The 47,831-nt window shown below is 37.6% G+C and carries 44 protein-coding genes, 1 tRNA gene and 1 pseudogene; 15 read left to right on the forward strand and 31 right to left on the reverse strand.

Going from position 1 to position 47,831, the window contains the following annotated elements:
- Positions 1-23 precede the first annotated feature (23 nt).
- The 3 genes and pseudogenes from FC81_RS05100 to FC81_RS10880 form a co-directional block, all read right to left on the reverse strand.
- A complete protein-coding gene (locus FC81_RS05100; RefSeq protein WP_057743783.1) occupies positions 24-290 on the reverse strand; it encodes a head-tail connector protein in 267 nt (88 codons plus the stop codon).
- A 594-nt stretch (positions 291-884) separates the two neighbouring features.
- Positions 885-1,613, reverse strand: a pseudogene (locus tag FC81_RS05105) (phage major capsid protein); the annotation flags it as partial.
- A 224-nt stretch (positions 1,614-1,837) separates the two neighbouring features.
- On the reverse strand, positions 1,838-1,978 hold the full coding sequence (locus FC81_RS10880; RefSeq protein WP_156406572.1) for a hypothetical protein: 141 nt from the start codon (positions 1,976-1,978) through the stop codon (positions 1,838-1,840).
- A 220-nt stretch (positions 1,979-2,198) separates the two neighbouring features.
- Between FC81_RS10880 and FC81_RS05110 the strand changes: the two genes are divergently transcribed.
- Positions 2,199-3,038, forward strand: a complete 840-nt coding sequence (locus FC81_RS05110; RefSeq protein WP_057743786.1) for an aldo/keto reductase — start codon at positions 2,199-2,201, stop codon at positions 3,036-3,038.
- A gap of 118 nt (positions 3,039-3,156) precedes the next feature.
- Positions 3,157-3,228, forward strand: a tRNA-Asn gene (locus tag FC81_RS05115).
- A 170-nt stretch (positions 3,229-3,398) separates the two neighbouring features.
- Here FC81_RS05115 and FC81_RS05120 read toward each other — a convergent pair.
- From FC81_RS05120 to nhaC (FC81_RS05145), 6 genes are all read right to left on the reverse strand, one after another.
- A complete protein-coding gene (locus FC81_RS05120; RefSeq protein ID WP_057743789.1) occupies positions 3,399-3,662 on the reverse strand; it encodes a hypothetical protein in 264 nt (87 codons plus the stop codon).
- Positions 3,663-3,737: 75 nt separating this feature from the next.
- The gene (locus tag FC81_RS05125; protein ID WP_057743792.1) at positions 3,738-4,331 is read right to left on the reverse strand and encodes an HMA2 domain-containing protein; all 594 of its coding nucleotides are present in this window, start codon (positions 4,329-4,331) and stop codon (positions 3,738-3,740) included.
- An 18-nt stretch (positions 4,332-4,349) separates the two neighbouring features.
- Positions 4,350-6,416: a heavy metal translocating P-type ATPase gene (locus FC81_RS05130; RefSeq protein WP_057743794.1), complete on the reverse strand. Its 2,067-nt coding sequence runs from the start codon at positions 6,414-6,416 to the stop codon at positions 4,350-4,352.
- Positions 6,413-6,952 carry an HMA2 domain-containing protein gene (locus FC81_RS05135; RefSeq protein WP_057743797.1) on the reverse strand — a complete coding sequence of 180 codons (540 nt, stop codon included), beginning with the start codon at positions 6,950-6,952 and terminating at the stop codon, positions 6,413-6,415. Before FC81_RS05135 ends, FC81_RS05130 begins: the two co-directional genes overlap by 4 nt.
- Complete coding sequence (locus tag FC81_RS05140; RefSeq protein WP_057743800.1) at positions 6,945-7,262, reverse strand: HMA2 domain-containing protein; 318 nt, start codon at positions 7,260-7,262, stop codon at positions 6,945-6,947. Before FC81_RS05140 ends, FC81_RS05135 begins: the two co-directional genes overlap by 8 nt.
- Positions 7,263-7,505: 243 nt before the next feature.
- Positions 7,506-8,915, reverse strand: a complete 1,410-nt coding sequence (nhaC, locus tag FC81_RS05145) for a Na+/H+ antiporter NhaC (RefSeq protein ID WP_057743803.1) — start codon at positions 8,913-8,915, stop codon at positions 7,506-7,508.
- Between the two features lie 835 nt (positions 8,916-9,750).
- Between nhaC (FC81_RS05145) and nhaC (FC81_RS05150) the strand changes: the two genes are divergently transcribed.
- Both nhaC (FC81_RS05150) and FC81_RS05155 read left to right on the forward strand, forming a co-directional pair.
- A complete protein-coding gene (gene nhaC / locus FC81_RS05150) occupies positions 9,751-11,124 on the forward strand; it encodes a Na+/H+ antiporter NhaC (protein ID WP_057743806.1) in 1,374 nt (457 codons plus the stop codon).
- Between the two features lie 139 nt (positions 11,125-11,263).
- The gene (locus tag FC81_RS05155) at positions 11,264-11,758 is read left to right on the forward strand and encodes an acyl-CoA thioesterase (RefSeq protein ID WP_057743808.1); all 495 of its coding nucleotides are present in this window, start codon (positions 11,264-11,266) and stop codon (positions 11,756-11,758) included.
- Positions 11,759-11,773: 15 nt separating this feature from the next.
- Here the strand turns inward: FC81_RS05155 and FC81_RS11225 are convergent, their stop codons facing one another.
- From FC81_RS11225 to dnaA, 15 genes are all read right to left on the reverse strand, one after another.
- A complete protein-coding gene (locus FC81_RS11225; RefSeq protein WP_268871907.1) occupies positions 11,774-11,896 on the reverse strand; it encodes a hypothetical protein in 123 nt (40 codons plus the stop codon).
- A 417-nt stretch (positions 11,897-12,313) separates the two neighbouring features.
- Positions 12,314-13,606, reverse strand: coding sequence for an adenylosuccinate synthase (locus FC81_RS05160; RefSeq protein WP_057743811.1), 1,293 nt, complete (start codon positions 13,604-13,606; stop codon positions 12,314-12,316).
- Positions 13,607-13,866: 260 nt separating this feature from the next.
- A complete protein-coding gene (dnaB, locus tag FC81_RS05165; protein ID WP_057743814.1) occupies positions 13,867-15,255 on the reverse strand; it encodes a replicative DNA helicase in 1,389 nt (462 codons plus the stop codon).
- Between the two features lie 63 nt (positions 15,256-15,318).
- On the reverse strand, positions 15,319-15,768 hold the full coding sequence (rplI, locus tag FC81_RS05170) for a 50S ribosomal protein L9 (RefSeq protein WP_057743817.1): 450 nt from the start codon (positions 15,766-15,768) through the stop codon (positions 15,319-15,321).
- A 20-nt stretch (positions 15,769-15,788) separates the two neighbouring features.
- The gene (locus tag FC81_RS05175; protein WP_057743820.1) at positions 15,789-17,792 is read right to left on the reverse strand and encodes a DHH family phosphoesterase; all 2,004 of its coding nucleotides are present in this window, start codon (positions 17,790-17,792) and stop codon (positions 15,789-15,791) included.
- Between the two features lie 217 nt (positions 17,793-18,009).
- Complete coding sequence (gene pnuC, locus FC81_RS05180; RefSeq protein WP_057743822.1) at positions 18,010-18,774, reverse strand: nicotinamide riboside transporter PnuC; 765 nt, start codon at positions 18,772-18,774, stop codon at positions 18,010-18,012.
- Positions 18,775-19,099: 325 nt separating this feature from the next.
- On the reverse strand, positions 19,100-19,336 hold the full coding sequence (gene rpsR / locus FC81_RS05185; protein ID WP_057736287.1) for a 30S ribosomal protein S18: 237 nt from the start codon (positions 19,334-19,336) through the stop codon (positions 19,100-19,102).
- A gap of 19 nt (positions 19,337-19,355) precedes the next feature.
- Positions 19,356-19,883: a single-stranded DNA-binding protein gene (gene ssb / locus FC81_RS05190; RefSeq protein ID WP_057743825.1), complete on the reverse strand. Its 528-nt coding sequence runs from the start codon at positions 19,881-19,883 to the stop codon at positions 19,356-19,358.
- A gap of 32 nt (positions 19,884-19,915) precedes the next feature.
- Positions 19,916-20,203, reverse strand: coding sequence for a 30S ribosomal protein S6 (gene rpsF, locus FC81_RS05195; RefSeq protein ID WP_057743827.1), 288 nt, complete (start codon positions 20,201-20,203; stop codon positions 19,916-19,918).
- 199 nt (positions 20,204-20,402) lie between these two features.
- Positions 20,403-22,886 carry a DNA gyrase subunit A gene (gene gyrA, locus FC81_RS05200; protein WP_057743830.1) on the reverse strand — a complete coding sequence of 828 codons (2,484 nt, stop codon included), beginning with the start codon at positions 22,884-22,886 and terminating at the stop codon, positions 20,403-20,405.
- A 75-nt stretch (positions 22,887-22,961) separates the two neighbouring features.
- The gene (gene gyrB, locus FC81_RS05205) at positions 22,962-24,914 is read right to left on the reverse strand and encodes a DNA topoisomerase (ATP-hydrolyzing) subunit B (protein ID WP_057743833.1); all 1,953 of its coding nucleotides are present in this window, start codon (positions 24,912-24,914) and stop codon (positions 22,962-22,964) included.
- Between the two features lie 44 nt (positions 24,915-24,958).
- Positions 24,959-26,083 (reverse strand): DNA replication/repair protein RecF, encoded by a 1,125-nt coding sequence (gene recF / locus FC81_RS05210; RefSeq protein WP_057743836.1) that lies wholly within the window; start codon positions 26,081-26,083, stop codon positions 24,959-24,961.
- A complete protein-coding gene (gene yaaA / locus FC81_RS05215; protein ID WP_057743839.1) occupies positions 26,083-26,313 on the reverse strand; it encodes a S4 domain-containing protein YaaA in 231 nt (76 codons plus the stop codon). Before yaaA ends, recF begins: the two co-directional genes overlap by 1 nt.
- Before the next feature lie 394 nt (positions 26,314-26,707).
- On the reverse strand, positions 26,708-27,847 hold the full coding sequence (gene dnaN, locus FC81_RS05220; RefSeq protein WP_057743842.1) for a DNA polymerase III subunit beta: 1,140 nt from the start codon (positions 27,845-27,847) through the stop codon (positions 26,708-26,710).
- Positions 27,848-28,011: 164 nt separating this feature from the next.
- Positions 28,012-29,361: a chromosomal replication initiator protein DnaA gene (gene dnaA / locus FC81_RS05225; protein WP_057743844.1), complete on the reverse strand. Its 1,350-nt coding sequence runs from the start codon at positions 29,359-29,361 to the stop codon at positions 28,012-28,014.
- Between the two features lie 514 nt (positions 29,362-29,875).
- On the opposite strand from dnaA, the gene rpmH reads away from it, so the two are divergent.
- The 3 genes from rpmH to yidC all read left to right on the forward strand — a co-directional run bounded on the left by rpmH (position 29,876) and on the right by yidC (position 31,272).
- Complete coding sequence (rpmH, locus tag FC81_RS05230) at positions 29,876-30,010, forward strand: 50S ribosomal protein L34 (protein ID WP_057743847.1); 135 nt, start codon at positions 29,876-29,878, stop codon at positions 30,008-30,010.
- A 65-nt stretch (positions 30,011-30,075) separates the two neighbouring features.
- The gene (rnpA, locus tag FC81_RS05235; protein WP_057743849.1) at positions 30,076-30,423 is read left to right on the forward strand and encodes a ribonuclease P protein component; all 348 of its coding nucleotides are present in this window, start codon (positions 30,076-30,078) and stop codon (positions 30,421-30,423) included.
- A 15-nt stretch (positions 30,424-30,438) separates the two neighbouring features.
- A complete protein-coding gene (yidC, locus tag FC81_RS05240) occupies positions 30,439-31,272 on the forward strand; it encodes a membrane protein insertase YidC (RefSeq protein WP_057743852.1) in 834 nt (277 codons plus the stop codon).
- A 182-nt stretch (positions 31,273-31,454) separates the two neighbouring features.
- On the opposite strand, the gene FC81_RS05245 is transcribed toward yidC, so the two are convergent.
- Both FC81_RS05245 and FC81_RS05250 read right to left on the reverse strand, forming a co-directional pair.
- Positions 31,455-33,371, reverse strand: a complete 1,917-nt coding sequence (locus FC81_RS05245; protein WP_057743855.1) for a M13 family metallopeptidase — start codon at positions 33,369-33,371, stop codon at positions 31,455-31,457.
- A gap of 282 nt (positions 33,372-33,653) precedes the next feature.
- Positions 33,654-34,508 carry an aldo/keto reductase gene (locus tag FC81_RS05250; protein WP_057743858.1) on the reverse strand — a complete coding sequence of 285 codons (855 nt, stop codon included), beginning with the start codon at positions 34,506-34,508 and terminating at the stop codon, positions 33,654-33,656.
- A gap of 217 nt (positions 34,509-34,725) precedes the next feature.
- Here FC81_RS05250 and jag point away from each other — a divergent pair, with 217 nt between their 5' ends.
- Together jag and FC81_RS05260 are read left to right on the forward strand one after the other, a co-directional pair.
- Entirely contained in the window at positions 34,726-35,457 is a 732-nt protein-coding gene (jag, locus tag FC81_RS05255) for an RNA-binding cell elongation regulator Jag/EloR (RefSeq protein WP_057743861.1), read from the forward strand.
- A gap of 63 nt (positions 35,458-35,520) precedes the next feature.
- Positions 35,521-35,973, forward strand: coding sequence for a MarR family winged helix-turn-helix transcriptional regulator (locus FC81_RS05260; RefSeq protein ID WP_057743864.1), 453 nt, complete (start codon positions 35,521-35,523; stop codon positions 35,971-35,973).
- A gap of 180 nt (positions 35,974-36,153) precedes the next feature.
- Here the strand turns inward: FC81_RS05260 and lrgB are convergent, their stop codons facing one another.
- The 5 genes from lrgB to FC81_RS05285 all read right to left on the reverse strand — a co-directional run bounded on the left by lrgB (position 36,154) and on the right by FC81_RS05285 (position 40,486).
- On the reverse strand, positions 36,154-36,876 hold the full coding sequence (lrgB, locus tag FC81_RS05265; RefSeq protein ID WP_057743867.1) for an antiholin-like protein LrgB: 723 nt from the start codon (positions 36,874-36,876) through the stop codon (positions 36,154-36,156).
- Positions 36,877-36,878: 2 nt separating this feature from the next.
- Positions 36,879-37,364, reverse strand: a complete 486-nt coding sequence (locus FC81_RS05270; protein WP_083478762.1) for a CidA/LrgA family protein — start codon at positions 37,362-37,364, stop codon at positions 36,879-36,881.
- A gap of 124 nt (positions 37,365-37,488) precedes the next feature.
- Positions 37,489-38,226 carry a LytR/AlgR family response regulator transcription factor gene (locus tag FC81_RS05275; protein WP_057743868.1) on the reverse strand — a complete coding sequence of 246 codons (738 nt, stop codon included), beginning with the start codon at positions 38,224-38,226 and terminating at the stop codon, positions 37,489-37,491.
- 2 nt (positions 38,227-38,228) lie between these two features.
- Positions 38,229-39,953, reverse strand: a complete 1,725-nt coding sequence (locus FC81_RS05280; RefSeq protein ID WP_057743871.1) for a sensor histidine kinase — start codon at positions 39,951-39,953, stop codon at positions 38,229-38,231.
- A 284-nt stretch (positions 39,954-40,237) separates the two neighbouring features.
- A complete protein-coding gene (locus FC81_RS05285; RefSeq protein WP_057743874.1) occupies positions 40,238-40,486 on the reverse strand; it encodes a hypothetical protein in 249 nt (82 codons plus the stop codon).
- Between the two features lie 172 nt (positions 40,487-40,658).
- On the opposite strand from FC81_RS05285, the gene FC81_RS05290 reads away from it, so the two are divergent.
- From FC81_RS05290 to FC81_RS11125, 6 genes are all read left to right on the forward strand, one after another.
- Positions 40,659-41,093: a MerR family transcriptional regulator gene (locus FC81_RS05290; RefSeq protein ID WP_057743877.1), complete on the forward strand. Its 435-nt coding sequence runs from the start codon at positions 40,659-40,661 to the stop codon at positions 41,091-41,093.
- 34 nt (positions 41,094-41,127) lie between these two features.
- A complete protein-coding gene (gene gloA2, locus FC81_RS05295; protein ID WP_057743880.1) occupies positions 41,128-41,514 on the forward strand; it encodes an SMU1112c/YaeR family gloxylase I-like metalloprotein in 387 nt (128 codons plus the stop codon).
- A 279-nt stretch (positions 41,515-41,793) separates the two neighbouring features.
- Positions 41,794-44,406: an aconitate hydratase AcnA gene (acnA, locus tag FC81_RS05300; protein ID WP_057743884.1), complete on the forward strand. Its 2,613-nt coding sequence runs from the start codon at positions 41,794-41,796 to the stop codon at positions 44,404-44,406.
- Positions 44,407-44,433: 27 nt separating this feature from the next.
- On the forward strand, positions 44,434-45,525 hold the full coding sequence (locus FC81_RS05305) for a citrate/2-methylcitrate synthase (protein WP_057743888.1): 1,092 nt from the start codon (positions 44,434-44,436) through the stop codon (positions 45,523-45,525).
- 15 nt (positions 45,526-45,540) lie between these two features.
- Positions 45,541-46,803 carry an NADP-dependent isocitrate dehydrogenase gene (gene icd, locus FC81_RS05310; protein WP_057743891.1) on the forward strand — a complete coding sequence of 421 codons (1,263 nt, stop codon included), beginning with the start codon at positions 45,541-45,543 and terminating at the stop codon, positions 46,801-46,803.
- A gap of 447 nt (positions 46,804-47,250) precedes the next feature.
- Positions 47,251-47,799, forward strand: coding sequence for a helix-turn-helix domain-containing protein (locus FC81_RS11125; RefSeq protein WP_235804634.1), 549 nt, complete (start codon positions 47,251-47,253; stop codon positions 47,797-47,799).
- Positions 47,800-47,831: the final 32 nt, after the last annotated feature.

Consider the following 47,831-nt stretch of genomic DNA (forward strand, 5'->3'; position numbering starts at 1 on the left):
TAAAGGCAAAAAACGCCTTTATATCAACTTATAAGTCCTCTTAACTGTTGAATCATAGATACTACCTGATAAGGTGTTTGCTGCATATCAACAACTCTATTTTGATACCAGAATTGCGTCAATAGCGACACAGCAAAATCATATTGCTTGTATTGTGTTAGATCTGCTGTTGAATCCACAGCGCCCTCTACATAAGCCTTAGCGGTATCAATGTATTGATTAATCATTGCATCATCATCTGTCACATCAATTCTAAGACTCTTTTTTATATCGTCTGCTGTTACTGCCATATAATCACTTCCTTTGTACCCACAAGTGGGTATGATAAATTTTTGCTCTGATTTAAAAGCAGAGTTAAAGTCCATGTTTTCAATTTTTTTGTGATAAACCTAACCTGAAATACGGGTTTGGTTATAAATTAAAGTATCAATTTGCTAAAAGCTTTCAAGAACCAGTTCGAAATTTTCGAAGTGGTTTTGGACACCTCCCTAGAACAGAGTAGAAATAATCGCCCCTGTATCTTTTTCAAACTGCTATATATAGGGTGGCTGAAATTTTCGACTTGCCTTTTAAATTTTTACCAACAAGGGAGCTTTTTGATACCTTGTTTTGTTGTCCTTTTGTGGACAATACTTAGGTGGTAACGATTCGTTCCTCCCTAGGTTTGCGCAAAATATCGCAGGCTTGTGTGGGGGGTGGTGATTCGCCACCCCCTTGTTTAGCTTTTACGAGTTTATCGGAAAAATCCGAAAAACCTTTGTAGCAATTCGCCCTAACCTCTTGTTTAGATCTTCAATTAAAATTGAATTCAAATAATATGTATGGGGTGGCCCAAAATTCGGCCACCCCCCTTAGTGATTAATTAAGGGTGCTGCGATCACGACTTATTTTCCTGCTGTACCAAGTGAGATAATAACCGCTGCGTCCTTAGAAATAGTTTCATAATCATTTCTAACAATGACTGATAAGCCTTGGCTAAACTGATCGAATTTGTCCCACTGCGCAGTTACTTGATTGCGGCGGAATACTGCAATAGCTTGTGATAAGTCGCCAACAATAACTGGGAATGTGCCATCTATGTTATCTGGCAAAACTTTATTGCTGATCAAGACAACTGGCGCACCTAATAAAGTAAATCCGCTTGGCGCTGTTGGGTTTGGTTGTAACAAGTAACGTCCCTCGCTGTCTTTCAAGGTATCGAGATAGTTAAATGCTGATTGGTTTACAAACCATTGCTTATCTAGTGCTGGATCAAGCGTGACATTAAAGACTTTCTTTAAATCATCAATATTAGCAGCAGTTGTATGTGTAAAGTTATCGTTGCTACCAATTTTATCAGTCAACAGACTCATAATTTGCCCGTTATCAGTCTTATCCACAAGTTGTTGTAATTGTGCTTTTACTTCGCTGACAATATCGACTTCTGAATACTCTACAACTTCATTAGAAAGTGTAATCTTGCCAGCAGTTATCTTGGTGTCAAATAGTAGGTCTGCAATATCTGCTAACTCCTCTTTAGTAGCTAAAACAGCTGTCTGTTGAGTGGTTACAACTGGATAAGTACCTATGCCAGACGAAACTTACTTAACAGTCGCATATTGGGCTAAATTATATTTTTGACAAATTAAACTTCCATTGTATATAAAATTAATATACGTAAATAATCACTAAAACACACACCTGCTAAGCCTAACCTATCTTAGCGGGTGTGTGTTTTGTTTGTAACGTGTGTTTAAGTAAATAAATTAATGCCCATTTGCAATTATTACATACGAATATTAATTTATTTGCTTGACTCAGCCTTATTTATCAACTATAAAATCTAGCTCATAACTTTCTAGATTGTGTTGATATCATTTTTGAGGGAACGTAATACATTGATTACTTCTGACGTACTTAAAACATTTTGCCCTTCACGCAATACTGCTTCAATGTCATCGATTCTGGTAAAGATAAGACCTTTTTCTCGTTTATCCACAAGCTCACCCCCCTCCAAGCTTCATCTTAATAATACCACACGTTAATACTGCATTTCATCTGCTATTTTTGTTTTACGAATAATATTTATTTGTTATGTCATTCTAAGCTCCAACTTATTTAGAGCAGTATATTTCACAAAATATTTTTAAAGTATTATTGTGAGAGTGTACATCGGTACTATTTCTTACACACAATAAATTACCTAGGAGGCACTTAATATGCATATCCCTCAAAAAACTCTTAATGATGGACATCGTATCCCTTATATTGGACTTGGAACCTATCAGATCCGCGGCGGCCAAGGAATTGACCATGTACTTGCAGCAATCCAAGATGGGTACCGTCTGCTTGATACATCAACTAATTATGATAGTGAAGGTATCGTCGGTGAAGCTATTCGCCGTTCAGGAATCCCACGGGCAGACTTTACCGTTACTTCAAAGCTTCCTGGCAAATACCATCATTACGACGATGCCTTGATGAGTATCCAAGAGTCCTTATGCCGGATGGGGCTAGATTACTTTGATCTGTATTTAATTCACTGGCCGTTGCCTAAAAGGGACCTCTATGTCGAAGCTTGGAAAGCACTTATAACCGCACAAAAGCTTGGCTTAATTCGTTCAATTGGTGTTTCAAATTTTGAACCGGAACATCTCGATCGTCTTAATAAAGAAACAGGAGTTATGCCTGCTGTTAATCAGATTGAAGTCCACCCAGCTTGGATCCAAGAATCGATGTTACAAGCGAATAAAGACCGTAATATAGTGACTGAAGCCTGGAGTCCACTTGGTCGCGGCAGTAAAGTTTTACAGGATTCAGCAATTCAAAAAATAGCTGCTAAGTATCACAAAAATACTGGCCAAGTAATTTTACGTTGGCATGTTGAACGGGGTATCGTCCCTATCCCTAAATCAAGTAATTTACTCCATCAACGTACTAATTTAGCTATTTTTGATTTTAAATTAACCTCTAACGAAATTGAAGCTATCAACGCTTTATCTCAATCCAATGGTCGTATTAATAACCAAGATCCCAATGAGTACGAGGAATTTGATTAGAAAGTCTTAACTCAAACTTAATTTTGCTTATTTACCACTGGCTACTATTAAATTAAAAAAAGATATTTACAAAGTATGATTTATATGATATAAATATAAATGTACTATTAAATGTCATTGCTCAGTAGTTCAGTGGTAGAATAATTGACTGTTAATCAAGAGGTCGTAGGTTCGAATCCTACCTGAGCAGTCAGCAGTTTAACGGGTATTTTAAAGGAGACATGATGAGGCTAACTGCCTATTATGTCTCCTTTTTTGATCTATAAACTTATTCAAATTAAAATATTATTCATATTCTCCTAATTTTAATATCTTAAAAAGAACACCTAATTAGAAATAAATTAGGTGTTCTTAAAGTAATTAATTATTCTTATCTGTTTCGTCTTTAAGCTTTAACTCTTTTTCTGCAATTAAGTCTTCTAAATTTTCCTTTTGCATTGTTAATTCTTCAAGCGTTGGTTCTGCGTTGATATTTCCTGACGTCGATGCTTTTAAAGAATTACCTGTGCTTTTTACTAAACGTTTTAAGTCACCAGCATTATCTTCGAACAACTTATACCCCGTTGCACCAACAACTGCCCCACTAATAAAACCTGCAAGAAAGTCTTTATCAAAATTAATCATTCTATCATCTCCTTACATTATAAAAAGATACGACAATACGTCTGAATTATAATATTTTTTTCTTGAAATTTCAAACTATATGCTTTTCTGCAGTAAGGCTTGATGATTATGCAGCTTCTGGTAATCATTTATTAACTCAAGTACATTAATAACCCACGATGTTAGCGCTACTTCTGTCATTTTTTTAGGTCCCAGTGTAAATGATGTAATAAATGCTGTTAAAATATCCGGATGATGAATTCGTCCCTTTCGCCGATCACCATGAGATAAAATAGTGTAACCAGTAAAGACAGTAGCAAAAGTATCAATTAATACATTAGGGTAACCTAGCAGCTTTAAACCAAAACTGGTTGCCAGTAAAATACCTGACGTCGCTGATCTTTGGACCTCACGTTCAAATGATTTCTGTCCTTGAACATATGTTTTTGAAATATGCTCACCATCATTATAAAGTTGGAAAACAAGTAAAGTTCTAACTACTTCATTTAACTCCAAGATCTCTGGATCATACCGAACTGTTAAAGTCGTTATTCGCGGTTCTATTCGGAAATCAATAATTCCTTCTTTCTGCGAAAGACTCGTCTGAATACGGCGACAGTTTTTCTCAGAAAAAACAAGTGTCTCATAATAAACACGAATCCGACCAGGTATTTCATGTAAAATCAGCATACTTTAACCAACCTTTCTTTAATGCAGCTTCAGTAGTGAACGTAAAATAACACCAATCGTTGTTCCATTATGGATAAATGCACCTATTACAGGATTAATCTTACCATTAAAGTTAAGGAGGATTGCCGAAGCATTAAAACCTAAAACTCCCGCATAATTCTGTTTAATGACCCGCATCGTTTTTTGTGATGCGTACACGGCATCTGCTATTACTTCTGGTCGTCCATCATTGATAAAAATATCACTGGCATTCTTAGCAGCATCACTGGCATGTGAACCAAGGGCGACACCAACCGTGCTCCATTTTAAGGCTGCTGAATCATTCAAACCATCCCCAACCATCATTACTGGATGGTCTCTTTCAGCATTTTTAATATAAGCTACTTTATCTTTAGGCAACAGCTCACTTTTAACATTATCAATCTTCAGTTGTTCTGCAACCTCAACTGCAGCTGAATCTTTATCTCCAGTTAACATTGTAATTTTAGTAATATTCAAATCCTTCAACTGCTGAATCGTCCGCGCCATCGCAGGTCGAACGCGGTCACTGATCAGAACTATTCCTAGCGCCTGTTGGTTAATTGCAAAATAAATTGCATTACTTAATTCAGCGTACTGTTCGGAAATCTGTTCAAACCCTTGAATATTATATTTTCGCATCAGTTTTAATGCGCCGACGATAACAGTATCTGTCTCGTGGTATTTTTTAGCGATAATACCATAACCAGTTATAACTTCTTCATCTGTTATTTGCAGACTCGGGTATTCAAGACCTCGCTTTTCACTTTCAGCTACGATTGCTCGTCCCAACGGGTGGCTTGCGTGCTGCTCGGCATAGGCACCTGCACGCAATAACTCATCTTGTGAAGTATCAGCTGCTGTTAATACTTTTTGAATCACTGGTTTCCCAACAGTCAACGTTCCCGTTTTATCAAAGACAACTTCCTTTATTCCGGCTGTACTCTCAATCGCCTGTCCACCCTTAATAACAATTCCTTTTTGAGTGAAATGGTTCATTGTCGCCAGAATTGCGATCTCACTTGAAAGTTTTACTCCGCAAACAAAATCGATAACCAGAATACCTACAGCTTTGAGCCAATTTCGCGTCACCAAGTAGGTAACTGCTGCTGCTCCAAAAGAAATTGGGACCATTTTCTGTGCAAGTGCATCAGCCGATTTTTGTAACTTACTCTTATTGGTCTCTGCTTCTGCCAAGAGACGATAAATAGCTGCCTCTTCTGTTTGTGATCCCAGCTTCTCAGCTTTTACTTTGATCTGCCCGCTCTCAATAACAGTGCCAGCATAAACACTGGCTCCCTTCTTTTTGATAGTTGCCTGGTATTCACCCGTGATGCTTGCTTCATTTATCACAGCATTCCCCGCAATAATTTCACCGTCAACTAGAATTTTCTCACCTGTATAGAAAGCAATAATCTCACCGCTCTTGACCTTTGCGAGCGGCACATCGACAACTGTCTCATTTTCAACACGATGAATTATTTTAGAATTTTTTCTGGCTGAACTATATAAAAAGTTTTGGCTTTGCCGACTAGTCATCTGTTCAAGGTAATCAGAAAGTCCACTCATTATCATTACGATTGTTGCTGTGAGCGGTTGGAATGTCAAATGTGCTGCTATAACACTGACAGCGGTCAAACTTTCAGCAGTTGGTTTTAGCTTGAATAACTGTGACAATCCTTTTTTGAAAATATCCGGATTTAAGTTGATATTAGCTAACAGATTCATCGCCATCAAGGATCTAGCACTAAGCTTTGTCCCACGGTTAGCTAGATACTTTTCTGCTAATAAAGATATACTCAGCATTCCAACCACATTAATCCCTGTACGCACAAGCGACTGCGACTGCTGTATTATCTTCTCACTCAGTGCTGTGAGTACTTCATCAGGACTTACCTGATGTTCATAGTAGATAAGCAGGCTGTGACTCACTTCATTATAATTAGCGCTATAAATAAAGGCGGTCCGTCTGGCTGATGCTTCAACTTGCTTTTTTGACCAGGTCTGAACTTCTTTTTTTGCTAATTGAACTCTCAGCCTGCCGGGTAACTGATGGATTATTCTCAATTTATGACCCGCTTCCTATTAGACCGTTCTAAAATCGTATAACTCCACCATAAGAATCCTAAGGCTGTTTGTGGTGCCGACTTCATCATTCTCACACCTAAAACGACTGTATAAAGGAAAAATGCTGTATCAACATCTACTAGCCCGAGCGTGGCATGCTTTAACAATCCATCTGCCCGCAACTTCTGCTCATAAATTCGATTCAATAAAGTAACGGGTGCATATTCATACGCTAAATCAGTTTGACGGACAACGTAATTTAAAAATGCCGTAAACTCTTCTTGTGTAAAGCTTTCCTTTTCAAAGACAAACAACAAGGTCCCCAATACCTCTGAACCGCTAACCTCTTTAATAGCCTGTTCCTTACTTATTTCTTTTTCTAAATACGCTAAAATATACTTATTCTTCCAACGATTACACTGTAGTCTCAAACGATAACGATTAGCATACTTAACCGTTATTTTTTGTGTTCGTAAGATTTTTTGGTACCCTTTCATTCCTAAAGACATTACACCTAGGCCAATTAAATTATTCATGTAGATCCCCCCTTTTACGATGTATTTCATCAATTTCTTTTTCTATTTTTAAAATACGCTCCAGTGGAAATTCTTTTGGAATTGAATACTGGACAGTAATTGTTCCAATCAAAGATGTCGTATGTACACTCTTTATTTCGTCTATCGTCTCAAGGTAACCCTTTAAATCATTCAAGAGTGGGTCATTGTCTTTCCAATAAGGCGAACTTAACCGTGCACGTCCCTTGATAGCACTTAGCAGTTGGATCTTATATCTTTTTTGAATTTTTAGTGCTAGGTTTTTTAATTCTAAGAGTGTGAAAAAACGCATCTGATCCCTCCTCTCAGTTTTTTTTCAGTCTATCATAAGTAAAAAAATAGCTTCTTGATATAATTAACATATATACAATTCAGTATATCAGCTATATTAATTTTAGTAAAACGATTGCACATCCTGTATATACCGTTACTAAAGGGAGACTATACTGCAAAATCTGCATTGTATAATCTCCCTTTAGTATATAAACTATTTACTGCCTTTATCCTTCAACTTTTAAAAGAAACATTTTATTAGCTACTGTCCCTTGACGACCTTTAGATCAGCTGAACTTGGATCAAGTCGTTTGAGTCCAATCCCTGTAAAGCCGCTTAAAAGTGAGAAGACCGGACATAATAGGCTAAAGAAAACAAACGGTAAGTACTGTAAAGTTGGTACACTCAGAGTATTAGCTAGGAAAACTCCACCAACGCCCCAAGGAACCAAGTAATTAATAACTGTCCCGCCATCTTCAAGGACCCGTCCCAATGCGTTATTAGCCAAACCGCCTGTGTTAAAAGTTTGTTTGAAAGCACGTCCAGGTAAAATAATTGAAAGGAATTGTTCACCAACAAAAATATTAACGCCTATGCAAGTTAGGATCCCTGCTGTTATCAATTTACCCGAACTGTTAAGGTGTTTCGCTAATGGTGCCATCACTGTTTTTATCAAACCAAAACGTACAAGCAAACCACCAAGCGATAAAGTTAAAACAATCAGGGCAACCGTTGGCATCATGCTAACGATCCCACCTCGTGATAACAACGTGTTTACAGTTGCATTACCTGTTTTAGCTACAAAACCATTGGTAATGATTTCGGCAAGTTGTTTTAATGGAACCTGTGGCTTCTGAATAAAAATCATTATACTTGTTACAAAGATATTTAACAGCATCGTTGGAACAGCTGGCATCTTAAACCCAGCACAAACGAAAACCAATATAATTGGAATTATTGCCCAAAATGAAATACTGAAGTTAGTATTTAAAATAGCTACTGTATGATTAATTCTGCTTAAACTCATATTAGAATCGTCATGACCGATCAGCATAAAGAAAATAGTCGTTAAGATACCTGCAGGCAATGTCGACCATAAGAGATTTTTAATATGTTCGAACAACTCCGTATCAACTACCGCTGATGCTAAGTTATTTGTTTCAGAAAGCGGCGATAGTTTATCACCAAAAATCGCGCCTGAGATAATAGCTCCTGCAATCATCGCTGGGTTTAAGCCCATCGTTATTCCCATTCCCATAAAAGCAATTCCGACAGTTGATGCGACCGTAAAGGCACTCCCCACAGCGGCTCCAACTAATGTACACACTATAAAGACGGAGGGTAAGAACCAGCGGACACTTATTATTTTGAAACCTAAGACCATTAAAGATGGAATCGTTCCAGCTGCAATCCACGTACTTATCATAGCACCGATTAAAATAAAAATAAAAATGGGAATAATTCCTTTTTCAATACCATCCTTAATGCCCAGATTAACACTTGCCCAACTAAAACGCCGCAACTTTGCCCATAAAATAATTGCTCCCATCGCCAACATTACAGGGACCTGCGGTGAAAGTCCAAAACCAATCACACCGGTTCCCATTATTACTAATACTAAGATTAAAATACAACTTGCTTCAATTACGCTTATTTTTTTAGTTTCGTTCATCTATGCCACTCCTTTATCAACTAAGTTTCGCCTACTATTATTCACTAGCTTTAACACTGATACCGGGCTATACCGCCAAAACTACCATCCATTTTTCTACCACCTTTTTAAACTAAAAAAAGTCCCTATCGCAATAATTGCAATAGGGACGAAATTCCGTGGTACCACCCAACTTGAAGATATAAAGAGCCTATCTTCCACTCACTAGACGATAACGGAATCTAGTTATTACCCGTTCAGCGAAACTCTGCCAATGTATTTGATCGAACTACCCTGATCGGTTCGCAACAACCACCGACTTCCTGACCCCCAGATAGAACGACTACTTGTTATGGCATTCAACGTTCATTTATTAGATTACGCAAAGAATAACATGCTGTCATTCTAATGTCAATGACAACTTAAATGCTAAGCTAACAAATTAATAAGCTATTACTGGATTAGATCCTTATTCCTATTACAAGTAAATCAGCGTTAAGTTTTTAGAAACATATTTTTTAATCAATATCTATAAAAATTTTATTATTTATATTTGACAACTTGTTAACAATAGTATAATATCTAGCTCATATTACATGAGTTAATGAAGTAGACGTTAAATTTTCTGTTCAGAAAGTCGGTGGTTGCTGCGAACCGACCAAATCTAACGTTCGAATTACGTTAACTCGTCTCACTTACAGTTGAATAGTTTTTTAAAGAAAAACATGATTTGTTTTTAAATTAAGGTGGTACCACGACCAAAATCGTCCTTAGCTATAGCTAAGGGCGCTTTTTTATTAATAGCAATTATTTAATAAACTATTGTTCTACAATTTAACCACTAGGAGGAATTACAATGCATACCAAAAAGGTCTCTTTACTCGAAGCCATTATCGTCCTTGCAATAATTATCTTAAGTATTTCTATCGGTGTTATTGCTCTAAAAGTTACCCCCAGCATCGCAATCTTATTTTCAATCAGTCTTATCATGCTATATAGCCTTATTCGTCGCTTTCCACTTACTTTGTTAAATCAAGGAATTACCTCAGGAATCAAACCCGGAATCGTCCCTATCTTTATTTTTATTTTAGTTGGCGCGCTAATTGCCGTGTGGATTAAAGCTGGAATTATCCCAACATTAATGGTTATTGGTTTTAAAATAATTAGTATTAAATTTTTTGTTCCTTCAGTTTTTATCGTTTGTGCTGTTGTTGGAAGTGCCGTCGGGAGTGCTTTTACAGTCATGTCAACAATCGGCATCGCCTTCTTTGGTATCGGAACAACGCTTGGTCTTGATCCAGCTCTAGTTGTTGGAGCAATCGTCTCTGGAGCGATCTTTGGTGATAAAATGTCTCCCCTCTCAGAGTCCACTAACTTAACGGCTGCTGTTGTTGACGCAGACCTCTTCAAACACATTAAGCACTTAATGTGGTCAACTATTCCCGCTTTCATCTGTTCATTGATTTTATTCGGAATAATTGGCTGGAATAACCATGATGCTAGTTTAGGTCAAATTCAAAGTGTTGTTACTATTTTAGAAAAGAATTTCTCAATCTCCATTTGGGCAGGTATCCCTATCTTATTCATGTTCATCTGTGCCTGGAAAAAGCTCCCTGCTGTTTTCACGATCTTATTGAATATTTGTATTTCAGTTGGGATGATTTTTATTCAAGAACCGCATACTAGTTTTAAATCACTTGGAACTCTAATCGAGAGTGGTTACGTTTCACATACCGGTAACAAACAAATTGATCTTCTGCTTTCACGTGGTGGTATTGAAAGTATGATGCCTACCGTTGCCCTGATCATCTTGACTTTGTCACTCGGCGGTCTTCTTATGCAAACAGGCTTGATTAAAACGGCTATGAACGCTTTAGCCCAACAGTTAAGTTCTACTGCAAGTCTAATCTCAGCAACACTGTTAGCAAGTATCAGCACCAATATTTTCGTTGGTGAACAGTTCCTATCCGTTATTCTCCCTGGTAATGCCTTTAAGACTGTTTACCAAAAAAAGCGGCTTGACCCAGTTGTTTTAGGCCGTGCATTAGAAGATGGGGGCACAGTTATTAATTACCTTATTCCCTGGGGCGTTGCAGGCAGCTTCGTTGCAGGAACATTTGGTATTTCAACATTAGCCTACCTCCCATTTGTATTCTTCAGTCTCTTCTCCCCGCTCTTCTCTTTCTTGAGCGGCTTAACCGGGATTGGCATCAAGTACTTAAAGGACTAATTTTCCTACTCAAAAAAGAGGACAACAAATGTTTCACATGAAACATTTGTTGTCCTCTTTAATTTTTATCAGTGTTTCTCCTAATATGCTATTATAAGACTGAAACTTATTTAAAACTGCAGGAGGTCTTATATCTATAATGAATTGTCAACAAACGTTAGCCATCACAAGCCACCGTGTTCTCGCGAGTGATCTAAATGAACACGAAACAGTTTACGGCGGTCGTCTGCTCGAACTACTAGACAGCACAGCTTCAATCTCTGCCTCACGGATTGCACGTACACAAACAGCAACTGCTTCACTCGATCATTTCAACTTCATCATGCCTTTTACTTTAAAAGATTCTTTTGACATTGAAACTTACGTTAGCGGTGTTGGTAGGCGCTCGATCGAAATCTTTGCCAAAATCATTGGAGAACACCTTAACACAGGGCAACGCTTTTTAGGAGCGACCGCCTTTTTAACTTTTGTTGTTCTTGACAAGGATTTTGCACTGACAACTATTAGTCCCTCTTCAACTGAAGAGCAAGCTGTTTGTTCACAGTATGCTGAACGTAGACATGCGCAACATAAACTATTAAAGCAACAAGAAAAGTTACACCAAAAAATCACCCTTAACCTTCCTTGGCAATAAGGATGAAATTTTTCATTAGTTTACTGATTTTTGTTTCTGGACAACATCAATTAAAAAAGCTATAGCCTCTTCATATGTACATGCTTTTTGTTTCATAACTGTCCTAATTGCCTTCTCTGTATCATTAGCAAATACCATTATCATCACTCCTATAATAACTAACTCTTAGCACCATACTCTCCACAGACGATCAGACAGCTTTGCTAAATATTCATCTTCAACCGAACGTTCATTCCCATTTTATAACGGTTAGCCTTAAAAAACGAGGATAATATACTACTAATTTTTTATCTATCTACTACGTTCAGCGCCAAATAAGGAATTCTTCCCTCAAAATAATTTTTTTGCGCTACTACTTTATAATAATTATTTAATTTATCATCCGCAGTCAAACAAGGCTAGGCCAAAAAAATATTTTTTGACCTAGCCTTGTTATTTTAAGCGTGGATACAGTTGAAAAATTGTTACAAAATTCTTCTAACTATATTTACAATTATCAGCCGCTATACCCAAGCTGCTTAATTATTATTGTGTCTATTTATTGTAAAATAAAGCTTAAATCTGTTCCCAGACATTATCTAAGACATTAGTTTGTTCCCGGTCAGGCCCCACTGAGAAAGTTGAAATCCTAACACCGACTAATTCTTCAATTTTTTTAATATAATTACGTGCGTTAAGCGGCAGATCTTCAAGACGCTCAATATGTGTAATATCTTCTTTCCAACCTGGTAAGGTCTCATAAACTGGCTTACATTTACTCAATTGTTTTAAACTAGCTGGATAGTGATAAATAGTTTCCCCATCTAACTCGTATGATGTACATATCTTTATTTCATCTAAGCCTGTTAAAACATCCACACAGTTTAAGCAGAGATTTGTTAACCCAGAGACGCGCTTGGCATGACGTAAAACAACACTATCAAACCAGCCTATCCGTCGTGGTCGATGTGTAACAGTTCCATATTCGTGACCTGCTTCACGAATAAAATCACCGATCTCATTATTTAGTTCAGTTGGAAATGGTCCATCTCCAACTCTTGATGTATAAGCTTTGCAAGCTCCCACTACCTTGTCAATCTTAGAAGGACCCACTCCACTCCCAATGGTTACCCCACCAGCAACTGGGTTTGATGAAGTTACAAAAGGATAGGTTCCTTGATCAATATCAAGCATAACTCCTTGTGCCCCTTCAAAAAGAACCTTTTTACCATTATCAAGAGCATCATTAAGAATAACTGAAGTATCTGTCACATTGTCTTTAAATTGTTGTCCGTATTCATAATAAGATTCAAAAATATCTTCAAATTTTAGCGGTTCATGGTCATAAAAACGGGTAAACTCTTGATTTTTTTCTTCAAGATTATGACGCAGTTTTTCTTCAAAAATTTCTTTATCTAATAAGTCTGCTACTCGAATACCAATACGAGCTGCTTTATCCATGTATGCTGGTCCAATACCCTTATTAGTAGTCCCTATTTTTTGATCCTTTTTAGCCTTCTCTTGAAGGCCATCCAAAAGGATATGATAAGGCAAGATAACATGTGCACGGTCTGAAATTCGTAAATTATCAGTTGAGACACCACGATCATTAAGATATTTCAATTCCTCAACTAAGGATTTAGGATTCAAAACAACCCCGTTTCCAATAACGCTTGTTTTCGAAGAATAAAAAATACCAGATGGAATCAGTCGCAGCTTAAACGTTTCTCCGCCAAATACAATTGTATGCCCTGCGTTATCACCACCTTGATAACGTGCAATTACATCTGCGTCATGACTCAGAAAATCTGTAATTTTACCCTTTCCTTCATCGCCCCATTGGCTTCCTACAACTACTATTGATGACATAGAATTTCACCTCATTAAATGATTTGTATACTTTAAACAACATAATCTTAATCATTAACCTCGATAATTGTATCAATCAAAAGTCTATTTTTCAAGTAAATAACGAATAATTATAAAAATTATTTTTTTAAAATTCAAAAATAACGAACTTTATTTTTACTTTAAGTAACTTGATAACTGTCTTACAAAAAAAAAGACAGCATCCCGCAATCAAAGATTGCTAAAACACTGCCACAAAAATAACTTATCTATTTACTTTTTTAATTACCATCAGGAACATATGCTACGGACGAAAACTTATTATATGACTTTACAAATAGCAGCTTAACTGTTCCACGTGGTCCAGAACGGTTTTTCTCAATAATAACTTCAACTTCCCCAACATCTTGGGTATCGTCATCTTTATTATTATTACCACCATTCTCATCATCTTCTTGCCGCTCATAATAATCATCTCGGTATAAGAAAGCGACAATATCAGCATCCTGTTCAATAGAACCTGATTCACGAATATCAGATAGTACTGGGCGTTTGTCTTGCCGTTGTTCAACTCCACGCGAAAGCTGGGATAACGCAATTACAGGCACAGATAATTCCTTTGCCAGCTTCTTTAGCTGTCGTGAGATTTCAGAAACCTCCTGTTGTCTGCTTTCCTTGTTAGTTCCCTCAATCAATTGAAGGTAATCTACAACTACCAACCCTAAGTTGCCTTTTTCTTTAGCTAGCCGCCGGCATTTAGCTCTAATTTCACTCATTTTGATCCCCGGTGTATCGTCGATGTAGATTGCTGCCTGGGACAAAGATCCCATCGCGACAACCAAGTTCTGCCATTCCTCATCGCTCAATTGACCAGTTCTTAAATGGTTGGCATTTATACTACCTTCCGCGCAAAGCATTCGATTAACTAAGGATTCAGCGCTCATTTCTAATGAAAAAAGTGCCACAGTCTGATCTGTTTTGGTTCCTATATTTTGTGCAATATTCAACGCAAACGCTGTTTTCCCAACGGCTGGTCGGGCCGCAATAATAATTAAATTATCTGGCTGCAAACCAGCAGTCATCTTATCCAGGTCATTATAACCTGTCGCTAGTCCCGTAATTTCTTCATCATTCTGGTATAACTTATCAATTTGTTCAATGGTATTATTTAAAACATCTGTAATTGATTTAAAACCGCTGCGATTTCTCCGCTCAGATACGTCCATAATTTGACGTTCAGCATCATCTAAGAGACTAGGGACATCTTCTTCTTGATTATAAGTCTGAGTGACAATGTTTGAAGCAGTTGCTATTAACCGCCGCATGATCGCCTTTTCTTCAACAATACGCGCATAATACGTCACATTAGCCGCTGTTGGGACAGCTGTCGCCAGTTCGGCAATATAACTGACTCCACCAACATCTTCACTCTGATTTTTAGCACTTAGATAATCGTTCATCGTAACAACATCAATAACTTCATCTTGATTATTTAGGTCTACCATCGCTTGGAAGATTATCTGATGTGCCCGGCGGTAGAAATCATCTGGCTGCAAATATTCCATTGCCTCAACTAATGAATCTGAGCGCAAAAAGATCGACCCCAAAACAGCCTGCTCAGCTTCAATATTCTGTGGCGGTAAATGATCTGTCAAAACATCGTTGCTCATCTTTTTTCCTCTCACTTCAAATAAAACTGATCCTTTAGACACACTCAAAGATTTTTAGGAAGCTTACTTTTGGGCTACATGTACCCTGATTTTAGCCGTAACTTTATTATGCAATTTAACGGGAATATTTGTATACCCTAATGCTTTAATTGGTTCAGGTAGCTCCATTTTACGTTTATCGATTTTTAAACCATACTGTTTATCGAGTGCTTGGGCTACTTGTTTACTTGTAATCGAACCAAAAAGACGGCTATCCTCACCCGCTTTAGCTTTCAATTCAACAACCATCTCGCCAGATTCTAATTTTTCTTTAAGCACTTTAGCTGCCGCCAAGGTTTCTGCATCTTTCTTTTCTTCGGCACGCTGTTGTGCCTTCAATTGACTCATTGCTTGTGCAGTTGCTGCTTTAGCCTTATTTGCTTTAATTAGAAAATTTGCATAGCCATCTGGAATACTTTTGATTTCTCCTCGTTTACCCTTACCTCTAACATCTTGTACAAAAATAACTTTCATGCTAATTCCTCCTAAAATCACTAATTTTCTTTTTTTAGAATATCCAAAAGTTGTTCTCGTGCCTCATTAACCAAGACATTTTCCAACTGTGTTGCTGCATTAGAGAGATGTCCACCACCGCCAAGCCGTTCCATCACGACTTGAACATTGACCTTGCCATTGCTTCGAGCCGATATTCCAATTTTACCATCCCTGCGTTGTGTAATAACAAACGAAGCTTCAACACCACTGACAGTTAGCAAGGCATCTGCAGCTTGTGCAGCTGTCACTGGATCATAAACTTTATTTGCTTCCCCAGCACATAATGCAATGTGATCTCCAATAAATTCGACCCGGTCGATCAAATGATTGCGTTGCAAAAAACTATCGGCATTTTCTTTCATGAAGTGTTGCGCAATCACCGAATCAGCTCCAACCGACCGTAAATAGCTGGCGGCATCAAATGTCCTTGTCCCTGTCCGTAAAGAAAATGATCTTGTATCTACAATAATCCCGGTCAACATGGCTGTTGCCTCAATCTTATTGATTGGCTCACTTTCCTTCGATTGGTACTCAAACATCTCGGTGATTAACTCACAAGTTGAAGATGCATATGGTTCAATATAAACCAGTACCGGATTTTCAGGAAATTCTTCTCCGCGACGATGGTGATCAATTACCATCACACGGTTAATCAGCTTCGTATAGAGCTCTTTGCTGGCTGAAATCGATGGCTTAGAGTGATCGACCATAATCAGTAAACTTTGTTCAGTAGTCTTTTCTAGAGCTTCTTCAGTTGAAATAATTTTTCCTTTAATGTCAGGATACTGTTCAAGTTCTTCCATTAGGCGTTGAACATCAGAATGCAAGTTGTCCTTATCCAGCACAATCCAGCATTTTTTCTTATTCATGGCTGCAATTCTTCTGATACCCAGACATGCCCCAACAGAATCCATATCCGGTTGTTTATGCCCCATTACAAAAACCTGGTCTGCTTGACTCATTAATTCTTGCAGTGCCTGTGAAATCATGCGCGCACGAACACGAGTCCTTTTCTCCATTGGATTTGTCTTACCACCATAAAAACGAGCTTGTCCATTAGGTGTTTTTACAACAACCTGATCTCCCCCGCGCCCAAGCGCCAAATCTAAGTTACTTTGGGCTAAACGTGCTAAGGCAGCTAAATTATCATCTTCGTATGCAATTCCAATACTCAAAGTCAACGGAAAGTTCTGTTTTGAGGTTCGCTCACGAATCCTATCAAGAATTTTGAATTTCTCGTCCTCTAACTGTTTCAGAACACCTGTATATGCAACTACAAAGAAATGATCGTCGTCAACCCGTTTAAGATACATTTTAAAACGTCTTGCCCAGTTAGATAATTCATTAGTTACATAGTTACTGAGGTTAGAGACCTTCTTATCTGTCATTGTCTGAGTAACTTCATCGTAATTATCCAAAAAGATTTGTCCAACGACCATTCCAGTATTCTGATCATGTTGTTCAATTTCAGCATAACGTGTAATATCCATCAAATAAACTGCATGAATATCCGTTTGGATCAACATTTGGAACCGATGTTCTCCCCATGCAACTTCTAGCGGACCTTTTTTCTTATAATTTTCCTTAATTAAAGAAGCTAATTCTTCATCCACATCTGCAATTTTTTTCCCGAGCACTTCATTTTTACCAAAATACTTCTGCAAATACGGATTGATCCATTCTATTTCATCTTTTTCACTCAGGAACAAAATACCGATCGGCATCTTGATTAAAGATTCCTGTTCACCGCGCTTAATACGATAAGATAAATCTGAAATATATTCATTTGTATCTTCCGTAATCTCTTTTAACGTGAAGAAAGCCACTCCTATTGTTAAGAGAACCAAAACTAAGAGTATCAGTCCTAACACAGGGTTAACAATAAACGCCATTATCTCACAAACTATTGAGAGTAATAAAAGAAAGATGGCAATTAACATTATCTTTCTATTTTTCATAAAAGCCGGCAGATGCCAGAAATCCTTTGAAAAAATTTGTTTCACTATTTTCTCCCCACATTCTGTAAATATTAACAAAAGCAGTTATTCGAAACGAAAGTCCTTTATTTTTCATCAGTACACAGCTTTATATAATAACATAAAACACCCATCGTGCTTTCTATTCTATCACAAACAGTCTTTTCTTACATCAGATACCAAAAAAGCTATACGCCAAACAATAGTTGGCTGTATAGCTTTTCTTATTTTTATTAATTTATTATTATGCCTGTGAATCTGTTCGAAACCAGCCATGGACACTAAAGAATGCATACAAATTATTTAAGAAAAAGACACTGTAACTAAAGATTAAAGCAAAGTTACCATCACCCTGTGTCATTGTCTGTATCCAAAGAGCTATGGTAAGTACAGAGCTGATTGTCCAAACATAAAACTGCTCGCGTTTCCGATTCAGCTCAAGTAATGAACCTGTAATTGCCATTGCAAGGTTTAAGCTATCCAAGAAAACACGCGGATCACTTGTTAAACTAAAGATGGCATGTAAGACTGCCCAAGCCGCTCCAAAGAAAACAATATATGCAATCCAGTCTAACCAGCTTTCAAACTTTTCAGCTTGAATATTATCATTCCACTTGGGATCTAAAATACAGAAAAAATCAAGAAAAATCAAATAACCAATTTGTTCCCAAGCACTTGCAAAATTTCCTGCCATAAAACCAACCGAAGCGATGCAGACCGCACTGACTGCACCAGCCCACCCCTGAATACCAGAGCGATTTGAAATTCCAATTACACAAGCTACAGAAAGGTTTGCACCCATAAAGGATATTATCGATTGCACCGGTGCAGTATTAAATGATTGCAATAAAGAAAAAACTTGCAAAATAAAATTAAAAATTAACAAGCCATAACTGAATCTTCCAAAACCGCGACATTGGTTTATCAGCCAACTGAAATAATCCTTTCGAAAAACATTTTTTGAATAGCTTGGTAAATTTGTTAAAACATCGATATAACGATTAAACATCTTGGTAACGTCCCCCTCCGAAATTTAGCCGTTTGGTTTAATCTTAGTTGTTATCTAGTTTCAGAAACTGAGGATAAACTACTAAAAAATCACTTACGAGCGGCTCACAATTTCCTATTATATGACCAAATTTCCAAAAGAAAAGACTTGACATTTCAACATGTTGTATAATTAGCGTCAAACCGTACTATATATAGTATTAGAATTTAATTAGTTACGATTCAGTAGTATGTGAAAAAAAGCGTCTTGCTTAATGTAGTTACTTTCTAAAGATGACACAAAAAAAAGGTACGGAAAAAATCCGTACCCTTTTTTCTTAGTTTTATTAATCTTCTGTAACAAATGGTAAAAAGCCCATGATCCGTGAGCGTTTAACTGCAATTGTTAAACGACGTTGGTTTTTAGCACTTGTCCCTGTTACTCGACGAGGTAAAATCTTACCTCTTTCAGAGATAAAGCGTTTCAAAAGATCAGTATCTTTATAATCAATATATTCGATATGATTAGCTGCAATAAAATCAACTTTACGACGGCGACGTCCGCCTCTGCGTTGTTGTGCCATTTAGTTTCCCTCCCCTATATTAGAATGGTAGATCATCATCTGAAATATCTATTTGTTTCCCACTATCAGCAAACGGATCAACATCTGTGTTGTTCTCCCGTGCCTTGGGTGGATTATTTTTCGTTGAATTTCCAAATAAATTATCATTATTTGGATTAGAACTATTTTGAGAAGGAGCGGAACCCTGCGTATCAGCACCATGTTGTTGTTGGTAACGTTCAGATTGTGAACGAGACTCAAGTAATGAGAAACTATCAACAACAATCTCGGTTACATAAACTCTATTTCCTTGCTGATTTTCGTATGAACGTGTTTGAATCCGCCCATCTACTCCGACCAATGAACCTTTATGGGTAAAGTTAGCGAAATTCTCTGCTGATTTACGCCAAATAACACAATTAATAAAGTCAGCTTCACGCTCTCCCTGCTGGTTCGTAAACTGGCGATTAACAGCAACTGTAAAAGTCGCAACAGCTACCCCATTGGCGGTATAACGCAAATCGGGATCACGTGTTAATCGACCTACAAGTATAGCTCTATTGATCAAGATTCCGTTCCTCCTTTTTTAATTCAAAATAATTAAGCTTCGCGTTTAACTATCATGTGACGTAAGATTGCTTCGTTGATCTTAGCAAGACGATCAAATTCGTCAATTGCCTTGGCATCGTCAGCTTTTACATTAGTGATGTGGTAAATACCTTCTGTAAAACCACCAATTTCGTAAGCAAAACGACGCTTAGACCAGTCTTTTGAATCTACGACTTCAGCACCGTTTTCTTTTAAAACTCCATCGAAACGTTCTACTAAAGCAGCTTTAGCAGCTTCATCGATAGCTGGGCTGATAATATAAGTAATTTCGTAAGTCATGACTGTTTACACCTCCTTATGGACTATTGGCTCTTATTTTTTAAGAACAAGGAAAGTAATCTAATGCTATTTCTAGTTAGATACTAACGAATAAAAATTATAACATTCAGTAATGAATAATGCAAGAGGACCCTCAGCTAATCTTACCACTGTTAAGTACGCAAGCTCGCTCAGAATCCTCTCAAAAAAATATTTATTTTTAATCCGTTGTCTCTGTGTCTGTCTCTTTCGATTGTTCTTCTGTTTGTTCTGGATCTATTTCTACCTTAGCCATGGTTGAAACGACTGCATCCTCGTCAACTTTGATTAGATGGACACCTAAAGTTGCTCGTCCAGTTTGTGAGACACTATCGATGCTAAAACGGATCATTACACCTTTATCTGTAATCAGCATAATGTCCTCTCCACCGCGAACAGTCGTCAATCCAGCCAAAGGCCCATTCTTCTTAGTAATATTGGCTGTTTTGATCCCCTTACCGCCACGACCCTTGATTGGATATTCCTTCGCGGCAGTTTGTTTTCCAAAACCTTTTTCACTGATAACGAAGACATGGCTGTTAGGATGCAAAATATCAGCCCCTACGACATAGTCAGCTGTACGTAGCTTAATTCCACGCACGCCGGCAGCAGCACGCCCCATTGACCTCACAGCACCTTCAGCAAAGCTAACAGCATAGCCTAAATGGGTCCCAATAATAATATTCCGGCTACCGTTAGTAATCTGAACACTAATTAATTCGTCTTCGTCTTTAAGTGTAATTGCCTTAAGACCATTACTCCTTATGTTCGAAAATTCATCAACGGCTGTTCGTTTAACTATTCCTTGTCGTGTTGTAAAGAAGAGGTAGTTCTTTTGCCCTTCATTTTCCTTAGGCACATTGATTACCGCTTGAATCTTTTCACCAGAACCAATTCCTAACAAGTTAATGACTGGGATCCCTTTAGCGGTTCGACCGTATTCTGGAATCTCATAACCTTTCATTCGGTAAACTTTCCCCATATTAGTAAAAAAGAGAATTCCTTCATGAGTTGAAGTCGTAATTAAATGTTCGATGAAATCATCATCATGAACACCCATCCCTTGGACTCCGCGGCCGCCACGACGTTGTGACTTAAACTCGCTGATCGGTAGTCGCTTAATATAGCCATTATGAGTTAACGCGACAACAACTTCTTCTTCTTCGATTAAATCTTCATCTTCAAGGCTTAAGACTTCACCAACCATCAGTTCAGTCCGCCGCTCATCACCATACTTCTCTTGAATCTCAAGTAATTCCTTGTAGATAATCTGATCGATTCGTTCTTGATGAGCTAAGATATCTCTATAATCAGCAATAGCCTCCATCAGACGCTGATACTCATCTTCGATCTTATCACGTTCTAAGCCAGTCAGTTTGACTAACCGCATATCCAAAATCGCCTGGGCTTGTTTATCTGATAATTGATATTCATCAATCAAGCGTGCTTTTGCAATTTCACCGCTCTTTGAACCACGAATAATATTAATAATTGCATCAATATGGTCAAGTGCAATGCGTAAACCTTCTAAAATATGTGCTCTTGCTTGGGCTTTCTTTAATTCAAATTCTGTTCGCCGTCTGATAACACTCTCTTGGTGTTTTAAATAGTATTGCAAAATTTGTTTTAGATTTAAAATTCTTGGCGTTCCATTCACGATAGCCAACATGTTAAAACTAAAAGTAGTTTGCATCAGCGTCATTTTATACAGATTATTCAAAACGACCGAAGCACTCATATCTTTACGGATATCAATCGTAATTCGCATTCCTTCACGATCAGATTCATCTCTGATATCGGTGATGCCCTCGATTTTTTTATCGCGTGCTAATTCGGCTATACGTTCAATCAATTTTGCCTTGTTGACCATATAAGGTATTTCATGAACAACAATAACTTCCTTACCACTCTTTGTTTCTTCAATATCAACTTTTGCTCGTAATGTTACAGTTCCCTTCCCTGTTTCATAGGCTTTTCTTATTCCTGATTTCCCCATAACGATTGCTCCGGTTGGGAAGTCCGGTCCCTTAATAGCTTCCATCAAATCAGCAGTCGTTGCCTCTGGGTTATCCATCAAAATATGCAAACCAGAAATAACCTCATTCAAATTATGCGGCGGAATATTAGTGGTCATCCCAACTGCTATTCCAGTTGCACCGTTAACTAATAGATTAGGGAACCGTGCTGGCAAAACCCGTGGTTCTCTTTCAGTACCATCATAGTTTTCTTTAAAATCAATTGTATTTTTATTAATGTCGCGCAGCATTTCAGTTGCAATCTTACTCATACGAGCTTCAGTATAACGCATCGCAGCAGCACCATCACCATCAACTGAGCCAAAGTTTCCGTGTCCGTCGACTAGCATATAGCGATAACTGAAGTCTTGCGCCATTCTTACCATTGATTCATAAATAGCTGAGTCCCCATGAGGATGATACTTCCCCATAACATCGCCGACAATTCTGGCTGATTTTTTATATGGTTTGTCCGGTGAAACACCCAATTCATTCATCCCATATAAGATACGTCGGTGAACAGGTTTTAATCCGTCACGCACATCTGGCAGCGCACGCGCAACGATGACACTCATCGCATAGTCTAAAAATGACTTGCGCATAATTCCAGATAAATCAGTTTTCTCAACTCGATTCGGTAATTCTACCACTATTCCTACCTCCTACTTCTAGACCATTAAGGGTACACCTAGGCAACTTTCTTCATCATTTCCCAGGAAATATTTCTAGACATCCAAGTTCTCAACAAATGTTGCATTAGTTTCAATGAATTCACGCCGTGGCTCTACCTTATCACCCATCAGCATGTCAAAAACATTGTTGGCCTCTTCTGCATCAGATAAGCTAACCTGTAAAAGGCGTCTTCTTTCTGGATCCATCGTTGTTTCCCATAATTGTTCTGCGTCCATCTCACCTAACCCTTTGTAACGCTGAATAGCCGGTTTAGGACTTGGCTGTAATTTGCTCAAAGTTTCTTCCAATTCTTCGTCCGAATCAATATACCTGATCATCTTTCCTTGCCGTACCTGGTATAACGGGGGTTGGGCAATATAAACAAAGCCCTTATCAACCATCGGCCGCATAAAGCGGTAAAAGAGGGTCAATAATAAAGTTCGGATATGTGCTCCATCAACATCGGCATCAGTCATAATAATCAGTTTATGATAATTGGCTTTAGTTACATCAAATTCATTACCGAATCCAGTTCCTAACGCTGTAAATAATGAACGAATTTCTTCATTCGCTAAGATCCGATCCAAACTTGCTTTTTGAACATTAAGAATTTTTCCACGGATAGGTAAAATCGCTTGAGTCAGCCTTGAACGACCTTGTTTCGCTGAACCGCCAGCTGAATCTCCCTCGACAATAAATAATTCTGAAATTGCTGGATCCTTACTTGTGTTATCCGCTAATTTTCCAGGTAAGTTACTAATCTCTAACCCATTCTTTTTACGGGTTACTTCACGCGCTCTTTTAGCGGCAACTCTTGCTTTGGATGCCAGAATGCCCTTATCGATTATTTTCCGTGCCACTGAGGGATTTTCCATCATAAATTTATTAAAATGTTCAGCAAACATCCGATCTGTAACTGTTCGTGCATCAGAATTACCCAGTTTTGTTTTAGTTTGTCCTTCAAACTGCGGGTTAGGATGTTTGATGCTGACAACTGCCGTTAATCCTTCACGGACATCTTCACCTGATAAATTATCTTCATTTTCTTTCATCAAGTTGTTTTTGTGTGCATAATCATTGATTACACGTGTTAAAGCTGTCTTAAAGCCAGCTTCATGCGTTCCACCTTCATAAGTATGAATATTATTTGTAAAAGTCAATAAATTTGAGTGGTAATCATTAGTGTATTGTAATGCAACTTCAACTGTGATCCCTTTCTGCTCACCTTCAACATAAATTGGTTCATCAAAAAGGACTTCTTTGCCCTTATTTAAGAATTCAATATAATGCCTGATTCCACCCTCATAATGAAAAGTCTTGTGTGTAGGCTTTTCAGGACGTAAATCATCAATCGTTATCTTAAGACCCTTATTCAGAAAGGCTAATTCTCTTATTCTCGTCGTTAATATTTTAATATCATAAGTAGTTGTTTCTGTAAAAATATCTGGGTCTGGTGCAAAATGAACAATCGTACCATGTTCATGCTGCCCACAGTTTCCGAGACTGCGCATTTCTTGGGCAACTTTGCCACGTTTAAAGTCCATCGCATATATTTTTCCATCACGCATGACCTTAACACCCAAGTTAGTTGACAAGGCATTAACAACAGACGCCCCCACACCGTGCAGTCCACCAGAAACTTTGTAGCCGCCACCACCAAATTTACCTCCAGCATGTAGAATCGTAAAGACTGTTTCTAATGCCGGACGGCCCGTTTTAGCTTGAATCCCGACAGGAATTCCGCGGCCATTATCTTTAACGGTAATACTATTATCTTTTTCAACAATAACATTAATTTCGTCCGCAAAACCAGCTAAGGCTTCATCGATTCCATTATCGATAATTTCCCAAACCAAATGGTGCAGTCCCTGTGAACTAGTTGATCCAATATACATTCCCGGCCTTTTTCTAACCGCTTCTAGACCTTCCAGGACTTGGATCTGACTTGCATCATAATCTTTGGCACGTTCTTCCTTAACTTCTTCTTGTCTTTCCTTGTCTGTCAACTTGTTTCCTCCTCAAAGTAGTTATTAAACAAAATATTCTGCGACTACTCTTCTTCCTGCAACACTACTTTCCCCTGCGTGATTTTAAATATTTTAGGATCATTGATTAACTGTCTTGTTACCTCACTCAAACTAGGCGTTGTCAGGAATGTCTGCACCTTATTTTGAATCGTTTTTAAAAGGTGTGTCTGGCGGTCACCATCAAGCTCGGATAATACATCATCCAATAATAAAATGGGATATTCACCCGTCTCATCTCTCATCAATTCAATCTCTGCTAATTTAACAGCCAGAGCTGTTGTCCGTTGTTGACCTTGCGATCCATAAGTTTGAACATTCCTTGTATTAATTAAAAAACGGACATCATCACGATGAGGCCCATAGAGCGTCGTTCCCTGAAAAATCTCTTTTTTGCTATTTTCTGTTAAATATCGCCGCATTTTTTGATATAACTCTTCAACCGTCTTGTCCATAACTCCTGTCACGCTAGATTCATACTCAAATGTCAGTTTTTCCTTAGATTGCGTGATATCTTTTTGAATATCTTGGGCATAGCGCTCGAGCTTAGCTAAGAATTTTAACCGACGGACAACGATTTCAGCTCCAAATGCTGCTAACTGATCCGACAATACTTCCAGTAAAACTAGATCGGTTGTTTTCTTAGCTTGTATTTGTTTTAAATATTTATTTCGCTGTTTTAAAACCGCCTTGTACTGGCTTAAGTTATGTAAGTAATGGGGGTCGATTTGCCCAAACTCCATATCAATAAACTTTCTTCGTACAGACGGTGCTCCCTTCACAAGAGATAGATCTTCAGGCGCAAACAAAATAACGTTCAATTGCCCAATATATTGTGAAAGACGAGCTTGTTCTAGATGATTTGCTTTTGCTTTTTTACCTTTTTTACTTAGAATCAATTCCAGTTTTAGTTTGCCTAACTTACGTTCAACTTCACCGGAAATAATAGCTGTTTCCTGTTTAAACATCAGCAACTCTCGCTCATTGCTTGTCCGGTGACTTCTTGTCATGGCAAGAACATAAATCGCTTCAAGTAGATTCGTTTTGCCTTGTGCATTTTCACCAATCAACACATTGACTTGTGGAGAAAAAGAAAGTTCGACATTCTGATAATTTCGAAAGTTTTTCAACGTTAATTTATCTAGATACATTATTTTCTCTGGTTTTGCGAAGACATATAAAAAATTCCCATATCTGGAACTTCAACCTTATCTCCAGCGTACAGCTTACGGCCGCGACGTGTTTCAAGTTCACCGTTAACAAATATTTCATTTTCTTGCAAAAACCACTTTGCTTGTCCCCCTGAGTCAATAATTCCTGCTATCTTTAAAAATTGTCCCAGCGTTATGTACTCTGTTCTTAGAAAAATTTCTTTTTCCAACGGACGTCACCTACCTTTAACTTGTACCATAATTATAACCTTTTTTTTAATAAAAAACAATTTTACAAAGCTCATATAAGCCTTCAGAGGCATTTTAAGTATTCTGAATGGTATTACACTAAGGTGATAAAAAAACGTCCATAAACTAATTTAATTACAAATTAGCTTATGCTAAAGAGGGCGCGTACAGTCTTTAGTTTTTTTATCTGTCACGATTCATAGCTATTCAAAAGCAATTTAGTCATTGTAATTTAAAATTGCCTTCAAAAAAATATTTTTAATCAACCTAAAATAATCATAAAAAAGGACCCGGTCAAAAATTATATTTTGATCCAAGCCCTCTCTTTCAAATAAATTAGTTTTTAATAAACATTCGACTACTTAAATTAGCCTACTAAAAAGTTCTAACTGGAGTGATTAACTGGATAAAGTGTTCATGGTCTTCACTCGGTACTAGCGTAAATGGACGCAAAGGTTTGGTGAATGCAACTGTTACCGTGGTTTGGCCAAATGAACGCAGTGCATCTTTCATATAGTCCGGGTTAAATGATATCTCCAATGTGTTGCCCGTTAAATTTTGAAATTTTAATGATTCTTCAACATTCCCAATTTCTGGTGAGTTGCTGTAAATCGTTGCTTTTTGTTCTGGTACCTGCAAGGAAAGTTTCACAATATTATTATGACTTTCATGTGAAAGCAGAGATGCACGTTCAATTGATGATAAGAACTCAACTGCATTAAATTCAATCGTTGTTTCTGAGTTTTGTGGGATCAACCGTTCGGTATCCGGGTAATTTCCTTCTAACAAGCGTGAATAAAATGATGTTTTACCAAAAACAAAAAGTATTTGATTTTCTGAAATACGTAATTCAACATCACTTGAATCATCTGGTAACATTTTGGCTAACTCATTCAATGATTTCCCAGGAATAATAATATCGTAGGCATTGGCTTGTGCACTTTCAATCGTTAGCTTCCGTTGACTCAAACGATGGCTATCTGTTGCGACTGCCATGAGCTTGTTATCCTTAATTACAAGATGGATTCCTGTCAATATAGGTCGGCTTTCCTGATTGGAAACGGCAATAACTGTTTGACTAATAATCTGTTTTAAAATATCACTTGCCAATGATAGATGTTGTTCGGCATCTATTTCTGGAAGATGTGGATAATTGTCAGCATCTAAGCCTTTAATTGTAAATGATGCTTGTCCGGAAGTTATTTCTGTTTGATAATTATCAGTTACTTTAATTGTTAAAATAGCTTCAGGTAATTTTTTGATGATTTCACTGAAAAATCGTGCCGGTAAAACTATTTTGCCAGGTTCTTCAATTTGGAGTTCTGCACTTTCATCATCAACAGCGATAAAAGTTTCAATTGAGATATCAGCATTGCTTCCAGTTAAGGTCAACCCTTGTGCAGATAAAGATAATTTGAGTCCGGTTAGAATTGGAATAGTGGTTTTCGATGAAATTGCTCGTTGAACATCGGTTAAACTTTTTATGAAATTAGTACGGTTAACTGTAAATTGCATAAGAGCCTCCTGTAATTATATTTATTAATAATAAAAGATAGTAATAGTAGTAGGGGCTGTGGAAGCTGTGGATAACTTAAAAGGCGCTTGAATTATTGAGATTTCCACATGTTGATATCCTGTGTATAAATACGCCTTTTTATCCACACTTGTCCACAGAACGACTATTTTTTTAATTCACCCTTTAGGTCATTGATTGCTCTTTGGAGATCGGAATCGGTTGTTAGGGCACCGGATATTTTCTCATGGGCATGGATCACCGTCGTATGATCTTTACCGCCGAACTCATGACCAATCTTGGGGAGTGAAGCATCGGTTAATTCTCGAGCCAAGTACATTGCGATTTGGCGTGGGATAACAATATTCTTAACACGTTTTTTTCCTTTCAGATCACTAATTGAGATACGGTAATATTTAGCGACTTTATCTTGGATAACGGCGATTGATATTTCACTAGTTTTACCATTCAACTTAAGATTTTTTAAGGCATCAGCTGCCAAGCTTGTAGTCACAGGCATATGTGTCATCGAGGAATATGCCTGGACACGGACCAATGCACCTTCTAATTCTCTAATATTAGAATCAATCTGACCAGCTATGTAGCTTAAGGTGTCATCGGGAATGTCAAGGCGATCAGCATCAGCTTTATTTCTAAGGATAGCGATCCGAGTTTCAAGGTCAGGTGGTGTGATATCGACTGATAAGCCCCATTTAAAACGAGATACCAGTCTTTTCTGCAGTTTAGGTATTTCGTTTGGAAGTCGATCGGATGATAGGACGATCTGTTTCTTATCATCATAGAGTGCATTGAAAGTATGGAAAAATTCTTCTTGGGTACCCTCTTTGTCTGCAAAAAATTGAATATCATCGACTAATAAAAGATCCACACTACGATATTCTTTACGGAATTCTTCCTGTCGTTTTGTTTGAATAGAATTAATAAAATCATTGGCGAAAGCTTCACTTGTAACATATTTAACTTTTGCTTGTGGGTTATTTGCTAGCATTTGATGCCCGATAGCGTGCATTAAATGCGTTTTACCTAAACCAACACCACCAAAGAAGAATAGCGGATTGTACAATGCACCAGGTTCCTCTGCAACAACAAGTGCTGCAGCGTGGGCCATTTGGTTACCCTTGCCAATAACGAATGTTTCAAAAGTATACTTATCGTTTAGCTTTGTTTCACGCATAAATGTTGGACGAGAAGCATCTCTTGCAACAGCCGTATTCGTTGAAGTATATGAATTAACTAGTGGATTAGGTTCTTCTGGAAGTTTTGCAACGACGGTAATTTTTTGACCTATTGAGTCAGCAATCATAGTAGTTACTTGTTTGCTTAAGTTAGCTTTCCAGTAGTCTTTATGAAGCGCGGTTGGAACTTCGATCACTAGCATGTTGGACTTGAATTGGATCGGCTTAACGGCTTTAAGCCAAGTATTGTAACTAATTGTTGAGAGCTTTTTATTGAACTCATCACAAATATATTGCCATAAAGTTTCAAGATCAGGCACAATTAAACCTCCTTTTCTGAGATATCACTATGCTATTCTAGCATTTTATTACAAAGTTTTCCACAGGTTTGTGTAAAACTCAGAATTACAAATAACAGGTTGTTAAAAGAGTTATCCACAGGAACTTTTTTGGATAGTTTTTATAGCTAGAAGAACACTTTATCCACAGACTGCTGTTAGCTAACAATACTTATTTTACAATGTTTAAAAGAGTTTTACACAAGACACGATTTACTTGTGGAAAAGATATTAACACCCTGTTAATTTGTTTTTAAACAGTGGGATAAGCCTGTGCATAAAAAAAGGTGATAACAAGGAATCCACAGCTTTTTTCGTTAACGGAGAATTTTGTGGATAACTATTGAAGAGCTTTTTTTTAAAATGCTCTTTTATTGAAAACTAAACTATGATAGGATAGTTCAGTAAGGCAACTTGACAGAAGGTCATTTTTTTAGTAGAATTCTGATTACGATTGCTGAGTATTGCTTATTGGATTAAGGAGGTGTTAAATCCTATGAAAAGAACTTACCAACCAAAGAAACGTCATCGTTCAAGAGTACATGGTTTCCGCAAACGTATGAGTACAAGTAACGGTCGTAATGTTTTAGCACGTAGACGCCGTAAAGGTAGAAAAGTATTGTCTGCATAGACCACTGACCGTCAGTGGTCTTTTCTTTGTTATGAAGACTTTTAGAAGACACTTGGAGATGTATTATGCGAAAATCATACCGTGTCAAGAAAGAAGCGGAGTTTCAAAAAGTATTTGAGCAGGGGAAATCATGTGCTAATCATCAGTTTGTTGTTTATATGATTGAAAAACCGCAACAGTCCCATTTTAGGGTGGGGATTTCAGTTGGAAAAAAGATTGGAAATGCTGTTGCCAGAAATTGGGTTAAACGTCGTATAAGACAGAGTCTGACTGAGCTGAAACCGCAATTGAAACAAGATTGCGATTTTATTGTAATTGCACGCCCTGCCGTTTCTGGACTGTCAATGGCTGAAACCAAGCAACATCTAGTACATGTTCTACGCTTAGCTCATATATTACAAAAAGATGCGTAAAGCGAGGGAAGTGCAGTGAAGAAAGCAAGACGAGTTGGTTTGCTTCTTAGTCTCGGTGTGATGGTATTTATTCTAGCCGGCTGTGGTAGATCAACTGTAACACAGAGTAGTTCTGGTCTTTGGGACCATTATGTTATCTGGAATTTTATTCAGGCTATTCAGTTTTTAAGTAAGATATTCGGCAATAGTTATGGCTTGGGGATAATTATCTTTACAGTTATTGTACGTATTATTCTTTTACCATTGATGTTTTATCAAACTAAAAGTATGCGTAAGACAACTGAACTGCAACCGAAGCTTAAAGTATTGCAGCAAAAGTATTCAGCTAAGGATAGTGAAACGCAGGGAAAGCTGCGTGAAGAACAGCAGAAGCTATATGCAGAAGCTGGTGTTAATCCGGTAGCTGGGTGTTTACCTATTTTAGTGCAAATGCCAATTTTGTTAGCTTTGTATCAAGCTATTTTGAGGTCGCAAGTTTTAAAAACAGGTTCATTCTTGTGGATGCAACTTGGAGATCGTGATCCATACTTTATCTTGCCAATACTTGCTGCTATCTTTACCTTTGCAACATCAAAACTAAGTGTTATGTCGCAACCAGAACAAAATGTGATGACAGCTGCCATGACTTATGGTATGCCAGCGATCATTCTGTTTTCTGCGATCACCTTACCTTCAGCGCTCTCACTTTACTGGGTTATTACAAATGCATTCTCAGTAGGGCAGACGATGCTTCTTAACAATCCGTTCAAGATCAATAAAGAACGTGAAGAGAAGCAGCAAGCAGAGAAGGCTAAAAAACGGGCACTTGAAAAGGCTAAGCGCAAAGCGTATAAGAGTAAGAAAAAGTAATATTATTAATGGTAAGCTCTAGTTGAATTGATTGATTTCAATTACTGACTGGAGTTTTTTTGTACGGTTAAAGGATAAGGTCATTAAGTAGCAATACTATTTTGTATAATTAGATAATAAAAAAAATAAGGCAGTTATTTCCTAGGAAATAACTGCCTTATTTAGCTTGTTTTTGAAGCTTCTTACCAAATATTAATGCGTTTGGATGGTTCTAAGTACATTCCATCCTGTGGTTTAATATCAAATGTAGTATAAAATGCGGTTAAGTTTTGTGGTTGAATATTTGCCCGTAATTCATGTGGGGCATGAACATCGATTGCAAGTAGTAGTTTTTGGCGCTCAAGGGATGATTTCATGCACCAGACGCGTGCCCAATTATAGAAGAATGCTTTAAGGTCAGTCTTGGCTTCATTGGTTGCAGCTTCGAGAGCACAACTTAAACCGCCAGCATCGGCAATGTTTTCTGAAACAACTAGTTTTCCGTTGACCTTACCAGCTGGAGTCTTGAGACCATCAAATTCAGTAATCATTTTTTGTGATAGCTTGTTAAAATATTCTAAATCAGCAGTTGTCCACCAATTGTGTAGATTGCCTAATTCATCAAAGTGAGCACCGTTGTTATCAAAAGCATGTGAAATTTCATGAGCAATAACTGCGCCAATTCCGCCGTAGTTTTCACTAGCTGTTTGTCGCAGACTATAAAATGGAGCTTGCAAGATGGCTGCAGGGAAAACGATAATGTTATAAGAAGGATTATAATAAGCGTTAACTGTGTGAGCACTCATTTCCCAACGAGTCCGGTCCACTTGTTTATTCCACTTGGCATAGTGATCTTGCAGTAAAATATGAGTAAAGTTCAAACTATTTGTTAGTAAGGAATCTGACTTAACTTTGAATTTTTTATATAATGGGTCTAGTTTATCAGGATAACCGACTTGGATACCGAGTTTGTCAAGCTTAATAATAGCTTTTTGTCGAGTTGCCGTACTTAACCAAGTATTATTCGCAAGGCGCTTTTTGTAAATAGCGGTCATCTTTTTGACCATTGTTGTAACATCATTTTTAGCCGTTTCTCCAAAATATTTATGAGCGTAGTAGAGCCCAACAACCTGGTCGAATTGAGAAGTAGCCAAGTAGTAAGCACTCTTGGAAGTATTCATTGGTTCCTTACTCCCGGAAATAGTACGTGAATAAGTACCAGCGATGATTCTTATTTGATCAGAAAGGTAAGGACTAACGGATAAAATAGTTTTAACCAACAACCAGCTTTTCATGTTGGCGAAGGTTTCTTCATTGACTAGCTCATTTAATGCGGCGTAGTATTTCGGTTCACTCACAATAACCTGATCAGGTTCTTGACCGATTAAAGTCGTGATATAGTGACGTAGATTAAAATGCTGACTAGTATTGACAAAATCAGTTAAACTATACTTATTATAAGATTTTACGTAGTCAGCTAATTCAGTGCTATCTTTAACATGTGGAACAAGGCTTTTATCAAATGCCAGTGCACCTGTCAGTGTTTGCTGAATAAAGTCGGCTTCATAACCAGCAAGGGCCATTAATTTACTTAACATATCTGAATAAACTTGTAGCAGTTGGGCAGAAGCTTTATTCTCAGGAGCATAGTATGTTTTATCGGGTAAGATCAAGTTAGGGACACTTGCATATAGAGCATACAGCTGCGTATTTTTCATATCAGGTTCAACGTAGAGGGGAACAGGGGAGGCATAACCTGCTAAAGTTAATTCGGTTAATTGCTTTTCCCAATCAGCGAGGTTTTTGAGATCCTCAACTTTTTTGAGGTAGGCACGTGCAGGCTTAAAACCAGCAGCATCACGTTTTGAAAAATTAGTTGCTAATCGATAATATTTCAGAAACTCATAAAGATAAGGATCTTTAACTGAGGGATCGTCTTTATCTTTTTCACTTAAATCTTTGAAATCATGCATTAATAGTTTTTCGATATTGTCGGCTAAATCAGCAAAACCACCTGTTAATGGTTTATCAGCTGGAATTTTAGCTGTTTTCAGCCATTCACCGTTGACAGCCATATAGAGATTATCTTTAACTAAAGTTTCGTTTACTTTTAAACTCATTTTAAGACTCCTTTAAGTACAAGATATTTTTATTATAATTTAAGTTTTGTAAGAGATATACTTGAAATTGCTAGAGAAAAAGGGTTGGGTCAAAAAGTTACACGCTGATCCCAATCCTTTACTTAGAGTAGCTAAATATGTTCCATAGATTAAGAAATTTCTTTTAGCTTCAAAAAATGCTTTAGTTTTATATTTTTGAGTCAAGAACTAATTCCATTGTTCTATGGTGAATATCTTCTTAGTCGTAGAGCTAGGTAAGAGCCTTGACCCTTATCCAATTAGTCAAAATTCAACTTTGTCAGGGTCAGGGGCATAGCCGACGATTCCATTAAGCTGATCAATTGTTTGCATATCTTCAGATGATAAAGAAAAATCAAAAAGATGTGAGTTTTCTTCGATTCGATCTTCATGAATCGATTTTGGTAATGGCAAGAACCTGTGTTGGAGAGACCAACGTAAACAGACTTGCGCAATTGTCCGCTTGTTTTTGGCAGCTAGAGTCTGCATAGTAGGGTCGGTAAAAATTTTACCTGTTCCTAAGGGGCTATAAGCCTCCAATAAAATATTTTGCTTACGGCAATAATCAATGGTCTCTTGGTCAACATCGCCAGGACAAATACGGATCTGATTAACCATTGGAGTAACTGTCTGTGTCTCTGCTAGAACTTCAAAGTGTCTTCTTCTAAAATTTGAAACACCAATAGCTTTTAATTTACCTTCGTTATAAGCATCCTCAAGTGCCCGCCAAGTGTCTTGCAGATGTTCTTTCCATTGAGCAGTACGTGTGGACTTAGGATTAGGCCAGTGAATCAGAAATAGATCGAGGTAATCAACTTGGAGATCTTTAAGGGATTTTTCAATAGCGCTCTTTGCAGCGGTGTAACTATGAGCTTGATTGTTTAACTTGCTTGTTACGAAAAGTGTCCGACGGGCGATCCCGCTCTCTCTGATAGCTTTTCCGACACTTTTCTCATTACCATACATCTCAGCAGTATCAATATGACGGTAACCAGATGCTAAAGCTGATTTAACAGCGACTACAGCTAATGGACCATCTTGTGTTTGCCAGGTTCCAAAACCAACAATCGGTATTTTAGAACCATTATTTAAGGTGTAAGTGTCAATTAAACTCTTCATCGAAAAACCTCGCTTTTAATTGATTTAAAATACAAAGTATATTTTACTACAATCTTGATAAAAATGTGTGGTTTCAAATATTTGCAAACTAAATCACAAGAACATATCTTTAAGAGATAATCTCTGGAATAAAATGCTATAATGACTAATATATGGCAGCTGGGGATGGTAAAAGAGTTTCTTTTGCGACAGTAATACTAATTAAGGGGGGATAATAGTGTCTAAATATGAAGGCTGGACAATTTCAGAGGCCATAGAAAATGGATTGGCTGCGATGCACAAGGGAAAAGCTGATGTCAAGATAACAGTCCTAACAACCGGTAAAAAGGGTTTTTTAGGTATTGGTAAAAAACAAGCTGCAGTAAATATAGAGTTAAATCCTGAAATAACGAAAAATCAGGCTCAACCGACAGATTCTGTGCAAGAAAAAGTTCCAAGTGAACAGGAAAATAAGCCAAAAGAAGATTCATTGGATAAAAAGAAAAAAATGGAAGAAAAGGATATTATTATTCACCAGTTAGGTTATTATCTCGCAGATATTACTGAAAAAATGGGAATAGAAACTTCTATTACAGTTGATCAGGGAGCTCGTTATGTTGTTTATAGTTTCAATACAGAGCAGGAGGGAGCGTTAATTGGTAAACATGGTCGTATCTTGAATGCTCTGCAAGTTTTGGCACAAAACTATCTAACACAGCGCAATTTTAATAAGTTAAAATTAACGTTGGATGTAGGCGAATATCGAAGAAACCGCCAAAGAACATTGGAGCGATTAGCGCAAAACATTGCACAAGATGTCATAATGCGAAAAGAAACCGTTCATTTAGATGTCATGCCTTCATTTGAAAGGAAAATAATCCATGCGTCATTAGCACATAATAAACATGTGAAAACATACTCACGTGGTAGAGAACCACATCGTTATGTCATAATAGAGCCAGTAGATTAAATTTTGTGATTTATGACAGTAGTGAATAAGATCTTTAGAAAATAGAAATGGGAGAGATTCACCATGGGATTAGAACACGTACCGAATAAATTAGATGATGAATTATGTTTTGCTATTTATACAGCACAAAAGATTTATAACAAATTTTATACGGGTGCCCTTAAAGAATACAAGTTAACATACCCACAATATATTACTTTACTGGCTTTGTGGGAAGCAAACGAGCCAATGATGATCAAAGAGTTGGGTGCAAAATTAAACCTAGACAATGGAACTCTGACACCGCTGCTAAAACGAATGGAAAAAGACGGTTGGGTTGAACGCAAACACAGCGTTGAAGATGCGCGGAAAGTTTTTATCTGTTTGACTAAAAAGGCTAAGCAGAAAAAATATGAAATAAAGAGTAAGATGACATCTTGTTTTTCAGCTGTTGAGATGTCCGCTGAGGAGTACCAAAAAGATGTTGAATTAATTAAGAATATTGGAAAACGTATTGAAGAGGGTAATGAGAAGTAGTCTTATTAAAAAAACATTATTTTGAAAGCAAAATTAATAGACCATAGTTGTTAGACAGATAATACTGACAATTGGGTCTTTTTTGATATACAAAAAAGCACCCAGATTTTTTTGATCTAGGCGCTCTTTAAGCTAATGTTCTAAGTATGTGAAAGAATAATGAAATACCATCTGCGTAATTTAAAGTACTAAGTGAGCAAAGATTGGAACAACTAGGTCAACAACTGCACCAATGATTACAACGGCAATAGCTGCCATGGAACCTTGAACAGAGCCTAATTTCAGTGCAAAAGCTGAGCCGACTGTATGTCCTGCGGTACCTAAGCCTAAACCTTCGCCAATTGGATCGTTATTTAAGCGGAACTTACGAACGAGCCATCCCCCAAGGGCATAGATAATAACCGCGTTAAGAATACATGCCATAGCTGTGATAGCTGCATTGCCACCGATTGCTTTAGAGATTGGTAAAGCAATCGCTGTTGTTGAAGCTTGCGGTAGCATAGAGGCGATCCCAATTCGGTTTAAGCCAATCATTTTCGAAACGCCGACAATGGCGAAAAGTGAGATGACAGTCCCGAAAAGCAAACCAGAAAGGATTTCTGCCCAATATTTTTTAACAATATCGTTACGTTTGTATAGTGGAACAGCAAAGGCGATGGTTGCTGGATTCAAGAACCAAAAGATGATGTCACCACCGGGACGATAAGCTGTATTATAAAGGTTAGCAACATCCTGCTCAAGAAACTTAGCGAGTACAACTAAAAGAGTAATTCCTAAAACCATTGCAACAAATAAGGGCTGGAAAAAGAAGAGACCATGCGTTTTTTTAAAGAGCCATTGACCAATAAGGTAAACAATTAGTGAAAGAAAAATTCCGAAGAATGGAGTTGTTAGCATTTGCATGATTAATTCTCTCCTTTCGCATGTGTAAGTGCCCGAACTGGAACGCTTTTAGGCTGAACTGCTTTTTTAGAATGTGCATGAACAGGACTCTTTTTCTTTAACCAGATGAAGAATCGCGTTGTATACGCTGTCACTAATAGCAAAATAATTGTCGAGATAATGATAACTGTCACAATTTGAATTCCTTCAGCTTTCATAATGTCAAGGTTAGCTGCTAAAGAGATTCCTGAAGGAACAAAGAGGAAGCCGATCAGGTTAATTAGAATTGCACCAAATGAGTCAACCCATTCTACTTTTAGAATATGCAATGAGAGTAGGGAGTAGAGAAGGACCATTCCGATTACAGGCGCCGGCACTGGGAATGAAGCGGGAGCTAAACTGGAGATGACGTTTGCAACGAATAGAATACTTGCGTAAATTCCCATTTGAACAAGGAAGGGCGCGGGTTGGACTTTCTTTTTGGTAGCGTTTTTATTTTGCTGTGACATAATTCATCATCCTTTCGTGTTTTTATACTCTTATCATAAATAAAAGAAGAGCAAAAAGGTCGTTTTTGCGTTTAAATGCAAAAAACGACCGGTGAATGACGAAAAATGGGATGTTAATGACTAACTACATATTGAGACGTTGTTTTAATTCTTTGATAAAGGAACGACCAACAGGAACACGTGCATCGTTTGCTAGAATTAAAACAAAGGTATGGTTAAACCAGGGCTGAATCTCACGGATACAGTCGACGCAAACAATTGCGCTACGGTGAACCTGCATAAATTTTTGTGGGTCAAGTTGGTTTTTGACCCAACTTAATGTTTCATGTGAAACAAAAGTTCGCTGATCAGTCGTTGTCACAGTTAGCAGACCATTATCGACAGTGGCAGAGAGGATATCTTTTGTTTTAATGACCGCTGTTTTTTCATCAGTTGTTAAGGTGATAAAATCGGCTGCTTTTTTAACGGTTTTCTTTTCAGGTTTAGATAAGTGTTGCTGATTAAGTAATGCTGCATTAGCCTTTTTAAGTGCTTGGTTGATTCTAGTTTGCTCAAAAGGTTTGAGAACGTAGTCAATTGCATTGATATCAAAGGCTTGTAATGCGTACTTATCATAGGCAGTTGCAAAAATAACTAACGGTGGATTGGCTAACTGTTTAAGTTCGTTAGCAAGTGTAAAGCCGTTTTCCTCATTTAAAGAAATATCTAGAAAGATCAAGTCGATGTTTTGTGAAAATAAAACAGCTAGGGCATCTTTAGTACCTTCGGCTTCAGCAATATTAGTGACAGTAATGTTCTGCTTTAATAAATAAGCTAGTTCACTTCTGGATAAGGGTTCATCATCGACGATTAAAATATTCATTTCTAAGCCTCCTTAAAGGGGATCATTATTCTAATAGTAGTTCCTTCTGGTGAACTGGTAATTTGCAGATGACTCTCGTTACCGTAAAGGCCGATCAAACGGCGATTCAAGTTAGCAAGAGCAGTCCCTGTGCCTGTTGATGAAGTAATGGTTTCCTGACCTAAACGTTTAAGCAAATCAGGGTTTATCCCAATCCCATTGTCAGCAACAGCAATCTGAAGATTATTTTGCTCTTGTTTAACTGAAATATGTATCTTATTACCATTTTTACGGTTAGAAAAGGCATGTTTAACTGAGTTCTCAACAAGGACTTGCAGACAAAAAGGAGGAACTTTAACATCTGAGCTTGCTTGAATATCATAACTAACAGTGTATTTATCTGGAAAACGAGTTTGTTCGAGTGACATATATGAATTAACGTGCTCTTGTTCTTGCTGTAGCGGGATTTCTGTTTCTTGAACCCCTTGCAGACTTGAGCGGAAAAAAGTACTAAGCTGTAATAAAGCAGCACGGGCTTTGTCAACGTCAGTTCGCATTAAAGCACTAATAGTATTAATCGCATTAAAAAAGAAATGTGGATTGATTTGTGCTTGCAACGACTTAATTTCAGCATCACTGATCAGTTTCGATTGTTCTTCAGCTAGTCCCAAGGCTAGTTGACTTGAAAAAATTGAGGCTAGCCCTTTAGCTAAATTTTCTTCGACTTGAGTTAGACGTTCAGCTTTTGTAAAGTACATTTTTAAAGCACCAATAGTTTTTCCATTAACTTTAAGTGGGAGAACAATTGCTGATTCTAAAGGACACTCATGGTGAGGGCAGCCAATTTCTTCTTTATGATATGCATACTTAGTTTCACCACTGGCAATGACATGTTTAGAAAGATCTGTTAAAACAGCCTGGCCAGCAACGTGGTGATCTTCTGCTGCACCTACATGGGCAAGCACATTAATACGGTCAGTTATGCCAATTGCGTCAAAATTAGTGTAACGCTTAATGATAGTACAGGCTTTTTGAGCTGAATTGATGTTTAGTCCTTGTCTAAAGTAGGGGAGTGTTTTGTTAGTTAGATTTAAGACATCATGTGTTTGGACAGCTTTTAACTGCTGTTCATTGGAGAGGTATGCGTTCAAGATAGAAATAAAAACTGAGGCACCAATACTGTTCAACAATAACATTGGGATAAAAATTAATTTAACAAGAGCAAGTCCACTGAAGATCCAAATAAAGGTCATTTGGATTGATTCAGCTAAGATACCCAAAAGAGCAGTTGTCCATGGTTTAGGATAGGTATTGGGAGTCTTAATATATTTACCAATTAGACCAATAATCCAACCAACTAGGGTAGAACTTACGATATAGAAATAATCTGAAAAGTTACCCTGAAGAACACGGTGAATACCGCCTAGAAAACCAACGACACCACCAACAATCGGACCACCAACAATCCCCGCGACTGTAATAACCAGTGTGCGGGTATTGGCAATTGAATCAGATTGAGGTAAACCAGTTAAAAAGGGTGTTTGAACAAGGGTATTACTCCGAGTTATTTCAACCCCAGTTAAATTTGAGATAACTGCAAAAACAGTAAAAATAAGGATTAGTGCAACTTGAGCTTTAATAGTTTTTTTAGTTATCAATTTTCTGAAAAAAGAAACATTAACTAGTAAAAAGGCAAGGACAAGAATGATACCTAAACGTTGGAGTAAGAGGATGAATAAGGTAAACAAGCCAGCCAGCTCCTTTCCGAAATTAATTTATAAGATTAAGTACAAATTTATCGTATCACTTTGCTTGTGAAGATGCTATGAGCCAGCAGTTATAAAGACTAATATTAGCTAACACAAAAAAGACAAACTCAAAGGGGGGGTGAGCTTGTCTGATCTTAACGTGCTCCAACCAACAACAGTCTCCGTTTAACCATGAATTACTGATAGTCAAACCCGGACTATATCGTAATTCAAGCTTAATACTCGAAAGACTAGCGTTGTCGCACTTCTCTTTTAATAGTTAGTTAGAATGCATAATTTTTAAATGATGTATCAAACCAATCATAACGCATCAGTTGGTGAAGAGTACGATTGACTGGAATCCAGAGCCCGCTGCGTAGCAAGTCAGCCATCGTCAGCATAAAGAATTTATCATGTTTCCTACCTTGTGGAACATCAACGGTAATGACCTCATTTGTTTCAGTTTTTAAAATAACACGTTGTTTTTTTAATGCAACTACTTGTGCAGGTACGATATTGTTAGTAGTATTCATAGTGGAGACACACCCTCAATCTATATTTAACTTTACAAACTACAGTGTAGCATTAAAATGTAAAGAAAGCGTAAACATATATTTATGTTTTACTAAAGAATGATAAAAGAGTAGATTGCTAAACAGTTCCAATAGATAATAATATATTTAAAAAAGCGGAAGGCGGAATTTGATGGTTGAGCAGAGAATATCATTAAAGGAAGGCATCGTTATTGGTATCGGAGATCTCAGTAAAATGACAGGTGTATCTGCAAGACAGCTTAGATACTGGGAAGAAAAAGGATATATTCATTCCGTTCCGGACAAAAAGAATACTACCCGAAAGTACAAGTTAGAAATGTCATATAAAGTACAGGTAATTAAACGTTTTTTAGATGAAGGCTATACACTGGTAAAATCTGTCGAACAAGCTGAGATGTTACGGCAGAAATTTGGCGTTTGGAAGAAATTTATGCTGGCTAAAGTACAGGAAGTTGAGATTACTGATACTTCGAAGGGGTATGGGATTATTGATCTAGGCTGTTTCGATAATAAAAAGAAAGTCTACGGTGTGGTCAATGAAGCGGGATGTCATTTTGAATTAAGGGAAGATCCAAAAACAGATTAATAAACTGAAAAACTAGCATGAGGAGCTTATTAGTATGGAGTTTGAAGGAATTCATCATATTGCGATAATAGGGCACGATAAGAAAAAAACACTGGCTTTTTACGTGACAAAGTTAGGTTTTAAAATTATTGCACAGCACCAGCGAACTACTAAGAAGGATATTAAGATTGATTTACAAAAAAACAATTTAATGTTAGAGGTTTTTATCAAACCAGCGGCACCGGCAAGATCAACTTATCCAGAGGGTGAAGCTTGTGGTTTACGCCACCTAGCATTTGCGGTACCAAATGTTGACCAAACAGTGATTCAGTTAAAAAAAGTAGGGATAATGACTGAGCCGGTAAGAAGAGATGACTACACGGGTAAGAAAATGACTTTTTTCTTTGATCCAGACGGCTTGCCACTTGAAATTCATGAATAGAATCTTAAAAAGCAAGGCTAAGCTTACATATCGATGTAAGCTTAGCCTTGCTTTTTTTGGATAGCTAGCTTAAATTTTGGACTATTTAAGCATAGTTAACTTTATAATAATAAATTTTGGCAGTGATTTGCTTAGTAAAACAAAATAAATACTAATTTAGACTAAAAAACAGGGTGGTAGAAGTCTAATAGGATGATGTGTAACATTGTTTGTAATTATAATTATGTTAGAATGATTAGAAAATGAAATTATTTTAATGAAAGGAATCTAGGTGGGAAAATGATCTCTAATTACAAAAAAGATTTTAAGTCTAGTGGTAAAAAGTACAACTACTATGACATCGCATCTTTTATGCGAACTGAAAAACAAAACATTGAGACTCTGCCGTATTCAATTCGAGTTCTTTTGGAGCTGACTTTACGTCATAGTGCGACTGATTCGAAAATGGAACAATTTTTAGAGTCTTTTGTGAATTGGGATGAAAAGCATGAAAATGATATCCCTTATAAACCAGAACGAGTCGTCTTACAAGACTTTACTGGCGTACCGGCACTTGTTGATTTGGCAGCAATGCGTGAAGAAGTTAAGCGCCAGGGTGGTGATGTTGAAAAAATCAATCCCGATGTACCAGTTCATCTTGTAATTGATCATTCAGTTCAGGTTGATATGGCAGGTAGTAGACAAGCTTTTGCCTACAATGTTGAACAGGAGTTTAGACATAATAAAGAAAGATATACTTTTTTAAAATGGGCTCAAAATAGTTTTTCTAATCTAACGATCATTCCGCCAGATACGGGAATTATTCACCAAGTTAACCTTGAATATCTTTCAGCGGTAATTCGAGCCACACAAGGAACTGAAAGAGTAGCTTTTCCAGATACACTAGTTGGGACCGATTCGCACACTACCATGATCAATGGGCTGGGTGTTTTAGGTTGGGGTGTTGGTGGAATTGAAGCTGAAGCTAGCATGTTGGGACAGGAATCCTATTTTCCAATGCCTAAAGTCGTTGGTGTTAAGTTAACGGGAAAATTATCTGCGACTGCAACGGCAACAGACCTGGCATTGACATTAACGCGCCTTCTGCGCAAGCATAATGTTGTTGGCAAGTTCGTGGAGTTTTATGGTCCTGGGCTGCAGGAGCTTCCATTAGCTAATCGAGCAACGATCGCTAATATGGCACCTGAGTATGGTGCAACATGTGGGTTCTTTCCAATTGATGAGCAAACATTAGCTTATCTGAAGTTAACAGATCGGTCACCTGAACAGATCCAGCTAGTAAAGGATTATGCTGACGTGAACCACTTTATGTATAATGTTGAGCAAGATAACAACCGTCACTACTCCGAATATGAGGAATTAGATCTGACTACTGTTTGCAGCAATGTTGCTGGCCCGAAAAGGCCGCAGGACTCGGTCTACCTGCCACAGTTACCAGAACAATTTAAGGAATATAACCAGATCCCCGCTTACCCTGTTGAAGTGGAAGAGAAGCAATTTAAATTGCTTCCGGGAGCACTGGGACTAGCGGCAATTACAAGCTGTACGAATACATCTAACCCGGAAGTTTTAATTGCTGCAGCATTAATAGCTAAAAAAGCTGTGATAGCCGGTTTAAAGGTTCCACGGTATGTTAAAACATCCTTCTCACCAGGCTCGCGTGTAGTAACTGACTATCTAGCTGCAGCAGATTTACAGCAGTATTTAGATAAACTAGGTTTTCAGATTGTAGGCTATGGATGTATGACGTGTATCGGAAATTCAGGCAAACTTAAAGCAGGGATCCAAGAAAAACTGACGGCTAAACCATATCCATTGGCCGCAATTGAAAGTGGAAACCGAAACTTTGAAGGAAGAGTTAATCCGCTAATAAAAGACACTTATTTAGCCTCGCCGCCGTTAGTAGTCGCTTATGCGTTAGCTGGAACACTCAATATCAATGTTGAGACACAGCCACTTGGCATCGATCGGCAGACTGGGGAACAAGTATATCTTAAGGATCTATGGCCGAGTCAAGAAGAAATTAGTTCGATTATTCACCGCTTTGTTAAGCCGCAGCTTTTTTCGAATAACTACAATGATATTTTTCAACAAAATAAGATGTGGAATAAACTGCAAGCACCGCCTTCTGAAACATATCATTGGGATGGGGCGTCGACTTATATTGCTGAACCAAATTTCTTTTCTACTGCAAAACAAGAGAAGCTAACTGAATTACGTGTCTTGGCTAAGTTAGGAGATTCAGTTACAACTGATCATATCTCACCAGCAGGTTTTATTGGACAGCAGACACCTGCGGGGCATTATTTGCTAGAACATGGTGTTGCACCGGCAGATTTTAATTCATATGGTTCTCGTCGCGGTAATCATGAGGTAATGATGCGCGGAACATTGGCTAATATCAGGTTACAAAATCAATTAGTGCCAGGCAAACTGGGCGGAGTCACTAAATCGTGGCTAACTGGAGAAGAAATGACTATTTACGATGCTGCAATGGCATATAAAGCACAACGGATTGGGACAGTTATTCTGGCTGGAAAAGATTATGGGATGGGATCATCGCGTGATTGGGCAGCTAAAGGAGTTTTGCTTTTAGGGGTTAAAGCGGTAATCGCAGAAAGTTTTGAACGAATCCATCGTTCTAACCTTGTTATGATGGGTGTATTACCATTGCAGTATCTAAAAGGAGACACCGCTGCTAGTTTGGGGCTAAGTGGAGATGAGAAATTTTCAATTCAACCTCTTGGCAGAAGAGCACATGTCCAGGCTATAAATAAAGAACACTCAATAGAGTTTGATGTTAAGGTCAGGTTTGATGCACCAATTGACCAACGTTATTATCAAGAACACGGTATTTTACCGCTGGTTGTTAAAAGTAAATTAGAAGGATAGCAGTATCTAAATATGAGGGGGGATTAGATGAGTTGTGCAAAAGGACTAGCTGGTGTAGTAGCCGGACAAACAAAAATCAGTTCAACAGATAACCAGCGTTTGGTTTATGCAGGGTATCCCATTGAAGAACTAGCTCAGAAAAAATTTGAAGAAGTTGTTTTCTTATTGTGGAATACACGCTTGCCAGAACCAGCTGAGCTAATTACATTCAGTCATGATTTGGTGAATAAGATGGTTTTGCCAGCTGAAACTATTAGGCTACTAAGTTATATTGCTAGAGAACCACAGCATCCAATGAGTATCTTACGGACGACGACCTCTCTTTTAGGGACGACTAATGATGTTGAACATGATGAGCCGCCTAAAATACTCGCTAAAATACTAACTGCAATTGCAGCAATCGTCAGGATTCGTGATGATAAACCGTTGATAGATTTTGATCCGGCTTTAGGCATGGCTGATAATTTTTTGTATATGCTAACGGGTAAAAAACCAACTGCAGAATTATCAGTAATGTTCAACACGGTTATGATTTTACACGCCGATCATGAATTTAATGCTTCGACCTTCACAGCACGGGTCGTTGCTTCAACTTTTTCTGATTACTATTCTTGTTTGACAGCCGCAGTTTGTGCATTAAAGGGTCCATTACATGGCGGAGCAAACGAGCGGGTTTTTGAAATGCTGAGCGATATCGTAGAAAATAAGACAGCTCCTTTAGTTTTTATAAGTGAACAAATTCAAGCCAAGCGAAAAATTATGGGTTTTGGGCATCGAGTTTATAAACATGGTGACCCACGAGCATTTATTCTAAAAGATATTGCAGAGGCATTGGCGGAAAAAACAAATAATCAAGTCTATTTCAAAGTGCAGCAGCAGTTAGCGGCTTATATGCTCAAACATAAACAATTGCATCCGAACGTTGATTATTATACAGCACTGATCTACCATTGCTTAGGTTTAAAAAAGGAAACTTTTACAATGATTTTTGCTGCTTGTAGAACAGCAGGGTGGTTGGCTCATGTCATGGAACAACGTGAGCAAAAGTGTTTGATCCGCCCCAATTCTGAATATGTGGGGCCTAAAATACAGCATTGTGTAACACAGCAGAGCCGATAAAAGGAGTTAAGAACGATGGAAGCTAAAGAAATCCAGATTGTAGGTGGAGAATTATTGACGCCTAATATGCCGATTATTCCCTTTATCGCCGGAGATGGGATCGGACCTGAGATTTGGGCTGCAGCTAGAAGAGTTTTTGATGCAGCCGTGGAAAAGTCATATGCTAATAAGCGAAAAGTCAAATGGCTACCCGTACTTGCTGGGCAAAAAGCGTTTGATGAAACAGGTGAATGGCTGCCAAAAGAGACACTTACGACTTTGAAAAAATATTTAGTTGCTATTAAGGGACCTTTGACGACGCCGGTTGGTAAGGGGCATCGTTCTATTAACGTAACTTTACGCCAAGAACTTGACTTATTTGCTTGCTTTAGACCAGTAAAGTATTATCCAGGGACACCTTCTCCAGTTAAAGAACCAGAGCAAGTCGATATAGCAGTTTTTCGGGAAAATACGGAAGATATTTATGCGGGGATTGATTTTGCACCGGGGAGTAAAGCAACACAAGAACTATTAACACTGCTGCAAAAAGAAGGTCTGGCTGGTAGAGTGCGGTTTCCTAAAACGTCAGCTTTTGCACTCAAACCAATCTCAAGCGAAGGAACGAAACGTTTAGTCAGTGCGGCAATTACGTATGCACTTGAACATGATTTACAGCATGTGACACTTGTGCATAAGGGAAACATCATGAAAAAGACTGAAGGCGGTTTTAAAAAGTGGGGTTATGAAATAGCTGAAAGTTTTGGAAATAAGGTCTATCCCTTGACTCACTATGAAAGGCTACAGGAAAAAGAAGGTGAGCAAGCGGCACGAGTGGAGTTGATAGCTGCTAAAAAGGCAGGAAAGGTTATTATTAATGATATAATAGCAGACAATTTTTTCCAGCAGGCGTTGCTGCAGCCAGCTAAATTCGATGTTGTTGCGACACCTAATTTAAATGGTGATTATATTTCTGACGCTTTAGCAGCTCAAGTCGGCGGGATCGGTATCTCTCCGGGAGCAAATATTAATTATCAAACAGGACAAGCAATTTTTGAAGCAACTCATGGAACAGCACCGCAATTTGCAGGGTTAAATAAATTAAATCCCACATCATTGATTCTTTCAGGAGCAATGATGTTTGAGTATATCGGTTGGAAAGAAACAGCCAAGTTGATTGAACAGGCAGTTGCAGATGCGATTGCACAGCATTATGTCACTGTAGATTTTGCACAAAAAATAACGGGAGCACATGAGTTGGGGACAAGTGAATATGCTGATTATCTTATTAGTAAAATATGAAGAAGTGCTTATCTATTGCGGTATACCGGAGAGGCGATTTGCAACGTAGTGGATGCTTAGGGATAATAAGAGGCCTTATAATCGGTATGTCTTACAATGTTTAGAGGAACTAAATATTAAAGAACTTACCACATGGCTTTAAGCAAAAAAGAAGACAGAAATACTTTTTTTATTAATTCCAGTGAATAAGTGGAAATATTTACATCCTTGCCTACTGGCACTAATTAGATAGAGTAAAAAGAAATCGATGTAACCGATATTTGTTATTTATTCACATCTATACCTATGGTAATTGAACACAAAAATAATTAACTTTATCTTTAGCTAAGAAACGTTAAGAGGCTATTATAAGCTGTCAAATAACGCCTAAAAAGAGCAAGCAAAGAATCATTGCTTGCTCTTTTCGTATTTTATTGGCACAATTATTTTGAAATTAGGAGGGTGTTTATGAAATTTGGTGATCGTCTTAAAAACGCAAGAACAGAAATGAATCTAACGCAAGAACAAGTGGCTAATGATTTCTTTATTACTAGACAAACAATTTCTAGTTGGGAAAATGAAAAAACTTACCCGGATATTGCTAGCTTAATTAAATTAAGTGACTATTACCACGTTTCACTAGATATTTTATTAAAGGAAGATACTGGTATGAAAGAATACTTAAAAAAAGATCTTATTAGAAAAAAATTGAAAAAAATTACGACTGTTTCTGCTACTTTAAATCTAATAGTAACTGTTATGTTACTCCTTTGGACTGCAGGTTTCTTCAAACCATTTGCGACTATCCTTTTTATTGTAGCTATAGCAATTAATATTGGTTTACTTAGTAAACTACAAGAATTTTCAGCAGAACTAAAGAGTACAACAGAAAAATCAACTAAAAAAGAAAAAACTAAAACGGCTTTTTATTTAAGCTTAGTAGCAATATTATTTCTAGTTTATGTTTTCTTTGCGTTGGATCTGTCCATAGGGGAGTGTTTAAATAATTATGTGTAAATGAATTATTGGGAATTGAAAAAGGGAAGCCT

It is taken from the genome of Liquorilactobacillus capillatus DSM 19910, assembly GCF_001434915.1.
In the GTDB taxonomy this organism is placed as follows: domain Bacteria; phylum Bacillota; class Bacilli; order Lactobacillales; family Lactobacillaceae; genus Liquorilactobacillus; species Liquorilactobacillus capillatus.

Excerpts from the sequence above, each read along its gene's own strand:
- FC81_RS05100 (WP_057743783.1), bottom strand. The coding sequence starts at position 290 with ATGGCAGTAACAGCAGACGATATAAAAAAGAGTCTTAGAATTGATGTG.
- FC81_RS05110 (WP_057743786.1), top strand. The coding sequence starts at position 2,199 with ATGCATATCCCTCAAAAAACTCTTAATGATGGACATCGTATCCCTTAT.
- FC81_RS05120 (WP_057743789.1), bottom strand. The coding sequence starts at position 3,662 with ATGATTAATTTTGATAAAGACTTTCTTGCAGGTTTTATTAGTGGGGCA.
- FC81_RS05125 (WP_057743792.1), bottom strand. The coding sequence starts at position 4,331 with ATGCTGATTTTACATGAAATACCTGGTCGGATTCGTGTTTATTATGAG.
- FC81_RS05135 (WP_057743797.1), bottom strand. The coding sequence starts at position 6,952 with ATGAATAATTTAATTGGCCTAGGTGTAATGTCTTTAGGAATGAAAGGG.
- FC81_RS05140 (WP_057743800.1), bottom strand. The coding sequence starts at position 7,262 with ATGCGTTTTTTCACACTCTTAGAATTAAAAAACCTAGCACTAAAAATT.
- nhaC (WP_057743803.1), bottom strand. The coding sequence starts at position 8,915 with ATGAACGAAACTAAAAAAATAAGCGTAATTGAAGCAAGTTGTATTTTA.
- nhaC (WP_057743806.1), top strand. The coding sequence starts at position 9,751 with ATGCATACCAAAAAGGTCTCTTTACTCGAAGCCATTATCGTCCTTGCA.
- FC81_RS05155 (WP_057743808.1), top strand. The coding sequence starts at position 11,264 with ATGAATTGTCAACAAACGTTAGCCATCACAAGCCACCGTGTTCTCGCG.
- FC81_RS11225 (WP_268871907.1), bottom strand. The coding sequence starts at position 11,896 with ATGGTATTTGCTAATGATACAGAGAAGGCAATTAGGACAGTTATGAAA.
- FC81_RS05160 (WP_057743811.1), bottom strand. The coding sequence starts at position 13,606 with ATGTCATCAATAGTAGTTGTAGGAAGCCAATGGGGCGATGAAGGAAAG.
- dnaB (WP_057743814.1), bottom strand. The coding sequence starts at position 15,255 with ATGAGCAACGATGTTTTGACAGATCATTTACCGCCACAGAATATTGAA.
- rplI (WP_057743817.1), bottom strand. The coding sequence starts at position 15,768 with ATGAAAGTTATTTTTGTACAAGATGTTAGAGGTAAGGGTAAACGAGGA.
- pnuC (WP_057743822.1), bottom strand. The coding sequence starts at position 18,774 with ATGTTTAATCGTTATATCGATGTTTTAACAAATTTACCAAGCTATTCA.
- rpsR (WP_057736287.1), bottom strand. The coding sequence starts at position 19,336 with ATGGCACAACAACGCAGAGGCGGACGTCGCCGTCGTAAAGTTGATTTT.
- rpsF (WP_057743827.1), bottom strand. The coding sequence starts at position 20,203 with ATGACTTACGAAATTACTTATATTATCAGCCCAGCTATCGATGAAGCT.
- recF (WP_057743836.1), bottom strand. The coding sequence starts at position 26,083 with ATGTATCTAGATAAATTAACGTTGAAAAACTTTCGAAATTATCAGAAT.
- dnaN (WP_057743842.1), bottom strand. The coding sequence starts at position 27,847 with ATGCAATTTACAGTTAACCGTACTAATTTCATAAAAAGTTTAACCGAT.
- rpmH (WP_057743847.1), top strand. The coding sequence starts at position 29,876 with ATGAAAAGAACTTACCAACCAAAGAAACGTCATCGTTCAAGAGTACAT.
- rnpA (WP_057743849.1), top strand. The coding sequence starts at position 30,076 with ATGCGAAAATCATACCGTGTCAAGAAAGAAGCGGAGTTTCAAAAAGTA.
- FC81_RS05245 (WP_057743855.1), bottom strand. The coding sequence starts at position 33,371 with ATGAGTTTAAAAGTAAACGAAACTTTAGTTAAAGATAATCTCTATATG.
- FC81_RS05250 (WP_057743858.1), bottom strand. The coding sequence starts at position 34,508 with ATGAAGAGTTTAATTGACACTTACACCTTAAATAATGGTTCTAAAATA.
- FC81_RS05260 (WP_057743864.1), top strand. The coding sequence starts at position 35,521 with ATGGGATTAGAACACGTACCGAATAAATTAGATGATGAATTATGTTTT.
- lrgB (WP_057743867.1), bottom strand. The coding sequence starts at position 36,876 with ATGCAAATGCTAACAACTCCATTCTTCGGAATTTTTCTTTCACTAATT.
- FC81_RS05270 (WP_083478762.1), bottom strand. The coding sequence starts at position 37,364 with ATGTCACAGCAAAATAAAAACGCTACCAAAAAGAAAGTCCAACCCGCG.
- FC81_RS05275 (WP_057743868.1), bottom strand. The coding sequence starts at position 38,226 with ATGAATATTTTAATCGTCGATGATGAACCCTTATCCAGAAGTGAACTA.
- FC81_RS05285 (WP_057743874.1), bottom strand. The coding sequence starts at position 40,486 with ATGAATACTACTAACAATATCGTACCTGCACAAGTAGTTGCATTAAAA.
- FC81_RS05290 (WP_057743877.1), top strand. The coding sequence starts at position 40,659 with ATGGTTGAGCAGAGAATATCATTAAAGGAAGGCATCGTTATTGGTATC.
- gloA2 (WP_057743880.1), top strand. The coding sequence starts at position 41,128 with ATGGAGTTTGAAGGAATTCATCATATTGCGATAATAGGGCACGATAAG.
- acnA (WP_057743884.1), top strand. The coding sequence starts at position 41,794 with ATGATCTCTAATTACAAAAAAGATTTTAAGTCTAGTGGTAAAAAGTAC.
- FC81_RS05305 (WP_057743888.1), top strand. The coding sequence starts at position 44,434 with ATGAGTTGTGCAAAAGGACTAGCTGGTGTAGTAGCCGGACAAACAAAA.
- icd (WP_057743891.1), top strand. The coding sequence starts at position 45,541 with ATGGAAGCTAAAGAAATCCAGATTGTAGGTGGAGAATTATTGACGCCT.
- FC81_RS11125 (WP_235804634.1), top strand. The coding sequence starts at position 47,251 with ATGAAATTTGGTGATCGTCTTAAAAACGCAAGAACAGAAATGAATCTA.